The following is a 54,597-nucleotide window of genomic DNA, read 5'->3' as shown; positions in this document are numbered from 1 at the left end:
CTGTGCCGTCTCCTCGGCCGCCCCGCGTCCGCGATGCGCCGCTACTCCTTCTCCGACCTGGTCCACCCCGAGGACATAGGCACCCTGCTGCGGACCTCCGCGGAAGGCGGGCGCGCGGAGCTCCGCCTCGGGCGCCGGGACGGCACGTACCTCTGGGTGTCCCTGCGCAACTCGGTGGTCGCCGACGCCGCTGACGGGCCGCGCTTCCTGCTCACCCACGTCGAGGACATCGAGGAGCGCAAGCGCCGCGAGCTCCAGCTCGCCCACCGCGCCTCCCACGACTCCCTGACCGGCCTGCCGAACTCCGCCGAGCTGCGCTCGCGGCTGTCCTCCCGGCTCTGTCAGCAGCGCTCCACCCACACGGGCGCCGCGCTGGAGCCGGTCGACGCGGCCTTCGGGCACCCGGCCTTCGACGCGAACGGCCACGGTTTCGACTTCCGGCCGGGCGGCGCGGAGGCCTTCGAATCCTTCGACCACCATGTGCACACCGTCGCCCCCGAGGGGGAGCGCGACGACGGCACCAAGGGGCTCGCGGTGCTCTTCTGCGACCTCGACGGCTTCAAGTCGATCAACGACCGGTTCGGGCACAACGCGGGTGACGCGGTGCTCATCGAGGTCGCCCGGCGGCTGTCCCAGTGCGTGCGCGACGGCGACACCGTGGCCCGGCTCGGCGGCGACGAGTTCGTGATCCTCGCCGACGGGCTCGGCAAGGCCGACGCCGCCGACCTCGCCGTACGGCTGCGCAGCGAGATCATCCAGCCGATCCGTGCCGAGGGGCGGGCCGTGCGGGTCGGTGCCAGCTTCGGCATCGGCTGGGCGCACTGCGGCATGACGGCGGACGAAGTGTTGAAGTCCGCCGACGAACGGATGTACGTCGAGAAACGATCTCGTCCCAAACAACACAGACGCGCGGGATGATCCCCAGGTCAGCGAGCTGATGCGATCCGAGTCACCCGTTTGGGCCATCAGGAGCGGGTAGGCTCGCCATTCTGACCATCCGTATCGCATCCGATGCAGACCTGTTTGAGGAGTACCTGGGATGACGTCCGGCAACAACGGGGCGAGCGTGCCCGAGGACGACGACCCGTTCGGCTACCTCTACGCCGACGGTCAGGCCAACGGCGCCCAGCCGCCGTCCGGCGGCGGCTACGGCTACGGCTACCCGAACTCCGTCAACCGGACGCGCTCGGTCGGCCAGCGGCAGTACGGCCAGCAGCAGGCACCGGCCGCGCCGAACGGCCCGTACGGCCAGGTCCCGCAGCAGCAGGGCCAGAACGGCTACACCCAGCCCAGCGCCCACTACGCCGCCCCCGAGACCTTCCCGGGCGGCGCCCCCACCAGCCAGCAGGCAATGCCCGGCTACAGCGGCGGTGGCGGCGGCGGCCGGGGCGGTGGCCCCAACACCAAGGGCCTGCTGATCGGCGCGATCGCGGTGGTCGCCGCGGTGGTCATAGGCATTGGCATCGCGATGGCGGGCGGCGACGACAACGACAAGGCGGGCGACAGCGGGGCGTCCACGACGCCGTCCACATCGCAGAGCTCGGAGCCGAGCCCGTCGGCCTCCTCGTCCGAGGCGGCCGAGCTTCCCAAGGCCGACACGAAGACGATGCGCCTGGAGGGCGGCACCAGCGTCGCGTCCGACGTGAAGGGCGCCCAGTCCGACGGCGGCGTCTATGTCCAGGGCTTCAACCAGGTCGGTGCCTCGGTCACCTGGACCGTCAACGGCATCAAGAAGGCCGGCACCTACCGGGTCTACGTCCGCTACGGCCTCCCCGCCGAGGATGCCGACGCGACGGTGACCGTCAACGGGAAGTCCGCCTCCCGGCCGCTGAACATGAAGAACTTCGGTGGGCTTCCCGCGAACGGATGGCAGGAGACCTGGGCCCAGGTCTCCCTGACCAAGGGCACCAACACGATTCAGCTCTCGTGCCAGCAGGGCAACAAGTGCAACGCGCTGCTGGACCAGTTCCGCGTCACGGAGAACGTCGACCAGTAGGAGTTACGCCGCGCTGACCTCACCCGTGACCGTGACGCGGCCCAGCAGGTCCTCGTAAGCCGCGCGGTCGAACTCGCCCGCCACCGGGGCCAGTACCGTCGCCGCGGACAACGCGACCGCGCGAATCAGGCGGTCCGGCCAGGGGAGTTGGTCGACCAGGCCCGACAGGAGGCCTGCCACCAGTGAGTCGCCGGCGCCTGTCGGGTTGCCGTGGACGCGGGTCGGGGGCGTGGCGCTCCAGCGGCCTTCCGGGGTTGCCGCCAGCAGGCCCCGCGTGCCAAGGGAGGCGACCACCGCGAGTGCGCCCCGGCGGCGGGCGTCCTGGGCCGCGCGGAGCGGTTCGTGGGAGCCTGTCAGTTCGGAGAGTTCGTCGGCGTTCGGCTTGAGGATGTCCGGGCGGGCGGCGACCCCGCGGCGCAGTGCCTCTCCGCTGGTGTCCAGGAGGACCGGCACCCCGGCCGCCTTCGCCGTGCGGATCAGGCCCGCGTACGCCCCCACCGGCACCCCCGGCGGCAGGCTCCCGCACAGGGCCACCGCGGAGACGGACGGGACGAGATCCTCGTACGCCTCCTGGAAGGCCGACCACTCCGCCGGCGTCACCGTCGGACCCGGTTCGTTGAGTTGGGTGGTGTCGCCGGACTCCTCGTCCACCACGGCGATCGTGCGCCGGGTCGGGTCCCCGACCGGGACGAGCGCGTCCACCAGACCCGGCACGTCGGTGAGCCGGTCCTGGACCATGCGGCCCGTGGCGCCACCCGTGAAGCCGGTGACCGTCACCTCGTGGCCGAGCGCCGCCAGCACCCGGGCCACGTTCAGGCCCTTGCCGCCGGGGCGCTCGGTGACCTCGGTGACCCGGTGACTGGTGTGCGGCCGCAGTGACCGTACGCGATAGGTGATGTCGAGAGCGGTGTTCAGCGTGACCGTGAGGATCACCTGGGCCGACCTCCCCCGAAAGACAGAATGTGCCCGTCCAGTCTCCCAGGATCCCACCGACCCCAACAGCGGGACACATCAGCCCAGTTGGGGATCGACCACCCATTCCCCCCGGCGCATGACGCCCTTGAGGTCGAATTGATGGTCGAGGAGGACCAGGTCGGCGTCCTTGCCGGGCTCCAGGGAACCGATGCGGTCGGACATGCCCAGCAGCCGGGCCGGGTTGGCGGAGATCGCCGCGACCACGTCCTCGACCGGCAACCGGTCGACGGTCACCGCCCGCTTGAACGCGCGGTCCAGGGTGAGCGTCGATCCCGCGATCGAACCGCCCTCCACGAGCCGGGCGACTCCCTCGCTGACCTCGACCTCCAGAGGGCCGAGCAGGTAACGGCCGTCGCCGAAGCCGGCCGCGTCCATGGCGTCCGTGATGAACGCGACGCGGGGCGCTGCCGCATGGTGGAACGCGAGTTGCAGCGCGGCCGGGTGCAGATGCGTGCCGTCGTTGATCAGCTCGACCGTGATCCGCTCGTCCTCCAGGAGGGCGGCGATGGGGCCCGGCGCCCGGTGCCCGATCTGCGGCATCGCGTTGAAGAGGTGGGTGGCGACCGTGGCGCCCGCGTCGATGGCCTCGACGGTCTGCTCGTACGTCGCGTCCGTGTGCCCGATCGCCGCGATGACGCCCTGCTCGGTGAGGAGCCGTACGGAGTCGATGCCGCCGGGGAGTTCGGTGGCGAGCGTGACCATCCTCGCCTGTCCGCGCGCCGCGTCGACCAGCTTGCGGACCTCTGCCGGGTCGGGGTGACGCAGCAGGTTCTCCGCGTGCGCGCCCTTGCGGCAGGGGGAGATGAACGGGCCCTCGAAGTGGATGCCGGCGATGTCGCCCTGCTCGGCGAGTTCGCTCAGCAGGCCGGCCCGCTGGGCGAGGAAGTCCATGTCGCCGGTGACGGTGGAGGCGACGAGGGTGGTGGTGCCGTGGTTCAGGTGGGTGCGGATGCCCTTGAGGACGTCTTCGACCGTGCCCGAGGTGAACGAGGCTCCGCCGCCGCCGTGGTTGTGGATGTCGACGAAGCCGGGGACGAGCCAGTGGTTGGTTACGTCGATGACCTGGGCGTTCTCCGGGGCGCTGCCGACGATGCGGGTGCCGTCGACGATGACTCGGCCGTCTTTGACGGTTCCTGTGGGGAGGACGACCGTTGCGCCGGACAGGATGAGGGGGGACTGGTCCGTCGCGGGGTGCGGACTCGTCGCGGCTGGTCGCGCTTCCGCGGCGGTAGCCGCAAATTCAGCGCCGTCCCGCGCCCCTGGGTGGGCTGCCATCAGCTTGTTGCCTCCGTACCGTCGGTCTTGTCTAGGAGATCCCAGGCCAGTAGGCCTGCACCGAGGCAACCCGCCGTGTCGCCCAGGGCCGCCGGGACGATGGTCGGGAGCTTCTGGAAGGTGACGCGGCGTCGGACCGCCTCCCGCAGTGGTGTGAACAAGGTCTGCCCCGCCTCTGCCAGGCCGCCACCGATGATCAGGGTGCGGGGGTCCAGCAGGGTGAGGGCGGTGACCAGGCCGTCGGCCAGGGCGTCCACGGCGTGCTGCCAGACCTCCCGGGCCTTCGGGTCCCCGCCGTCGACCGCCTTCGCGCAGTCCGCCGCGTCCGCCTCCGGGTTCCCGGTGACCGAGGCCCAGGCCTCGCTGACGGCCGCCGCGGAGGCGTACCGCTCCAGGCAGCCCCGCTGGCCGCACGGGCAGGGTGTGCCGCCCGGCCGTACGACGATGTGGCCGATCTCGCCCGCGAAGCCGTGGGCGCCCGACTCCACCCGCCCCGCGATGCCGATGGCGCCCGCGATGCCGGTGCCCAGGGGGACGAAGAGGAAGCGGTCGGCGCCCTTGCCCGCGCCGATGCGGCCCTCCGCGAGGCCGCCGGTGCGGACGTCGTGGCCGAGGGCGACCGGAACGCCCCCGAGGCGGTCGGTGAGCAGCCCGCGCAGCGGGAGGTCCCGCCAGCCCAGGTTGGCGGAGTAGGCCGCGACGCCCCGCTCCTCGTCGACGATGCCGGGCACGGCGACGCCGGCCGCGAGCGCGGGGGTGCCGAGGTGCTCGGTGCCGTACGCGCGCAGTTCGGCGGCGAAGTCGAGGATGCCGTCGACGACCGCGTCGGGGCCGCGCTCGCGGCCGGTCGACCGGCGGGCCTGGTGCAGGAGCTCGCCGCCCGCGCCGACCAAGGCCGCCTTCATCCCGGTGCCGCCCACGTCGAGGGCGATGACATGTCTCACAGGGGACAGTGTGGCCCTTCGACCCGCAAGAGGTCTAGTCCACTCACGTGGTGTAGACCTACTTCTGAGTATGTATGACTTTTCGAAAGTTTCGAACGTGACTGTGGGGCGGTTGTCGGTGCGGCGGCGTAGGACGGGAACGATCGCGGCGGTGTCCGCGCTGGGCATGACGGCGGTCCTCGGAGGCTGCGGCCTGGGGGGCGGATCGGACGAGGTGACGCTGAGGCTGGTCGCCGCCGACTACGGCGACAGCTCGGCCAACGGCTCCCAGAAGTACTGGGACAAGCTCGTCAAGGAGTACGAGGCCGAGCACTCCGGCGTGAAGATCGACGTCAGCGTGTACTCCTGGACCGACGTGGACCGCAAGGTCAAGGAGCTGGTCGACGCCGGGAAGGCACCCGACATGGCGCAGATCGGCGCGTACGCCGACTACGCGCACAAGGGGCTGCTGTACAAGGCCGACGACCTGATCGGGATCCGGGAACAGGCGGACTTCGTCGCGCAGCTGGCCTCGGCGGGGCGGATCAACGGGATGCAGTACGGCATGCCGTTCGCCGCGTCCACCCGGCTGCTCTTCTACAACAAGACCCTCTTCGCCGACGCCGGACTCACCCCGCCGACGACCTGGAAGCAGCTGGCCGCCGATGCCGCGGTGCTCAAGGCGGACGGGGTGAAGTACCCGTACGCGCTGCCGCTCGGTCCTGAGGAGGCGCAGGCCGAGACCATGCAGTGGCTGCTCAGCGGAGGCGGCGGGTACATCGACTCCGTCGGCACGTACGGCATCGACTCCGGCGAGAACGTCACGACGCTGACCTGGCTCAAGGACGACCTCGTCGGCAAGGGACTGACCGGGCCGGTCGCGCCCGAGAACCTCAACCGGGCCGCCGCGTTCTCCGCGTTCGCCGCCGGGGACGTCGGCATGCTCAACGGACATCCCTCGCTGATGAAGATCGCCGCCGCCAAGGGCGTGAAGTTCGGGATGGTGCCCATGCCCGGGGCCCACGGGAAGTCCAAGAACTCCATGGGCGTCGCCGACTGGATGATGGCCTTCAAGCAGAACGGGCATGCCGAGCAGGTCGGCGACTTCCTCGACTTCGTGTACAGCGAGAAGAACGTGCTCGCGTTCTCCCGGGAGTACGACCTGCTGCCGGTGACCAACTCCGCGTCCGCGGTCATGAGCGGCGCCTCCCGGGACGCCGACCTCAAGCCCTTCCTCGACGCGCTGCCCGACTCCGAGCTGCCTCCGGTGGGCAAGACGTCCTGGGCCTCGGTCAGCGCGGCCGTGAAGAAGCGGATCGGGTCGGCGGTGAGTCCGGGCGGGAGCCCTGCGGAGGTGCTGCGCGAGCTGCAGCTGACCGCGCAGAAGGCGGAGTAGTCGCTGTCAGTGGCGGGCGTTACGGTTCCGGGCATGGAGCATCCGGAGCTGGACCGCAGGGAGCGGGACATCCTCGCCCTGGAGCGCCGTGGCTTCCCCGGGCCCGGCGCGAAGGAGCGGGCGATACGTGAGGAGCTGGGGCTGGCGCCGGTCCGCTACTACCAGCTGCTCAACGCCCTGCTGGACGACGAGCGTGCCCTGGTCCTCGACCCGGTGACGGTGAATCGCCTGCGCCGGGTCCGGGAGGCGCGGCGGCAGGAACGCTGAGGGGCGGGCGGGGGTCAGCTGAGCCGTTCGGCCAGGGCGCGCAGCAGGCTCACCACGCCGCCGGGACCGTCCACCACCAGGTCCGCGCGTTTACGCAGTTCCGTCACCTCGTCGCTGCCGCTGCAGACCAGGAGGCCGGGGGTGCCGCTGGCGCGGAGGTCGTCGACCGCGGAGAAGGCCGGCAGGTCGCCCAGGTCGTCACCGCCGTAGAGGACCGACGTGGCGGACAGCTCGCGGACATGGGTCAGCAGGGCCACGCCCTTGTCCATGCCTGGTGGGCGCAGCTCCAGGACCAGGCGGCCCGGCTCGACGATCAGGCCGTGCCGGGTGGCCAGGTCGGTGAGGGGAGTGCGCAGCGTGTCGAAGACGGACTGGGGGTCCGGGGCCCGGCGGGTGTGGACTGCCACCGCCCGGCCGCCCTTCTCCTCGATCCAGGCGCCGGTTCCGTCGAGGAGGGCCGGCAGTTCGGCACGGACCGCGGCCACGCCCGGGTGCGGTTCGGGCGCCGTGACCTCGCCCGTCACCGCGTCCCAGCGTTCCGCGCCGTAGTGGCCGAGGACCGTCAGGTGTTCCAGGCCGGGGACGCCGGCGAAGCCGCCGTAGCGGACCGCGATCTCGGCCGGCCGGCCGGTGATCACCGCGACGGAGGCCACCTTCGGTGCCAGGGCGGCGAGGACGGCCACCGCCTCGGGATGCGCCCGCGCCTGCTCCGGGTCCGCCACGATCGGCGCCAGCGTTCCGTCGAAGTCGAGCCCGATGACCGCCCCGGCCGGGTCCGCCAGCAGGGCTTCGAGACCATCCCGCCCGGCGGGCGTCGCCGGGCTCGGCAGGGCGCCGGGGTCGGTGTGGCTGCTCATGGGTACCTCAGCGCGTTCAACTGGTCCAGGAACCACTGGGCCGGTGGTAGTGCCGTCGCCGCCGCGGCGAGTCTCTTCGCTCGTTCGGCCCGTTCGTGCGCCGGCATCGTCAGGGCCTCGTGCAGGGCCTCCGCCGTCTGCTCCACGTCGTACGGGTTCACCACGATCGCGTCGTCGCCGAGCTCCTCGTACGCCCCGGCCTCCCGCGACAGCACCAGCGCGCAGCCCTCGTCGGACACCAGCGGCACCTCCTTCGCGACCAGGTTCATGCCGTCCCGGATGGGGTTGACCAGCGCTACGTCGGCCAGCCGGTACGCGGCGAGGGACCGCGCGAAGTCGTCCTTCAGATTCAGCAGGACCGGCGTCCAGCCCGGCGTCCCGTACTGGGAGTTGATCTCCTCCGCCAGCCGCTGCACCTCGGCCGTGTAGTCCCGGTACACCGCCAGGTCCTGCCGCGACGGATACGCGAACGCCACGTGCACGACCCGTTCCCGCCATTCGGGCCGCGACTCGAGGAGCCGCCGGTAGGCGAGCAGGCCGCGCACGATGTTCTTCGACAGTTCGGTGCGGTCGACCCGGACGATCGTCTTGCGGCCCGCGCCGATCTCCTCGCGCAGGGCGACGATGCGCTCCTCGACGTCGGCCTCGTGGGAGCGGGCGCGCAGGAAGTCCGCGTCCGCGCCCAGCCCGTGCACCCCGATCCGGGTGTCGCCGAGGCCATCGGCGAACTGCTCCGCGCACGCGGTGAACGCGTCCGCCCAGCGGCGGGTGAGGAAGCCGAGCCGGTCGGCGCCGAGCATGCCCCGAAGGACCTGGCCGGCGATGTCGTCCGGCAGCATCCGGAAGTAGTCCACCGGCGCCCACGGCGTGTGCGAGAAGTGGGCGATGCGCAGGTCGGGACGGAGCTCGCGGAGCATCCCCGGCACCAGGCACAGGTGGTAGTCCTGGACCAGGACCGCCGCCCCCTCGGCCGCCTCCTCGGCGAGCGCCTCCGCGAAGGCGCGGTTGTACGTCTCGTACGACCCCCACTGCCGCCGGAACTCCGCGTCGAAGGCCGGCTCAAGTGGGGTCTGGTAGAGGAGATGGTGGACGAACCAGAGGACCGAGTTCGCGATGCCGTTGTACGCGTCCGCGTGCACGTCGGCCGGGATGGCGAGCATGCGGACGCCGTCCTCGCCCACCCCCTGCCGTACCGCCTCGCGGTCGCCGTCGGACAGCGCCGAGCACACCCACAGCGCGCCCGCCTCAGGACCGATCGCCGAAAGACCCGAGACCAGTCCGCCGCCACCCCGTTTGGGGCGCAGCGAACCGTCCTCCTGGACCTCGTACGAGACCGGGCCGCGGTTGGACGCGACCAGCACCTGGGCAGCACCCTGCACGGAAGACGTGGAAGCCATACGCCTCAACCTAGCCCGGCCCGGAAACGCTCAAACGTACGGTTGCGCTCAGTGCGCGGGCGTATACGGAACGCCCCGTTCTGTCACCCGGCCCGTCACGCGACCTTACGCTCCGCGTACTCGGCGATCTCCACCATCGGCGGCCGCTCCTCCGTGTCCACGGAGTACGTACGCGGCTCGAAACCGTCCCGGCCCCGCTCGAACTGGGTGAGGGAGGGCCGGATCATATGGCCGCGGGCCAGCCTCAGCTGGGCGGTGCGGTAGATCGCGGCGGACATCCGGCCCAGGGCCTGCCCGTCCTGGTGACGGTGCTTGCGCACACCGACGTCGACCTGGGCGAGCGCGTCCAGGCCCACCAGGTGCAGGGCGTCGACCAGCATGCCCAGCTCGACGCCGTAGCCGACGGGGAACGGGAGCTGTTCCAGCAACGAGCGCCGGGCCGCGTACTCGCCGCCCAGCGGCTGCACGAAACCGGCCAGCTGCGGCCAGTGCATGTTCAGCAGCGGGCGGGCCATGAGCTCGGTGACCCGGCCCCCCTGCCCGGCGGCGCCGCCCAGGGGACGGTCGTACATGCCCTTGACCAGGTCGACCTCGGGGTCGGTGAGCAGCGGGCCGACGATGCCGGAGACGAAGTCCGAGGAGAACTCCTTCAGGTCGGCGTCGATGAAACAGACGATGTCCCCCGAGGTGGCGAGCAGGGAGCGCCACAGGACCTCGCCCTTGCCGGGCACGGCGGGTATGCGCGGGAGGATGTCGTCGCGGTGGACGACCCGCGCACCGGCCGCGGCGGCGACCTCGGAGGTGCGGTCGGTCGATCCCGAGTCGACGACGACTATCTCGTCGACGAGCGGGACCTGCTGCATGAGGTCATGACGGATCACGGCGACGATGTCACCGACCGTCTCCTCCTCGTTGAGCGCGGGCAGGACAACACTGACCGTGCGGCCCGTGCCCCGCTTCGCCGCCATGATCCTGTGCAGCGGGCGATCGGTCACGGACCAGGAACGCGTGGCCAGCCAGCGCTCGACTTCGTTCAGCACAGTGCGCGGCTCCTCTGCCTTTGATCCATCTCGCGGTTCGGACGTCTCTCTCAACTGTCCTGGCCGTCGGTTACAGTCTTGAACAACGCGCATGACCATCGCATGTCCTGGGTGGTCCACCGTTCACAACTTCATACCGCTCATCCAGAGGGGCAGAGGGATACGGCCCGATGAAGCCCCGGCAACCCTCCAGTCGGTTCTCGTAGCGATCGCTGATGATCGTTTCCGCGAGGCTCCCGGCTCGGGAAGGTGCCAAATCCGTCTCACGGCGAGATGCGTCGTGAGGAAGATGAGGAGAAAGGGCCTCGCCTCCATGGCTGCGCAGACTGTTGCAAGCACCACGAACTCCGTCGATCTGGGTCCCGCCGCGGCGCTGAGCTGCCGCGAATGCGGCCACCGCGTCCCGCTCGGCCCGGTCTTCGCCTGCGAGGAGTGTTTCGGCCCCCTCGAGATCGCGTACGACTTCTCGGCCTACGACACCGAGGAGCTCCGCAAGCGGATCGAGGCGGGACCCGCGAACATCTGGCGCTATGCCCCGCTGCTGCCCGTCCCCGCGGACGTGGCGGACAAGCCCAACATCAACCCCGGCTGGACCAAGCTCGTCAAGGCCGACAACCTCGCCCGCGAGCTGGGTGTCGACGCCGGCAAGCTCTTCGTGAAGGACGACTCCGGCAACCCGACGCACTCCTTCAAGGACCGGGTCGTCGCGCAGGCCATCGAGGCCGCGCGTGCCTTCGACTTCACCACCCTCTCCTGCTCCTCCACCGGCAACCTCGCCGGCGCCGTGGGTGCCGCCGCGGCCCGGGCCGGCTTCCGTTCCTGCGTGTTCATCCCGCACGACCTGGAGCAGGGCAAGGTCGTCATGGCCGCGATCTACGGCGGCGAGCTCGTTGGCATCGAGGGCAACTACGACGACGTGAACCGCTTCTGCTCCGAGCTGATCGGCGACCCGGCCGGCGAGGGCTGGGGCTTCGTCAACGTCAACCTGCGGCCGTACTACGCGGAGGGGTCCAAGACCCTGGCGTACGAGATCTGCGAGCAGCTGGGCTGGCAGCTCCCCGACCAGCTGGTCGTGCCGATCGCCTCCGGCTCGCAGCTCACGAAGATCGACAAGGGTCTGCAGGAGCTGATCAAGCTCGGGCTCGTCGAGGACAAGCCGTACAAGATCTTCGGCGCGCAGGCCGAGGGCTGCTCGCCGGTGTCCGTCGCGTACAAGGCGGGCCATGACGTGGTCCGGCCCCAGAAGCCGAACACCATCGCCAAGTCCCTCGCGATCGGGAACCCGGCGGACGGTCCGTACGTGCTGGACATCGCGCGTCGTACCGGCGGTGCGGTGGAGGACGTGAACGACGAGCAGATCGTCGACGCGATCAAGCTGCTCGCGCGGACCGAGGGGATCTTCGCGGAGACCGCCGGTGGCGTGACCGTCGGCGTGGCGAGGAAGCTGATCGAGAACGGTCTGCTGGATCCCTCGCTGACGACCGTCGTGCTGAACACCGGTGATGGTCTGAAGACGCTGGACGCGGTGGCGGGTACGGGTCTCACCGCCACGATCCGTCCCAACCTGGACTCGTTCCGCGAGGCCGGCCTCGCGTAGCCGCCGCGCCCCTGAAAGCCCTCACCCGACCGGAGGTCCCGAAACATGAGCGTTTCCGTCCGTATCCCCACCATCCTGCGCACCTACACCGGCGGGCAGGCCGAGGTGCAGGCAGAGGGTTCGACCCTCGCCGATGTCATCGCCGACCTGGAGAAGAACCACACCGGTATCGCCGCGCGCGTTCTCGACGACCAGGGCAAGCTGCGGCGGTTCGTCAATGTGTACGTCAATGACGACGATGTGCGGTTCGAGCAGGGGCTGGAGACGGCGACGCCCGACGGGGCCGGCGTCTCGATCATTCCGGCCGTCGCCGGCGGGTGACCGTATGACTGGTCATTACCTTCGGTAACGGAAATTACCGAGTGTTCATCCGATTGCCCTCTCCGCAGAGAAGCGGAGGGGGCAATTCTCTATGGTTGAGCGCGGTACAGTTGGGGAAGCAGCGGCTTTCTTCTTGCCGCGTGCATATGAGTTCTCGCTCCACATGCGATGAGAAGTAGCCAAAGTGTGCGCGCCTTAAGTGCGTTATGTGTCTTTTATGGGGCCCGACTTGCCCCGAATTCAGGCGAATTCTCACTACATTCCGGACCCCTTCCGTCCAGAATTCTCGTCCGATTGACCTGTTGCAGACGGCAGTTGGACAGATACATTCAGCCGCGGTCGACGCGTTCCGGCGCACGCCCCCAACCATGTGGGGGGTGAGGTCTGACCCGGATCCACGAAGTGTGGATCCGTGCAAGGGCCAGTAATAGGGGAGTTAGGCATGGCTCAGGGCACCGTCAAGTGGTTCAACGCGGAGAAGGGGTACGGCTTCATCGCGGTCGACGGTGGTGCGGATGTATTCGTCCACTACAGCGCGATTCAGATGGACGGCTACCGCACCCTTGAAGAGGGCCAGCGGGTCGAGTTCGAGATCTCGCAAGGTCAGAAGGGGCCGCAGGCGGACATGGTTCGCCTCGCGACTGGCTGAAGCACGCGCCGGGTAACAACAGCGTCGTTCTTCTGTTCTTCTTCGAAGGGCTCGTACCCCATAGGGAGTCATGGGGTACGAGCCCTTCGGCATGCCCGGAGCCCCGCCGACCGCTTTCGCCGGCGCCGGGCGGCCCGGTCCGCGTTCGCCGGCTTGCGCGGCGGTCCGGGGTGGCCGATCGCGCCGGTCGAACAGGGGTCATGCGGACGGGAGGCAGCCGGGCCGTCCGTACGGCACCCGTACGGCCCCGTGGTGCCGGAGTGCAATGGCGTCGGGCCGGCCGTACGGCCGGTAAGCGCCCCGAGCGGCCGGGGCGGCGGGGCTCCCGCATCGGTCGGCGGGCGCCTGGGAGAGTGCCCCGGCTGCGGCCCGGTCGTCGTGTACGGCGTCGGTATGGCCCCGTGGTGCCCGGGTGCCGGGTCGTCAGTGTGCGCGTACCGGCCGGTGCCGAGCCGCCGTAGTCGCTCGGCACCCTGTGTGGACGGGGGCGGTCGGGATTCCCGTATCGCTCGGCTGGGCCCCAGGGGGGGGACCCCGGGTGGGCCGGCCGGGCTGTCGGGTACGGCGCCGACGTGGCCCTGTGGTGCCCGGGTGCCGGGTCGTCAGTGTGCGCGTACCGGCCGGTGCCGAGCCGCCGTAGTCGCTCGGCGCCCCAGTGCGGGCGGGGGCGGTCGGGATTCCCGCATCGCTCGGTTGGGTTCCAGGAGGGGACCCCGGGTGGGCCGGCCGGGCTGTCGTGTACGGCGCCGACGTGGCCCTGTGGTGCCCGGGTGCCGGGTCGTCAGCGTGCGCCTACGGGCTGGTGCCGGGAAGTGTGGACGCGGGTGGTCGGGACTCCCGCATCGCTCGACGGGGTGCCCTCCCGGGCGGGCCCGGCCGGGCCGTCGTGTACGGCGCGGACAGGGCCCGTGGTGCGCGGACGCCGGGCCGTCGGCCGGTCCGTACGGGCCGGTAACGAGGCGTCGCTGTTGCTTCCCGCTCTGCCCGATCGCCGAGAGGCGCTTGCACTCGACCATGCCGAGTGCTAATCATTGGCGTTAGCACTCTGAAGGTGAGAGTGACAAAAGATGGACCGGGTCGGTGAGGCCCGCAGGCCCTGTGGGGCAAGGATCCACAGGCCGGCGAGCCGTCCGTCGCGGGCGCGGGCGCGGTCCGAAGGAATCACCCCCAGTCCTGGAGGGACCACTTCACATGGCCAAGATCATCGCGTTCGACGAGGAGGCGCGGCGCGGCCTCGAGCGCGGCATGAACCAGCTCGCGGACGCCGTCAAGGTGACGCTCGGCCCCAAGGGCCGCAACGTCGTCCTCGAGAAGAAGTGGGGCGCCCCCACGATCACCAACGATGGTGTCTCCATCGCCAAGGAGATCGAGCTCGAGGACCCGTACGAGAAGATCGGCGCCGAGCTGGTCAAGGAAGTCGCCAAGAAGACGGACGACGTCGCCGGTGACGGTACGACCACCGCGACCGTGCTCGCCCAGGCCCTGGTCAAGGAAGGCCTGCGCAACGTAGCCGCCGGCGCCAACCCCATGGCCCTCAAGCGCGGTATCGAGAAGGCCGTCGAGGCCGTCTCCGCCGCCCTGCTCGAGCAGGCCAAGGATGTCGAGACCAAGGAGCAGATCGCCTCCACGGCCTCCATCTCCGCCGCCGACACCCAGATCGGCGAGCTCATCGCCGAGGCGATGGACAAGGTCGGCAAGGAAGGCGTCATCACCGTCGAGGAGTCCCAGACCTTCGGTCTGGAGCTCGAGCTCACCGAGGGTATGCGCTTCGACAAGGGCTACATCTCGGCGTACTTCGCCACCGACATGGAGCGGATGGAGGCGTCGCTCGACGACCCCTACATCCTCATCGCCAACTCCAAGATCGGCTCCGTCAAGGACCTGCTCCCGCTCCTGGAGAAGGTCATGCAGTCGGGCAAGCCGCTGCTGATCATCGCCGAGGACGTCGAGGGCGAGGCCCTGTCGACCCTGGTCGTCAACAAGATCCGCGGCACCTTCAAGTCCGTCGCCGTCAAGGCCCCGGGCTTCGGTGACCGCCGCAAGGCCATGCTCGGCGACATCGCCATCCTCACGGGCGGCGAGGTCATCTCCGAGGAGGTCGGCCTCAAGCTGGAGAACGCGACCCTGGACCTCCTGGGCCGCGCCCGCAAGGTCGTCATCACCAAGGACGAGACCACCATCGTCGACGGTGCCGGTTCGTCCGACCAGGTCAACGGTCGCGTCAACCAGATCCGCGCCGAGATCGAGAACAGCGACTCGGACTACGACCGCGAGAAGCTCCAGGAGCGCCTGGCGAAGCTCGCCGGTGGCGTCGCCGTCATCAAGGCCGGTGCCGCGACCGAGGTCGAGCTCAAGGAGCGCAAGCACCGCATCGAGGACGCCGTTCGCAACGCGAAGGCGGCCGTCGAGGAGGGCATCGTCGCCGGTGGTGGCGTGGCCCTCATCCAGGCCTCCTCGGTCTTCGAGAAGCTGGACCTGCAGGGTGACGAGCTGACCGGCGCCAACGCCGTGAAGCTGGCCCTGGAGGCCCCGCTCAAGCAGATCGCCGTCAACGGTGGTCTCGAGGGTGGCGTCATCGTCGAGAAGGTGCGCAACCTGCCCGTCGGCCACGGCCTGAACGCCGCGACCGGTGAGTACGTCGACATGATCGCCGAAGGCATCATCGACCCGGCGAAGGTCACGCGCTCTGCCCTGCAGAACGCCGCCTCCATCGCCGCGCTGTTCCTCACCACCGAGGCCGTCATCGCCGACAAGCCGGAGAAGGCGGGCGCTGCGCCGGCCGGCGGCGGCATGCCGGGCGGTGACATGGACTTCTGATCGACCCCCGGCCGCCAGGCCTGACGGTTGATCAACGTCCTTCCCGGGGGCGGCACTTCCTGGAAACAGGGAGTGGCCGCCCCCGGTCTTTTCCTGCGCTATGCTTGATCACGAGCCGCTCGACGTGAACTCCCGTCGGTCGACTACGCGTTGGTGGTCCAAGGAAAGACGCCCCGCTTCCTGCGGGGAGATGCAGGTGCAAGGCCTGCCCGGCGCTCGACATGAAGCCCGTCCCACGATGGTGGGGCGGGCTTCTTCCATGCGCGGCTTCTGTGCGCGGCCTCCATGCGTGGGCGGAGTCACAGCGCAACGGGAAATCCCGAGCCGGATGAGGCAGTTGGCACCTGAGTAGTGTCCATGCGCATGCACATACCGAGGAGTACCGCCACGTGACCGCCCCCGCCCCCTCCCGCGCCGCCGAGATCCTCTCCCGCCCGGCCCACATCAACGGCCTGACCGTCCCGAACCGCATCGTGATGGCGCCCATGACCCGGAACTTCTCCCCGGGCGGCGTCCCCGGCGCGGACGTGGCGTCGTACTACTCGCGCCGCGCGGCCGCCGGAGTCGGTCTGATCGTCACCGAGGGCACGTACGTCGGCCACGAGTCGGCCGGGAGCAGCGACAGCGTCCCGCGTTTCCACGGCGAGGAGCAGCTGGCGGGCTGGGCGAAGGTCGCCGAGCAGGTGCACGCGGCGGGCGGCACCATCGTCCCGCAGCTGTGGCACATCGGCATGGTCCGCGAGCAGGGCGAGCCGCCCTACGCCGACGCCCCCGCCGTCGGCCCCTCCGGCATCCGCCTCGGCACCGACGAGCCCACCGGCAGGGCGATGACCCAGCGCGACCTGGACGACGTCATCGGTGCCTTCGCCGAGGCCGCGGCGGCCGCCGAGCGCATCGGCTTCGACGGTGTGGAGCTGCACGGCGCCCACGGCTACCTCCTCGACCAGTTCCTGTGGTCGGGCACCAACCGCCGCACCGACGCCTACGGCGGTGACCCCGTCGCCCGTACGAAGTTCGCGGCGGAGATCGTGGCGGCCGTACGGGAGACGGTGTCGGCGGAGTTCCCGATCATCTTCCGCTACTCGCAGTGGAAGCAGGAGGCCTACAGGGCGCGGCTCGCCGAGACGCCGGAGGAGCTGGAGGCGATCCTCGCGCCGCTCGCCGCGGCCGGAGTCGACGCCTTCCACGCCTCCACGCGCCGCTACTGGCTCCCCGAGTTCGACGGCTCCGACCTCAACCTCGCCGGCTGGACCAAGAAGCTCACCGGCAGGACCACCATCACCGTGGGCTCGGTCGGTCTCGACGGCGACTTCATCCGCGGTTTCATGGGCGAAGGCTCCCCGGTCAAGGCCATCGACGACCTGCTCGACGCCCTGGAGCGCGAGGAGTACGACCTGGTCGCCGTCGGGCGGGCGCTGCTTCAGGACCCGCAGTGGGCCGCGAAGGTGCTGGCGGGCCGTTTCGACGAGCTTGCGCCGTACGACGCGTCCGCGCTGAAGTCGTTGAGCTGACGCCACAGGGTCCCCGACTTGGTTGACTCAGGCAAGGGAAGTGGGCTGAAGTGAATCGGACAGCCCCTTACCCGTGAGGAGTTCGACGATGACGTCAGCCGAGGGTCTCGAAGTACGCACCGCGGCCGGTACCGTGCGCGGGCGCGCCGAGAGCGGACTGGTGGTCTTCCGGGGCATCCCGTTCGCCGAACCGCCGGTCGGGGAGGCCCGGTTCCAGGCGCCGCGGCCCGTGCAGGGCTGGGAGGGGACCCGGGAGGCGTACGACTTCGGGCCCCCGCCCCCGCAGGAGTCGGGCTTCCAGGGCCGTGCCGCCGAACTGCCGGTACCCACCGGCGACGACTGGCTGACGGTCAACGTCTGGTCGCCCGGCACGGACCCGTCGGCCCGTCGCCCGGTCATGGTGTGGATCTACGGCGGCGCCTACAAACTGGGTCACGCCGGCAGCCCCGGCTACGACGCCCAACATCTCGCGCGCGCCGGTGACGTGGTCGTCGTGACCTTCAACTACCGCGTCGGGATCGAGGGGTTCGCCCTGCTGGAGGGGGCGCCCGCGAACCGGGGGCTGCTGGACCAGGTCGCCGCGCTGGAGTGGGTGCGGGACAACATCACGGCGTTCGGCGGGGACCCCGGGCAGGTCACGGTGTTCGGGGAGTCGGCGGGGGCCGGGTCGGTGGCCTCACTGCTGGCGATGCCGAGCGCGCGCGGACTGTTCGGGCGGGCCGTCGCGCAGAGCGTGCCCGGCACATACTTCTCCGCCGAACTCGCCCGGGACATCGCGGTGGAGATCGGCAAGGAGGCGGGTCTGGCTCCCACGGCCGCCGCGCTGTCCGCCGTGGACCCGCTCGAACTCCCCTCGGCGGGAGAGCGGTTGAGCCTTCGGATGCGTGACTACGACGACCGTTGGGGGCAGGCGGCGCCGACCGTCACACCGTTCTCGCCGGTCGTCGACGGCGAGGTGCTGCCGACCACCCCCTGGGAGGCGCTGGCGGCAGGCGCGGCCCGGGACGTGGAGCTGCTGGTCGGGCACAACCGGGACGAGTACCGGCTCTTCCTCGCCCTCGCCGACCGGCTCGGCCGGATCACCGAGGAGCAGGCGGCCGCGGCCCTGCGGACGTTCGCGCCGGGCCCGGACGGCGAGCGCGCCTACCGCGAGGCCTTCCCGGACGCCACACCGACCGAACTCTACGAACGCGTGCAGACGGACTGGCTGTTCAACATGCCCTCCCTGCGGCTGGCCGAGGCTCAGGTCGCGGGCGGCGGGCGCGCCCACCTCTACGAACTGGCCTGGCCGGCACCGGGGCTCGGCGGCGTGCTCGGAGCGTGCCACGGGCTGGACATCCCGCTGCTCTTCGGCACGTACGAGGCCGACCTCGGGAATCTGCTGTTCGCCGGGAGCGGGGTGCCGGACGAGGCGAGGGCACTGACCGCGCGCTTCCAGGCGGCGTGGACGGGGTTCGCGCGGACCGGGGATCCCGGGTGGCCGGCGTATGACGTGGCGGGCGGCCGGCTGACCCAGGTCCTGGACGCGGAGCCGGAGGTGCGGCCGTATCCGGAGGAGGTCTCCCGGCGGCTGTGGGAGACGTACGACTTCCGGACGCTCCCCCTGCTGAAGTAGCGCTCTCGGGCGCTAGAGATTGCCGAGCGGCTCGATGTCCACCTTCACCGGGGTGCCCCACACCCGCAGCACCTCGTAGTCGGTGAACTCGTGCACGAGCCGGTACGCCATCGCGGCGCGCGGGCCACGGCGCTGGGCGTTGATGTAGAGCTCGGCCTCGTGCCGGTCCCGCCTCGGCGTCCCGCACAGCTGCCACTCCTGGCCGGTCCACTGCTCCGGCAGCCAGCGCTGCTGGGGCTGCGGCCGGTCCTCCCGCACCCCGTACCTGGAGGGGGTGGGCCCGGCGGACCTCGGGCGCGCGCCGGGGCCGTTGATCTCGGCACGGCGGGCCGCACGGCGCCGCGTCTCGCACAGCAGGCACAGGTCGGGGGCGTTCTCGTCGACCGGGCCGTTGGGGTGCTCGGCGCAGCGGGTGGTGGGGGCGGCGCCGGTGACGCTGTCCTCCAGGAGGTCCAGGGCCCGCTTGATGTCCGCCTTCACTTCGTGCAGCTTGGCGTCGCGGGTGTCACCGGTGAGCGACTCACCGTGCTCACCGAGGAGGCGGAGGGCGCGGCCCAGGGCGGTGAGCTGGGCGTGGTTCATGGGATGGCTCCGGGAATCTCGGGGCGGTCGCGGTCCTCGGCCGCCAGCAGCGCCATGAATTCGTCGTGGGACAAGGCCGGTCCGGCCGGAGCCGCCATACGAGCCTGCGCTTCGGCGATGTCGGCTTCGTCACGCGATCGCTGCGGCTCTTCCGGCTCGCTCACGACTGTACACACACGGGGGTCCGGTGACGACGGACCGTAGGAGCGGTCATACGAGCGTCCCTTCTTCTCGTCTCAGGGACATCGCGGCCCGGATCTCGTTTGCGCGGGCGTGGATCTCGGGGGCGGGCAGGAGTGAGGCGGGGCGCGCGGGGGCGTATCCGTCTCGGCAACCGCGGCAGAAGCCCCCCGGCAGGGCCTCGGGAGGCCCGGGCACTCTGCACTCCGCGCACTCCAGGATCCGGTGGGGTGGCTGGTCAGGCGGGGGCTCCGGTGGGAGCTTGTCGGTCAGGCGGCGGCGGAGGAGGGCGGCCGGGTGGTGGACCGGGGTCGGCAGGCCGCTGGTCAGGGCGTGGCGTACGACCTCCTCGGTGGCTCCTCGGGTGAACCACTCCGTCACCAGCGGGGCGAGGGCCGCGCAGTCGACGGCGGAGAGGGACAGCGAGGGGACTTCGCGGCCGAGGGCGGCGAGGAGGATGTGGGCGCGGGAACGGGTGGGCGGGGGCGGAGTGTCTTCCGGTACGTCGCCCCGCGTGAAGGCGGCCCACCAGTCGTCGTCGCGTGCGGTACGGGACCACCACGATCGGGTGATCCAGCGGTGTCCTCCGGAAGCGGAGTCCAGGCGTTCGCGCCCCCGGCGCAAGTGGCCTGCCCGTTGGAGGCGGTTGAGGGCCGTGCCGAGCGCACACTGCCCGTACGGCAGCGTCTTGGCCAGCGTCTTTACAGAGATGTCGGCGCCGTCGGGGACGCGGTCGAGGTACGCGGCGATGGCGGCTTCGCGAGGTGGGAGGTGGGCGAAGTCGTGCGCGGTGCGGGGGCGTTGGTCCGGGGCGGAGCGTTTGCCGTATCCCGGATTCGCCATGGGGTGCGGGGATGCGTGCGCGGGCAGGGAGGCAGGACTAAGCTTGGCGTCAGCCATGGGGATCGAACTTGTCCTTCGATCTCGTAGGTCAAGCCCCCGCAGGTGTTGCTAGCACCTGGCGGGGGCTGTTCTGTCTGTTATCCGGGCACGCTAGACGATCGTGACTCTGCGTGGCAAGCCGAACGCGTCAAGTCAACACGCGGGGTGGGAGGGCGGGTTGGGGCCCTCCACCCATTCCTTGAAAAGAGAGCTCGGAGCTGGGGACTTGAGCTTCGGGACCGGTCAGCCCATGCTCTTGGCGCCGTCCAGGGACTCGCGGATGATGTCGGCGTGGCCCGCGTGCTGGGCGGTCTCGGCGGCGATGTGCAGCAGGACCCTGCGGGCCGACCATCGACCCCCGGGCTCGTTCCATGGCGCCTCGGGCAGCGGATGGGTGGCGCTCAGGTCCGGCAGGGCCAGGACGAGTTCGTCGGTCCGGCGGGCCGCCTCCTCGTAGTCGGCCAGCACGCCGGCCAGCGTCTCGCCGGGGTGCATCCGGAACTCGTCGGCCCGCTTGGCGAAGTCCGCCTCGGTCATGGCCGTGAAGTCGGGCATGGCCGAGGGGCCGTTGACGATGAAGCCCGCCCAGCTCCGCTCCACCGACGTGACGTGTTTGATCAGTCCGCCCAGGCACAGCTCACTGGCGGTGGTCCGCTGCCCGGCCTGCTCGTCGGTGAGGTCACGAGTCGTGAAGCGCAGGAAGCGCCGGCTGTGGGCCAGCGCCTCCAGCAGGTCGGTGCGCTCGTCGGTGGTGATGGTGTGTGTGGTGTCGGTCATGGGGCCACGCTAGGAGCCGTATAGGTCAGATCCTGACCTCTACGACCGCCTCGACGAAGGCGGACCATGACTCGGGCCGGAGCATGAGCTTCGGGCCGTGGGGGGTCTTGGAGTCGCGGACGGGGACGGCGGTGGGGTGGCCGTCCGCTACTTCCAGGCAGTTGTCGCCGCCACCGCCGCTGTACGTCGACTTGCGCCAAGTCTCAGGGTTGTTCCTCATGGGCGTAATCCTGCGCCAACGACTCGATCAGGGCCAGGGAGTTCTCCCGCGAGAGCGCGGACGCCACGAGGAGATCGAACGTGAACCTCAGGTCGGCGACCGTAGCCGGGTCGTCCTCCATCCGTCCCGTGCGTACCCCCTCGTAGTAGATCAGCGGAGGGGCATCCTCGAACTCCATCAGTTTCATGGCGCCTTGCATTGCCGCGTGTGCTCCCGCACTGAGCGGCAGCACCTGCATCATGACCCGGCTCCGGCGCGCCAGATCGGCGATGTGGCGCAGAGCCTCGGCCATCACCGTCCGGCCACCGGTCTCCCGCCGTAATGCGGCCTCGTCAAGAACCGCCCACAACAAAGGCTTTGTTGGATAGTCGAGCAGTCGGGTCCGCTCCAACCGGCCGGCCACCCACCCTTCGATGGTTTCCTTCGGTGCTGTCGGGTCGTACGCACAGTTCACCGCTCGTGCGTAAGCGGGAGTCTGCAGCAGTCCGGGGATCAGGAGTGGCGTGTACTCCCTGATCGCCGTGGCTTGGGCCTCAGCCTCCGCCACCTCCGAAAAGTGCTTCGGGTACTTGGACTTGGCCGCCGCCGCGCAGTTCCGCTGGAAGAAACCGTCGGTTCCGAGCACCTCGTCCAGCTGTCGCGCGACATCCGGTTGCATCCTGCGCGTGCCCGCCTCCAGCTGCCCCACGAACGACCCGCTCACGAACAGCCGCTGCCCCAGCTCCTCCTGGCTCAGCCCGGCCTTCTCTCTCGCGTGCCGCAGCTCCGCGCCCAGCAGCGCCCTCGGTGACGACGACGGGTCCAGATCCTTCGGTCCTGCCATGCCCAGCTCCCGATCCAGCAGACGAGGTTGTTGGGACGCCCTGTCTGGCCAGGTTAGGGCCGTGACCGACACGCTGTGTTGCGAACAGTGAACTCACCGTGCCCATGGAGGAAAAGCGTGCGGTCCACCCAAGAAGTCCTGGAGTCCCTGCGACAGGCCCTCACCGGCGTCGGTGTCGTGCTGCCGTCCCTCGCCGTCGACCCCCTCACCGGTGCCGGTGACGAACCCTTCCCCCTGGTCGACCTCGGCCGGTGCAACGTACGCACGGCCGAGCGGCTGGCGTCCGTACTGCGCGGGGAGCGGCCGCCGGTGGGGTCGTACGTCGTCGACGAGCGGGACGGGCGCGTGGGGGAGGTGATGGCGCACCTGGGCGGAAGGGTGCAGCTCAGGCCGCTCGGCGGGGGCCGGGAGTGGGACTGCGAGCCCGGGTCCACCCGGCCCGCCCCGCAGGGCGACGTGCTGCGGGCCAGGGTGCGCAAGGCCAACAACGAGGGCCGCATGCCCTGTTGAATCGAACCCATGGCTCTCCTGGACGCCCTCGCTCGCTTCAACGACGCCCATCCGTGGTCCCACAACGCCCACTTCCACTCGTGGCTCATGCGTCAACTGCCCCGGCGCTACGACCGCGCCCTCGACGTCGGCTGCGGTTCCGGAGATCTCGTGCGGCTGCTGGCGACCCGTGCGACACACGTGGACGGCATCGACAGTGACGAGCGAATCATCGGCACGGCACGGGAGTTGAGCGATCCCGACCTCCCCGTCACCTTCTCCGTCGCGGACGCGCTGTCGTACGACGAGGGTGGCCGTTACGACGTCATCACCTGCGTCGCCGTACTCCACCACCTGCCCCTGGCCGAGACCCTCACCCGCTTCCGACGACAGCTGGCCCCCGGCGGAACCCTGGTGATCGTCGGGCTGACGCGCGAAGACACCCGCGTTCAGACACTCCTCGGCCTCGCGTCCGTGCCGCTCAACCTGGTCACCGGTTGGGTCAAGAACAGGGGACGTACGGCATCACAGCGTCCCGTCGCGATGACCGCGCCGACCCGTCCGGCGGACGTCCCCTACACCGAGTTCGCGCGCGAGGTCCGCCGTGTGCTGCCCGGTGCACGGTTGAGGCGGCGGCTCTTCTGGCGCTACACGCTCGTCTGGAAAAAGGTGCGCGGGGATGTCGATCCAGGCAGGCTCTGAACGACGTAGGGGTGAGAGCACGCCACCACACGAGAGGTGCAGGCCATGCCCAAGGTCCGAGTCCACAACGTGACGATCTCCCTCGACGGCTTCATGGCCGGTCCGAACCAGCGACTGGACGCCCCCTTCGGTGACGGCGTCGGCTGGGGCGACGAGCTGCACAGCTGGTTCATGTCCGCGTCGCAGGACGCGGCCGCGGGGAAGCCCGGGATCGACGTCGACTACTTCGTCCGCGGTGATCAGAACATCGGCGCCACGATCATGGGGCGGAACATGTTCGGTCCGCAGCGCGGGCCGTGGGAGGACGAGTCCTGGCAGGGCTGGTGGGGCGACAACCCGCCGTACCACCACGACGTCTTCGTCCACACCCACCATCTGCGCCCGGCACTGGAGATGGCCGGCGGAACCACCTTCCACTTCACCGACGAGCCGCCGGAGGCGGTCCTGCGACGCGCCTTCGAGGCCGCGGGCGGCAAGGACGTCCGGGTCGGCGGCGGGGCGGCGGTCATCCGGCAGTATCTGCGCGCCGGGTTGATCGACGAAGTACACCTGGCGATCGCGCCGCTCCTCATCGGACGCGGGGAGCGGCTGCTCGACGACCTGGGCGACGGGATCGCCGGCTACCGGGTGTCCGAGCTGGTCAGCTCACCGAACGTCACGCACGCGATCCTCGTCCGCAGCTGAGCCCGCTAGCGGGTGGTCGCCGCCAGTGCCGCGCGCAGGTGGCCGTCGGAGTCCTCCAGGAGCCGGGCCGCCGTGGGGCCGTCCACGTCGGCCAGGATGGTCAGGATCGCGTTCTTCACCTCGCCGTCGGTGGCGGCCAGGGCGCGCTCGACCTCCTCGTCGTCGGCGCCGGTGGCGAGGGCGACGATACGGCGGGAGCGGGCGCGCAGCTTCTCGTTGGAGGCGCGGACGTCGACCATGAGGTTTCCGTAGGTCTTGCCGAGGCGGATCATCGTGATCGTCGACAGCATGTTGAGGACGAGCTTCTGGGCCGTGCCCGCCTTGAGGCGGGTCGAGCCGGTCAGCAGCTCGGGGCCGACGACCACCTCGATGCCGTGATCGGCGGCCGCGGCGAGCGCGCTGTCCGCGTTGCAGGACAGGCCGACCGTCAACGCTCCCTGTGCGCGGGCGTGTTCCACGGCGCCCACGGCGTAAGGGGTACGACCGGACGCGGACACCCCGACCACCGTGTCCACGTCCGTCACCGCGAGCGTGTCGAGGTCGGCCCGGGCCAGCTCCGCCGAGTCCTCCGCCCCCTCGACGGAGGTGACCACGGCCTGCGGGCCGCCCGCGATCAGGCCCACGACCTGGGCGGGGTCGGTGTTGAAGGTCGGTGGACACTCGGAGGCGTCCAGCACGCCGAGGCGTCCGGCGGTGCCCGCACCGGCGTAGATGAGCCGTCCGCCCCGGGCCATCCGGTCGGCGATCGCGTCGATGGCGGCGGCGATCTCGGGCAGGCGTCGCGCGACGGCCGGGGGGACGGTGGCGTCCTCGCCGTTCATCAGCCGGGCGATGTCGAGGGTCGGCAACTGATCGATGTCGGCGAGCTCGGGCCGAAAGGCCTCGGTGGTGAGCGACTCCAACTGGGATTGCAGATCACGGGGGTTGGAGGTGGAGGTCATGGGCGGTCGGCTCTTTCGAAGTCGCGGTCGGATGTCCTACCCAGGGGCGCGAGGAACTGCGCGACCAGCCACAACGGACCCGCAGATACCCACGCACCTCCGAAGCTACGGTCTATCGTCGATGCCGATGCGCCAGCGCCTCGTACGACGCGGCCAGCGCCGGCGCCGCCGTCTCGTACGTCCGCTGCGCCACCCCCACGAACAGACAGTCCACCACCAGCAGCTGGCTCGTCCGTGAGGACATCGCCGCCGGCCGCAGCTCGCTCTCCCGGGCCGTGGACGTCGTCAGCACATGGTCGGCGTACTGCGCCACAGCGCCGCCCGGTCGCCCGGTGATGGCGACGGTCGTGGCCCCATGTTCGAAGGCGACCCGCAGCGGTTCGATGACGTCCCCGGTCGCCCCGGAGTGCGTGATCGCGATCGCCACGTCGCCCGACCGCAACTGCACGGCGTTCGTCACGGCGAGGTGGGGATCGCTGTGCGCCTGGGCTATGAGCCCTATCCGCAGCAGCTTCTGCGTGAGGTCCTGGGCGACGAGACCGGAGGCCCCCACCCCGTACACGTCGATGCGCCGGGCCGAGGCCGTCGCGGTAACCGCCGCTCCCAGCTGCACGGTGTCCAGCCCGGCCGCCGTGTCCGCGAGGGTCTGCTGCTCGTCGTAGGCGAGTTTGGCGACCACGTCGGCGAGGGAGTCGTCCACCGCGATGTCCGTGGTGATCGCGGGCGACCGCCCGGACTGCTGCTGGGCGGCCAGCCCGGCGAGGGCGAGCCGCAGGTCGCGGTACCCGGGATACCCCAGCAGCCGCGCCGTCCGCACGACGGTCGCCTCGCTGGTCCCGGTCAGTTCCGCGAGGCCCGTGACGGTGAGCGCCGCGCACCCGGCCGGGTCCTTGGCGACGGCCTCGGCGACCCGCTGCATGGAGCGCGTCATGGACGGACCCAGCGTGCGCACCTTCGAGGCGAGAGCGCTGCCGAAAATTTCCTTCACTTCCTGGGGCACGTATGAAAGATATTTTCGGCTCGGGTCGTGGTCAAGAGCGCGCACAATGGCACCATGGAGTCCATCGGTCCACTTGAACAGAGCCTGCATACGGCACGCGCCCTCGTACTCGCCGACCTGGCCGCGGACGAGGTAGCCGCCGCGGACGTGGTGTCGTTGGTGGAGGAATCGCTCGTGCAGCGGCGCTGGTGGGTGGAGCAGTGGCCCGAGGGCGCCGAGTTCGTGGCGGGCCTGGTCGCCCAGGACGTCCAGGACGCCCTTCTCGAGCGGTACGGCCGCTGGCCCCTGTGCCCGGTGTGCGGCTCGGGCGACCCGCACGCCCTGGACGTGGAGCCGGAGCTCGGCCCCGACCCGCACTGGGTGTGCCACAAGGCGGGCGTGAAGATCGCGGCGGTCGGCTCGCTCGGGACCGCGGCGGGCGGGACCTCATCCTCGTGACCGTCTACATCGACCCGCCCACCTGGCCGGGGCACGGCCGCATGTGGTCCCACCTCGTCAGCGACGTCTCCTTCGACGAACTGCACGCGTTCGCCGACGAGTTGGGCGTCCCGAGGCGCGCCTTCGAGCGCGACCACTACGACATACCGTCGCACCGGTACGCGGACGTCGTGGCGGCCGGCGCGGTGGAGGTCAGCAGCCGCGAGGTGGTGCGGCTGCTCACGGGTGCGGGACTGCGGCGGCCCAAGGGTCGTTAGGGCGCCGGGTGCCTGCCCTTCGGGGCCCTGTGTCAGACCACGGCGAGCCGGTCAACCACCAGCTCCAGCCTTTCCTCGGCGTCCTCGGGCAGTAGGCGGCCCGCGCGGGTCAGGGTCGCGAGGCCGTGCAGGGCCGCCCAGAACACCTCGGTGAACAGGCCCGGCTGGACGCCGTCGCCGGCGACCTCGCCGAGAGTCTCCAGCAGGGCGGCGAAGGCGTCCTTCAGTGGCGCGGGGGTGTCCTCCTGCGCGTACGCCAGGCCGCCGTCGAGCTGGAACAAGGCGTCGTAGACCGCCGGGTTGTCTGCGGCGAAGTCGAGGTAGGTGCGGGCCAGGGCGGCGACCCGGGCGCGCGGGCCGTCCGCGGCGGAGGTCGCGGCCCGTACCGCCGTGGCCAGTTCGGTGGCCCCCTGAAGGGCGACGGCGCCGATGATCTCGCGCTTGCCGCGGAAGTGGCTGTAGAGAACCGGCTGACTGTATTCGATCCGCTCGGCGAGCCGGCGGGTGGTGACCGCGTCCCAGCCCTGCTGCTCGGCGAGTTCGCGGGCCGTCGCCACGATGAGGCGCTCGCGGTCCGCCCGTTCGCGCTGCTTGCGTTCCTGTACCGACATACTTCGATCCTAGCACCGCTAGACAATCGAGCGTTAGCAGTACTAGCGTTGCCTCGACAGCTAGCAACGCTAGTTCAACGGAGGGATCGTCATGCTCAACGCACTCGAGGTCGTCACCACCGTCGTCGTCGGCCTGATGGTGGGGGTGGAGTTCTCCGTCGCCTTCATCATGAACCGGATCCTGGACGCGCTTCCCGAGGACAGCGGCCAGCTCGGCCACGCCCACGGCGGCCGGATGCTCGGCACCCTGATGCCGTTCTGGTACATCGGCTCGCTCGTCCTCAGCGCGATCTGGGCCATCGCGGGATGGCACCACCACGGCGCCGGACTCGTCGTCACCGCCGCCGGACTGCTGATCGTCAGCGTGGTCATGTCGGTGCTGCTGCTCGTCCCGATCAACAACCGGAACAGGACCTGGACCCCCGAGAACCGGCCCGCCGACTGGAAGGAGCAGCTGAACCGCTGGCAGCGCTACCACTACGTCCGCGTCGCCGTCCTCATCGCCGCCTTCGCCCTGCTCGCCGCCGCTCTCGTCTGACACCGCTGCTGCCCGACCTCGCGAGGAGAAGAACGATGTCGCTGAAGAAGATCAACACTGTGCTGACCGCCGCCTTCGTCCTCTTCATCCTCTGGTTCGGGATGGAGTTCATCTTGAGCCCGGAGACGACGGCGCCGACATTCGGATTGCCGACCTGGCCGTCCGGCGACGGCGGCGGCTTCCTGATCATCAAGGGAATCCGCGATGTCGTCCTGGCCCTGGTCCTGGGCGTCCTGCTGGTGACGGGCCACCGCCGGGCGCTGGGCTGGGTGCTGCTGGTGGAGGCTTTCGCCGCGTACGGCGACATGACCACCGTGCTGGCCCACCACGGCTCCGTGGCCACCGCACTCGGCGTCCACGGCCTGACCGCGACAGTGATGGTGGTCAACGGCCTGCTGATGCTGCGCGAGACCCGCGAGGTCGCGGCCGCTCCGGCGACACCCGGGGCGACACCTGTCCTGCAGCGGTGATCGCTCCCGCTGATCGCGACCCGATGCGGGCCCTAGTCGGCCCGGCCGGGCAGCACGTACAGCCGAAGGCCCGGTTCCGCCTCCCCGTACGCCTGCTCCTCCTCCACCGTCGCCCGGAGGTACCCGGCCCGGGCGATCACCCGCTGCGAGGCGGCGTTGTCGGGCTCGATGGTGGCGCAGAGGCTGCGCACGTCGTCGCGGGCCAGGGCCCAGTCGCCGAGGGCGCGCAGGGCCTCCGTGGCGTAACCCTGGCCGCGGGCGCTCTCGGCGAGGTCGTAACCGACCTCCGCGCGGCCGTCCTCGTCGGGGGCGCCGTGGAAGCCCATGCCGCCGATCGCGCGGCCGTCCTCCCGTCGTACGAGGGCGAAGAGGCCGAACTCCGGGCGGTGAACGCCCGCTTCGTAGGCCTTGATGGTCATGCCGGCGGCCTCGCGGGTGCCCTCGAAGGGGCCGTCCTCGACCCACTCGAAGTCACCGTCGCCGCCCGCGGCCAGTTCGGCGGCGGACGCGGGGGTGACGCCCTGGAGGGTGAGGCGCTCCGTGGGCAGGACGAGGTTGTTGCTCCAGCGCCACTGTGTGCGCGGGGCGCGGTCGGGCAGGTCGCCGCGGCCGGTGGCCCACAGGAGGGTGCGCCAGGGGTCGGGGCCCGGCTGGACCTCGGGGAAGATCCGCGTCAGGACGTGTTCGGGGAGGTGGGCGGGGGGCTCGTACGGCAGGCCCAGGCCCTCCGCGATGTCGTACGTGTGCAGCAGCACCTCGGCGATGCCCATCGCGGCGAAGCCCGTGCGGTTCGCGCTGCGGAAGGGGTACGGGTGGAAGGCGCGGACCTCGCGCGGGGTGGCGCGGATCGTCGCGGCCAAGAGGGTGCCGCCCGTCTCGATCACCTGGAGGGCGCCCTCGGCGTCCGTGTCGTCCTCGAGGTGGATCTCGAAGGGGACGTACCTGTCCTGCGGCCGGCCCGCCAACTGTCCCGCGTAGGCGATCAGATCGCTCGCGATGTGCTCGGCCGTCTTCAGACAGCTCCACTCCGTCCGGCCGGCCCGTACCGTCTCCCAGTTCCGGTCCACCGCCGCCCGCAGCACCGCCACCGCGTCCGCGACGGCCTCCGTCACCCGTTCCCCGCCCATGTCTGCCATGCGGGCAGGCTAAGGTGCCGGGCGACTCAGAGCGACAGCATTTCCAGCTCCGAGGTGAGGTTGTAACGGGCCGTGGCCTCCCACTCCCGTTCCCCGTACGGCGTCCTGAACAGCCGCGGCAGATCCAGCAGTTGGCGCAGGATCGCGGACCGGCCCTCGCGGAAGGCGTCGGTCGGGACGAAGCCGTACTCCTCGCGGACGGCGGCCGTGTAGGCGGCGTAGGCGGAGGGCGGGGCGGCGAGGATCGCGAGGTCGGCGTCGCAGAGGACCTGGCCGTTGCGGTCGGCGTCGGCGGGGTCGTGGGCGGTGGTGAGGCGGACGAGGCGGGCGACCTCGGCCGTGCCTTCCTGGGTGAGTCCGGCTTCGGGGAGGGCGCGTTCGGCCAGCCGGGCGGAGCGTTCCTCATTCTCCGAGCGGTCCGGGAGGTAGACGGCGTCGTGGAACCAGGCCGCGAGACGCACCAGGTGCGGGTCGTCCGCGTACTCCTCCAGCACGTCGACGTGGTCCAGGACCGCCGTCAGATGGTGGACGGTGTGGTACCGCCGCTGCGGCTCCTGCCAGCGGACGAGCAGGTTGTCGGCGTACGGCGCCGGGTCGGGGCCGGCCCCGGGACGGGCGCTCTCCAGGGCACGGGTGAAACGGTCGCGAAGGTCGTCGAGATCGGCCATGGCCTCATTGTCCCGCGCGGTGGTGCCTGGCAGGTTGGCCCCATGACTGCTGACGCCCTTCATGACCGTGACCCCGAGCTCCCCGGCCGTCTCCTGACGACCGAACGCGATGCCCTGATCCCCTTCCTGCGCTCCCGCCCGGACGGCGACTTCGCGCTGCCGACGCGGGCGTGTCCGGGGTGGAGCGTGCGCGATGTGCTGGCGCACTGTTCGTCCGCGCTGACGCGGGTGGTGGAGGGCCGGTTCGAGAAGGGGGTCTTCTCGCCCGCGTCGAACGACCGGGACATCGCCGAGCGCGCCGACTGGCCGAACCGGCAGGTCGTGGACGAGCTGGAGCGCGGGATGACGGAGGCGGGGCCGGTGATCGCGGGGGCGGGCGGGGTGCTGGACATCCTCGCGTTGGGAGAGTGGGTGCATGCGGGGGACGTACGGGACGTCCTCGGGGAGCCGGGGGCGTACGCGGGCGCCGGTCTTCTGGACGCCCTGGCCCTGCTGACCCGCACGACCCGGGAACGCGGCCACCTCCCGCTCCACGCCGACGTCGACGACCTGGACGAGCCGCTCCGCTTGGGCGATGTGGCCGGTGACCGTACTCCGGCGCGGTACATCGGGGACGCGGCGACCCTCGTACGGCTGTACTCGGGGCGTCCGGTGGAGGGGCGGGCGTACGAGCTCGCGGGGGCGGAGGCCAAGGAGTTGAACATCTTCGGCTGAGACGCGCCGGTGAGGGGGGCTCCGTCGCGGCGTATTCTGGAATTGGACTAGACCTGTAGCCGCCCGAGATCGTCGACGAATGGGGTCCCATGAGCAAGCGAGCAGTCCTGGAGGTGATCGCCCTTGACGCCGAGGACGCGATCGCCGCCCAGGCCGGAGGCGCGGACCGGCTGGAACTGGTGACCGACATGGCGGCGGACGGTCTGACGCCGACGGTCTCGACGGTCGCCGCGGTCCGGGCCGCCGTGGACATCTCGCTGCGGGTGATGCTGCGGCTGTCGGACGGGTTCGGGGCCGGGGACGTCTCGCGGGTGGTCCGGGCGGCACGGGAGGTGCGGGGCGCCGGGGCCGAAGAGTTCGTGCTGGGCTTCCTGGACGCGGACGGCGAGGTCGATCTGGCCGCCGTGGAGCAGGTCGCCGAGGCGCTGGACGGGTGCCGCTGGACGTTCCACCGGGCGATCGACCACGCCGCCGACCGGGACGCGCTGCGCAAGCAGCTGGCCGATCTGCCGGGGCTGGACACCTACCTCACGGCGGGCTCGGCGGCGGGCGTCGACGAGGGGCTGCCGGTGCTCCTCGCGGAGGCGTCGAGGGCGGGGGAGCCGGGGTACGAACAGCAGCTTCTGGTGGGTGGCGGTCTACGACTTGACCATGTGCCGAGGCTGCGGGCGGCGGGAATCGACGCGTTCCACATCGGTGGGGCGGCGAGGCCGGGGGGCTGGCAGGCACCGGTTTCGGTGGATGCGGTGCGGCAGTGGCGGCGCGTCCTGGACGTGTGCGACCAGCCCCCCTCACCTGCGCTCGGCTGGCGACAGGACGTGGCGTCCTAGTCGGCGAGGTGCGGGGGGCGGGGATCGACGGGTTCCACATCGGTGGGGCGGCGAGGCCGGGGGGTTGGCAGGGACCGGTTTCGGTGGATGCGGTGCGGCAGTGGCGGCGAGTTCTGGACGTGTGCGACCAGCCCCCCACGCCTGCACTCGGCGGTGGTGTCCTAGTCGGCGAGGTGCGGCGGCAGCGGTGCCGCGTGCGTCACGATCAGGCCCGACACCGCTCGGGTCAGTGCCACGTACAGGCGCCGCAGGCCCGTGCGTTCGTCCGGTTCGCCGTCCACCACCGCCTGCGGCTCGTCCAGGACGACGTAGTCGTACTCGAGGCCCTTGGCCAGGGACGCCGGGACCAGGGTCAGCCGGGTCTCGGCCGTCGTCTCCTCACCGGGGGCCAGGTGGCCGATACCGGCCGCGGTCAGCGCCTCCGCCAGCTCCGGGACACGAGCGTCGGCGGCGATCAGGCCGGTCGAGCCCTCGTTGCGCAGCAACTCCTCGCACGCGGCCACTACTTGATCCGCGGTCTCCACCGGGCGGACATCGAAGAAACCCGGGTTCTCCCGGACCGACGCGACCGGGGTCAGGCCCGGCGCGATGTGCGGGAGGAGGCGGGACGCGTAGGTGATGACGTCCGTCGGTACGCGGAAACCCGCCGTCAACTCCTCGATCAGACCGTCGGATTTGCCCAGGTGGGCCAGCGCCTCGTCCCAACTCCGCGTCGCCCAGGGTGTGGTGCCCTGCGCGAGGTCGCCCAGGACGGTCGCCGAACCGGTGGAGCAGCGGCGGCCGACCGCGCGGTACTGCATGGGGGACAGGTCCTGCGCCTCGTCGAGGACCACATGCCCGAGGGAGTGCGTGCGCTCCACGATGTCCGTCGCCTCGTCGATCAGCACCGCGTCCGCGGCGGACCACTTGGCCGACTTCACCGACCGGACCGGCTTCGCCCACAGAATCGTCTTCAGCTCGTCCTCGTCGAGGATCCCCTCCGCGTGTGCGGCCAGGAAGTCCGCGTCCGTCAGCAGCCGGAGCACCAGCTTCGCCGGATCAACCGGCGGCCAGATCGCCTTGACCGCCGCCTTGACCGCCGCGTTGCGGGCCACCGCGTCCTGCACCCGGTCGTCCGGCGCCTCCCCGGACCGCTCCATCTGCACCAGCACGGCGTGCGCGATGCGCTGCGGGAGCGCCTCGCGGGCGGCGCCGTAACGGATGCCCCGGTCGAGCAACTCCCGGACGATCTCCTCGATCTCGTACGCCGGTACCCGCCACCTGCGCGACCCGCGGACGACCATCACCGGCTCGGTGGGCATGGTCACATGCGCGTACACGGCCCGCTTGAGCACCTCCGCCATCCTCGCGTCGCCCTTGAGGACGGCGGCGGCCGCGTCATCGGTCCCGTGCACCTCGAGGCCCGCCGCCACCAGGTCGTCGACGGTCGCCTGCTTCACCGTCAACTCGCCCAGCGCGGGCAGCACTTGCTCGATGTAGTGCAGGAAGGACCGGTTCGGTCCGATGACGAGGGTGCCGGTGCGGGCGAGCCGCTCGCGATGGGCGTAGAGGAGGTAGGCGACCCGGTGCAGGCCGACGGCGGTCTTCCCGGTGCCGGGGCCTCCCTGGACGCAGACCGTGCCGCCGAGCCCGGACCGTACGATCTCGTCCTGCTCGGGCTGGATGGTCGCGACGATGTCGCGCATCGGGCCGACGCGCGGGCGCTCGATCTCCTGCTGGAGCAGCTTGCTGGTGGTCGCGGCCTCGGCGGGGTCGGAGAGGTGTTCGTCCTCGTAGGCGGTGATGTCGCCGCGGGTGTACCCGAAACGGCGGCGCAGCCCGACGTCCATCGGGTCCTTCTTGGACGCCCGGTAGAACGGCTGCGAGACCGGCGCACGCCAGTCGATCACCATCGGGTCGCCGTCGTGGTCGTGGACGTGCCGGCGGCCGATGTAGAAGCGCTCGCCGTCCGCGCCTTCGGCCCGGTCGGCGCCGGGGGAGTGCAGGTAGTCGAGGCGGCCGAAGAAGAGGGGGGTGTCGCTGAGGTCGGCCAGCGACTTGATGCGCTCGCCGATCTGGCGGGCCAGGACCTCGGCGTTGACCCAGTTGGCGGTGACGTCCTTGATGTCCAGCGACTCGGCGTCCTCCCGCATGGCGCGCAGTGCGGCACGGGAGCCGGCGAGGTGGGAGCGTTCGCGGGCGAGGGGGTCGTCGGCTACGGGCACGGGCGTGGGCGGCCTGGACAAGGGGGTGCCTCCGAAGGTGCTGCGGGCTGGGCGGCTGCAGTGTGCCGACCGGTTTCCGTCCGGTCGGCGGCGCTCCGGGAGGGAGGCGGGCAAGAGCGGAGAGCTTAGAGCAGGCCCCCGGCGGGACGCCAACCGTTTTTCCGTCCTCCGGCCGTCCCCAGGGCCGTCCCCCGGCCGTCCCCCGGCCGTCCTCGAGCCGTCCGTCCCCTAGGGGGTCACCCCTCCACCGGCTAGGGGAGGCTCCACCCCTGGGCTGTACTCAGGTAGCACAGCAAGTGGCTACCTGGGACCGATGCCCTGCTTATGCCTCGAAAGCCACTATGGAGACATGAGCGCAGCGACCTTCACCCCAGCCCCCGGTCGCCCGTCCGGGGCGACCCCCCTCTCCGATCACCACAACACCCACCGCCTGGGCAACGCCCTCCGGGCGATCCGCGTCCTCGCCGGCGCCGCCTTCGACGTCGTCATACTCGGCGAGTACGGCGAGGAGGCCGGCGTCCGCCGCAGGTAGCCGCCGGTCAGCTCTCCGCGAGCAACTCGTCCGCGTCCACGATCCGGTAGGCGTACCCCTGCTCCGCGAGGAACCGCTGGCGGTGGGCGGCGAAGTCCTGGTCGATCGTGTCCCGGGCGACGACGGAGTAGAAGTGCGCCTGGTGACCGTCCGCCTTCGGGCGCAGTACCCGCCCCAGCCGCTGCGCCTCCTCCTGCCGTGATCCGAACGTCCCCGAGACCTGGATGGCGACCGTCGCCTCCGGCAGGTCGATGGAGAAGTTCGCGACCTTCGACACCACCAGCACGCTGATCTCGCCCTGCCGGAACGCCTCGAAGAGCTTCTCGCGCTGGGCGTTGGAGGTCTCGCCCTTGATGACGGGAGCGTTCAGATGCTCGCCGAGTTCGTCGAGCTGGTCGATGTACTGGCCGATCACCAAAATCTGCTGACCCGCGAACCGTCGTACCAGAGCCTCCGTGACCTTCCGCTTCGTCGCGGTCGTGGCACAGAAGCGGTACTTCTCCTCCTGCTCGGCGGTGGCGTAGGCGAGCCGCTCGGAGTCGGTGAGGTTCACCCGGACCTCGACACAGTCGGCCGGCGCGATGTACCCCTGCGCCTCGATCTCCTTCCACGGCGCGTCGAACCGCTTGGGCCCGATGAGCGAGAAGACGTCCGACTCCCGCCCGTCCTCGCGCACGAGGGTCGCGGTCAGCCCGAGTCTGCGCCGGGCCTGGAGGTCGGCGGTGAACTTGAAGACGGGCGCCGGCAGCAGGTGCACCTCGTCGTAGACGATGAGCCCCCAGTCCCGGGAGTCGAAGAGCTCCAGGTGCGGGTAGACGCCCTTCCGCCGGGTCGTCAGCACCTGGTAGGTGGCGATGGTGACGGGCCGGATCTCCTTGCGCGTCCCGCTGTACTCGCCGATCTCGTCCTCGGTCAGGGAGGTCCGCTTCACCAGCTCGTGCTTCCACTGCCGGGCCGAGACGGTGTTGGTGACGAGGATCAGCGTGGTCGACTTGGCCTGCGCCATGGACCCGGCGCCGACGAGGGTCTTCCCCGCACCGCAGGGAAGCACCACGACCCCGCTCCCGCCGTGCCAGAAGTTCTCCACGGCCTGCTTCTGGTAGGGCCTGAGCGCCCATCCGTCCTCGGCCAGCTCGATCGGGTGCGCCTCGCCGTCGACGTACCCCGCGAGGTCCTCGGCGGGCCAGCCCAGCTTCAGCAGCGTCTGCTTGATCTGCCCGCGCTCGGAGGGGTGCACGGCCACGGTGTCCGGGTCGAGCCGCGCCCCCACCAGCGGGATGATCCGCTTCGAGCGCAGGATCTCCTCCAGCACCGGCCGGTCGGTGGTGGTGAGCACCAACCCGTGCGTGGGGTGCTTGCTCAGGGTGAGCCGTCCGTACCGGTCCATCGTCTCGGCGACGTCGACGAGCAGGGCGTGCGGCACCGGATACCGGCTGTACTGCACCAGCGCGTCGACCACCTGCTCGGCGTCGTGCCCGGCGGCCCGCGCGTTCCACAGCCCCAGTGGCGTGACCCGGTAGGTGTGGATGTGCTCGGGCGCCCGCTCCAGTTCCGCGAACGGCGCGATGGCCCGACGGCACGCGTCGGCCTGCTCGTGATCGACCTCGAGCAGCAGTGTCTTGTCGGACTGGACGATGAGAGGACCGTTCACGTACATGCATCCTTCCGCACGGGCCAAACGTCCAGTGTGCCTCACCCAGGGACGATCAGGGGAGCTCGGCGGCGTGCAACCCCGGCCCCCGCTCGTGTGTCTTTCCTGACGGGAGCGGGGCGGGGAGGGCGTATGGGGATGTCTGCGGGCAGATGGGTGGTCGGCGGGGGAGCCGTCGTGGTGCTGGTGGCGACGGGTGCCTACGTGATGTGGCCGGGGGCCGAGGTCGACACGCGGCTGTGGGGCGAGGTCCGGCCGGTGATCGAGGCCGGCCTCACGTCCGAGGCGCGGGGCAGCGGTTACGGCGAGACGTTGCCCGCCCTCAAGGCACGCTGGTTCTGCCGGGCGGAGGCGCTCGGTCTCCAGGAGCAAGGGGCCGCCGTGCGGGCGGACGTCACCACGCTGTGCGTGGAGTACGGCGTGCACGACGACACCCTGGTGGAGTGCAGCGCCGGGCAGGTCCCGCAGGTGGTGCGGCTGGAGCGGGACGACGCGGCCGCGGGCGGCTACCGGATCGTGTCCCGGGAGGAGGCCCCCGACGGCGCCGGGAACGCCCGATGGACGAGGGACCACTTCGGGATCGTCGGTGCCTCGCTCGCGCAGGACTCGATGTCCTCCGGCGCCCTGGAGGCCGCGGCCCGCACCCACTTCGGCCTGCCCGCGGGCGCCGCCGTCGTGGACTGCTGACCGTCAGGGCCGGTCCTCGGTGAGCTCGGCCAGCCGGCGCAGATGGGGGCCGTACTCCGGGTCGGCGAGTGCGTGGGCGAACTGGGCGGTGAGGTAGGCCAGCGGATTGCCGGTGTCGTACCAGCGACCCTGGATGACCTGGCCGTAGACGGCCTTGCTGCTCGCGTAGGCGTTGATGGCGTCCGTCAGGTAGATCTCGCCCGTCCGGTGCTCGTACCAGCGCTCCGTCTGGCGGCGCAGCTCCTCGATGATGCCGGGGGTGATGACATAGCCGCCGATGGCCGCGTAGGCGGAGGGCGCGTCCTGCGGCTTCGGCTTCTCGACCAGGCCGGTGATGCGCAGCAGCCCGTCGCCGAGGTCCTCCTTGACCCGGGGCACGCCGTAGCGCTGCGAGTCGGCCGGGTCCATCGGCAGCAGGGCGAGGACCGGGCAGCTGGTCGCCTCGTAGGCGCGGATCAGCTGCTGGGCGCGCGGGACGTCGGCCACGAAGACGTCGTCCGGCCACAGGACCAGGACCGGCTCGTCGCCGATGTTGCGCGCGGCGTTGAGGACGGGAGTGCCGTTGCCGTACGGGCCGTGCTGGTCGAGGTAGGTGATGTGCCCGAGCCGGGAGAGCTCGCCGACCTCCTCCACGGCGTCCGCGTAGGCCGTCTTGCCGTCCGTCCGCAGCTGCGCGACGAGGGTCGGATTGGGGCGGAAGTGGTCCTGGATCAGGCCCTTGCCGCCGGAGACGACGATGGTGATGTCGGTGATGCCGGACGCCACCAGTTCCCGCACGGTGTGCTCGATGACCGGCTTGTCGCCGACCGGCAGCATCTCCTTGGGGATCGCCTTCGTCAGGGGCAGGAGGCGGGATCCCAGCCCCGCCGCGGGGATGACCGCCCTGCGGATCGTCGTTGCCATGAAAGCCCCTTCGCCGAAGACACCGGATGCGCGAACACGCGGTCCTGTCCAAGAGAGCGTTTCCCCTCCGCCCGGTCTCGGAAGCGCCGGTTTCGAGCCCTACGCCTCGTCCGCCAGCTCCGCCACCCCGGTCACCCGGTGCAGCGGATACGTGCGGACCTCGTCCGCGGTGTGGTCGTAGGCCGTCACGAAGCCGCCCTCGACGCGGACGGGGGCGATGAGGCGTTGGCTGGCGGCGCCCTCGGCGTTGACGTAACCGATCCACAGGGCCTCGCCGGTCAGGACGGCGGCCTGCATGGTGGCGAGGGTCTCGGCGGAGTTGGTGCGGGGGAGCTCGCCGGTGCCGGGCAGGGGCTGGTCGGTCTGTCTGCGCGGGGTCGTCGAGGCCAGGTCACCGGCCCGGATCGCCCGGATCGCGGCCGACAGGAGCGTCGCGTCGGGGACCGGGGGGCCGTCCGGGACGGGTTCGGGGGCCGTGCGGGGCGGGGTGCGGTGGGCGTGGGCGCGGGTGATCAGGACGTCGCCCTCCGCGGACTCGGCGGCCGGGGCGAAGCCCATCGCGCGCAGGCCGTCCAGCAGTGCCGCCGGGTCGGCCTGCGCGGCCAGCACGGTCGGGGCCAGACGGCGCAGGCGCAGGCCCGCGGCGCGCTTGTCGGCGAGGATCTCGTTGAGGACGGCGTCGTCGTCGCAGCGCACGTAGGCGGAGGCCGCGCCGATCCTGAGGTGGCCGTGCCTGCGCGCCACGTCGTCGATGAGGTACGTCAGCGGCTGCGGCACCGGCGTCCGCGCGTGCGCGGCGAGGAAGGCGTGCAGGTCGGAGGCGGACTGGCCGGCGTCCAGAGCACGGCGTACCGAGCCGGGGGTGAAGCGGTAGACCGTCGCCCCGCCCTTCGACTCCACGTCGGCCAGCACGTCGAGCACCTCGGCCAACGACCGCTGCAACGGACCGGGGGCCACCGCGGTCAGGTCGGCCTGCAGCAGGACGTGGTCCAGCGGCTCGGGCAGCAGCGGCGCGAGCAGCCGGGCGGCCGTGGCGGACGCGGTGGCCTGCTCGGCGGGGGAGAGGGGTTCCGCGACGGTGGGGCGATGGTGCACGGGCAGCTTGTCGCCGGGGCCCTGCGGCACCTGGTCCGGCGTCTTCCTGGTCGCGCCGAGCAACGCCCGCCCGTGCCCCGACAGCGCCCCGCGTCCCGTCACTCCCAGCAGCTCCGCCTCCGCCAGCGTCCACTCGGCGAGCCGTGACCGCAGGTCGTCCTCGCGCTGCGGTCCCCGCAGCGGACGTTCCCAGCGCAGCCGGGCCAGCACCGACTCCTTCGACGGCGACGCGCCTTCCGGGAGCCCCGCCAGCAGCGTCAGCACCCGGTGCCGTACCTCTGGCGCCGCGCTGCGGTCGAGTCCCGGGCCCAGCGTCGACAGCGCGCGTTCCTTCGCGTCCCGGCCGCCCACCAGGCCGGACACCCGTGTCGCCGCCAGCCACGCCTCGGCCAGGCGGGCCCAGCGCTGTGCCGCGGGCTGCTCCAGCCATTCGTCGTGGGCCGGGGTCGCCGCGTACCGTTCGTCCGCCTCGCCGTCGGAGGCGAGCAGGCCCGCCGCGTACGCCAGCTCGACCCAGAACGCGGCGACCGGTTCCGCCACGTCCAGGGCGACGGCCGTGCGCTTGAGGTCGCGGACGCTGAGGCCGCCCGCCCGCAGCACCGCGGGCCCGCCCTCGTCCCAGTCCTTCAGCAGCTCCTCGACGGTCGCGAGCGCGGTGTACGCCTGCCCGGCCGCCGTCGCGTCCACAACCTGTGGACTGTGTGTCGCCGCGGGCTCCACGGCCGGCGGCAGCGGCTCCACCGCGCGGTGCGCACGGCCGCCACGCAGATGCAGGGCCACCTCCCGCGGCAGGACGACCGTCCCGGGCGCCGTCGGCACCAGCAGCCCCAGGTCCAGCAGGCGCCGCAGATGGGCCGCCGGATCGGCGGTGACCTGGCCGTACGGCGGGCCCCACACCAGCCTGGTGAGCACCTCCCGCGACTCCTCCGGGAGCCCGGCGAGCAGCGCGGACATCCGCTTGCGGTCCTTGAACAGGGCCGTCAGCGACGCCACCGCCGACACCGCGTCATGGGTCGAGCCGAGCCCCGTCGCCGTCACGATGTCCTGGATGCGGCCCGGCGACATCCCCGCCGTGGCCTCCTGCACGGTCGGCCCGAGCCCGGTGGGCGACGGATGCTGCGGCGAGGGCGCGAGCAACTCACGGGCGGTGCGCACCAGCCGCAGCCGGTCGTCGTCCCCCCACACCAGCGCCTGTTCCCGCAGGGTCGCAAGGGCGCGGGGCAGCGCCGCCGAGACGGCCGGGTCGCCGCCGTCACCGGTCAGCAGCGCCCGCAGTTCCTCGTACGGCGCCGGGTCCGCGGCCACGGCCAGCGCCTCCGCCGTCTGCAGCGCGAAACGGTCCAGCCGCTCCAGCGCCCGCACCACCGACGCCCGCGTCCCGGCCCGGGTCGCGAGCTGGGTCAGGTCCGTGGGAACGGGCGTGATGAGGTCGGGGCGGGCACGCAGAAGCGCGGCCAGGGAGGCGTCGTCCCTGGCCCGGAGCGCTTCCGCGAGGGAGCGCGGCGGTACGGCCGGGTTGCTCATCCGACCAACGGTAGCGGGTTGCCTCCGGCGGCAGGACCGAGCAGGTGCGGTCGGCGGGGGTGCGCGTCCCCGGGGGCGGTGCGCTAGTTTCGTCCCACAGGGGAGCCAACGCACCAACCCCGGAGGGGACTTCGTGGGTATCGAGAGCGACCAGGTCGTCTACGAGTATCTGAGCCGCGTCGGAGACGTCGCGCAGCAGCGCCAGTTGCCGTCGTCCACCCGGATGAGACTCGTCTCGGAGCTGCGCAACGAGATCGACCGGCGGCGCGCCAAGGTCACCGTGGACTCGCCCGCCGCCGTCCGCCGGATCATCGCCAGGCTGGGCAGCCCCGACGAGGTGGTCACCGCCGCCGGAGGCACGGCGGGCAGTGCCCCGCAGACGCCGGTCGTCTCCATGCCCGTACAGCGGGACCGGGAGACCGAGGAGACCGAGCGGCCCAAGGGCCTGCGCAAGGTCGTCCCCCGGCCGCGCCCCGGGACCCCGCCGCAGCCCGCCCCGGCCGCCGACCGCGACACGTCCCAGGGGCCCCATCTGGCCGGCCTGGACGAGCTCGGCGACAGCGCGGCGCAGCCCGACTGGTGGCGGGTGGACAGCAGTCCCTTCGGTGTCGGCGACAGCGTGCCGGGTTTCGTGGGCGGAGTGGAGATCCCGGAGCTGCTGAGGCCCCCGCCGCCCAAGGAGGAGAAGAAACCCGAGCCCCCGCCGGCCGTGGAGCAGGTGACGCAGGCGCCGGTGGTGCGGACCCGTACGGCCTGGTGGAGGCCGAAGAAGGTCACCGCGGAACCGGTCGTCGAGGCCGCCCCCGTCCGCCGGCGCCCCTTCTCCCGGGCCGTGGGCTCCGGAGGCGGAGGCTGGAGCAACCCCCTCCTCCTGCTCGCCGCCGCCCTGCTCGCCGCCGGTGCCGTGCTCGGCAACCTGCTCGTCCTGGTCGTCGGCTGGCTCATCGCCTGGGCCTCGCGCCGGCTGACCGACACCGAGACCAAATGGGCCGTCGTGTTCCTGCCCGGCCTCTCGCTCACCGCGGGGCTCGTCTGGCTGTGGGGCAGGAACGAGGGCCGCTGGGGCGAGCCCATCGCCCAGGGCCACATGAACGACGCGATCGCCGAGACCTGGCCCTGGGTGGTGCGGGGCGCGGCCGTGGCGTCGGCGCTGTTCCTGGTGTGGCGCTCGCAGCGGCAGCGGTAGGCCCCGGAAATCCGGTGTCTGCGCGCCCCGCCGCCCGGGCACAATGGCCCATATGGCCTCTACAAGCATCACCGCCCCGACCGTCGGCTTCGACCTCGACATGACGCTCATCGACTCCCGCCCCGGCATCCACGCCTGCTGGGTGGAGCTGTCGGAGCGGACGGGGACGTACGTCGACGCCGACCTGGTGGTCACGCGGCTCGGGCCTCCGCTGGAGGAGGAGATGGCGTACTGGTTCCCGGCGGACCGCATCCCGGCGATGTCGGGCCTGTACCGCGAGCTCTACCCGTCGTACGCCATCACCGGCACCTTGGCGATGCCCGGCGCCCGCGAGGCCATAGGCGCCGTACAGGCGGCCGGCGGGCGGGCGATCGTCGTGACGGCCAAGTGGGAGCCCAACGCCAAGCTGCACATGGAGCACCTGGGCCTGGAGCCGGACGCGGTGATCGGCAACCTGTGGGCCGAGCAGAAGGGCGTGGCGCTGCGCGAGCACGGCGCGCAGGTGTACGTCGGCGACCACACCGGCGACGTGCGCGGGGCGCGGATCGCCGAGGCGCTCTCCGTCGCGGTGCCCACCGGCCCGTGCACCGCCGAGGAACTGAGCGAGGCCGGAGCCGATGTCGTCCTCGCGGACCTCACCGAGTTCCCGGGGTGGTTTTCGGACTACCGTCCGGGCTATCTGCCGGCCCGCGCCTGACGCCTTCCCGCCGCGACCGATTGCAGTACGCCCGCACCGGCGACCACGAACCCGACGGCCATGAGCATGCTCAATCCGAACATGTACGTCGGAAAAGGCGTCGTTCCGAGCAGGAACGGGGCCACGGTGACCAGAGTGGCCACCGCACCGATGAAGAAGACGATGGCTCCGGCACGGATCAGTCGGTCACCGGGAGCGGCGGAATTCGGTTGGGTTTTGTCACGCACCGGACCAGGGTAGTTCCCTGCGCGAAGGAACAACCGGGCGACGTCTTGTCACCGGCCTGAAGACCATTAGCCTTGGTACCGGCGGGTCCCGACGACCCGCCCAAGTGCTATCAAGAGCCGTTTCCGCAAGCAGTTTTCCGACGAGTACGAGGACGAGGACAGACATGCCCACCGGCAAGGTCAAATGGTTCAACGGTGAGAAGGGTTTCGGCTTTCTCTCCCGCGACGACGGCGGTGACGTCTTCGTCCATTCCTCGGTCCTCCCTGCCGGAGTCGAGACGCTGAAGCCCGGACAGCGGGTGGAGTTCGGAGTGGTCGCCGGGCAGCGCGGTGACCAGGCCCTTTCGGTGGCCATCCTCGACCCGACCCCCTCCGTCGCGGCGGCGACCCGCAAGAAGCCGGACGAACTGGCCTCCATCGTCCAGGACCTGACGACCCTTCTGGAGAACATCACACCGATGCTGGAGCGCGGCCGCTACCCCGACAAGGCGGCGGGCAGCAAGATCGCCGGTCTCCTGCGAGCGGTCGCCGACCAACTCGACGTGTAATGAGCGAGACACGGGCCGAGGCGCCGTCCCCACAGCTGCTGGAGCGCATCCGGCGGCAGCGGCGCCACACCCTGGAACTGCTCACGGTCTGCGCCGTGGGCCTCGTCCCGTGGACGATCCTGCTGGCGTTCACGCTGCCCAGCGGCTACACGGTCCGCCAGTGGCGCACCACGTGGGTGGGCTTCGACGTGCTGCTCCTGCTGGCGATGGCCGCCACGGCCCTGCTCGGCTGGCGCCGCCACCGCGGGGTCGTGGTGGCGGCCGTGTCGACGGGTGCCCTGCTGGTCTGCGACGCGTGGTTCGACGTGTCGCTGGCCCTGGGCAGCCCGGATGTCTGGTGGTCGGCGGCATTGGCGGTGTGCGTGGAACTGCCGCTCGCCGGCTTCCTGATCCACCGGGTGCTGGGAATGCTGAAACTGGCTCAATGGCCGAGCGCCCCGCAGGGACGCATCAGATGAACGACAACGCGTCCGGCCCCAAAGCGGGCACAAGACCTTCCGCGGCCGCCCGGGTCAGCAGCCCTCGAATCGCCGCATATCCGTCTTCCCCGAGGTCCGCGGTGAACTCGTTGACGTACAAACCAATGTGCTGATCGGCGACGGCGGGATCCATCTCCTGCGCGTGTTCCATGACATAAGGCCGGGAAATCTCGGGCTCGTCCCAAGCGGCCCGCACGGACGTACGGATGGACTCCGCGAGCGACTTCAGCCTTCCGGCACCGAGGGCGCGCTTGGCGATGATCGCGCCCAACGGAATCGGCAGCCCCGTCGTCGACTCCCAGTGCTCGCCCATGTCCGCGAGCTTGTGCAGTCCGTAGTTCTGATACGTGAAGCGCGCCTCGTGAATGACGAGCCCCGCGTCCACCCGACCGTCCCGCACGGCCGGCATGATCTCGTGGAACGGCATCACGACGATCTCCCCGACCCCGCCCTCGACGACGTCCGCCGCCCACAGCCGGAACAGCAGATACGCCGTCGACCTCTCGGACGGCACGGCGACGGTACGGCCGGCCAGGTCCACGTCCGCCTCCCGCGTCAGCACCAGCGGCCCGCACCCCCGCCCCAGCGCACCCCCGCAGGGCAGCAGCACGTACTCGTCCAGGACGTACGGCAGCACGGCGTACGACACCTTCAGCACATCGAACTCACCGCGCTCCGCCATCCCGTTGGTGATGTCGATGTCGGCGAAGGTCACGTCCAGCGAAGGCGCCCCCGGCACCCGGCCGTGGGCCAGCGCGTCGAAGACGAACGTGTCGTTGGGGCAGGGGGAGTACGCGATCTGCAGCGGCTCAGTCGTCATGGTGTTTCCAACCCTCCAGTACGGGCGTCAGCTTCCCGAACCCCTCGGTCAGGGCCGCGAGCGCGTCGCCGATCCGCCAGGCGGCCCGGTCGCGCGGACCGACCGGGTTGGAGACGGCGCGGATCTCCAGCACGGGCACCCCGTGCGCCCCGGCCGCCTCGGCGACCCCGAAGCCCTCCATGGCCTCGGCGAGGGCGGTGGGATGGCGTTCTCTCAGCGCGGTCGCGCGGGCGGCCGTACCGGTCACCGTGGAGACGGTGAGCACGGCTCCGGCCCGGCCGCCGGTCGCGGCCACGGCGGCCCGTACGAGTGTTTCGGGCGGACGGTGGGTGACGACCCCGAACCCCAGCTCGGTCACCGGCACGAACCCCTCGGCGGTCTCCGCCCCGAGGTCGGCCGCGGTGATCTCGTCGGCGACGACGAGCGACCCGAGTGGCGCGTGCGGCAGGAACCCGCCGGCGATCCCGGCGGAGACGACGAGGCCGTAGGGAGCACCCTCCACGCCGGCCATGGTGAGCGCGGTGGCGGTGCGGGCGGCGGCGAGAGCGGGCCCGACCCCCACGGCGACGACGTCGACGGACGATGCCGTGCCCTCGAACGCGCGCGCCACCGCGTCCCGTTCGACCGGGACGGCGGTGGCCACGAGGATGCGCATCAGCTACGGCTCCGACGGATCAGTAGTCGGAGTTCTCCAGCTTGAAGTTCCACACGCCCTTGTAGTCCTTGCTCTGGCCCGAGGTCGTCTTGTCCTGCTCGACGATGCTGATGTACAGGGTCTTCTGCGGGGCCTGGCCCTGCTGCTGGGCGAAGAGGTCGACGCCGTCGAAGGCGTAGTACGACTTCTTGTAGACGTAGGTCATCTGCTGGCCGTTGATCCACAGGGCCCAGCCGGTGTCCGCGATCTTCTGGTCGACGCCGACGCGCAGGGTCTCGCTCTGCTTGACCTTGATCGTCTTGGCGTCGCCCTTCTTGAGGGCGCACTTGGCGGCCTTGGCCTGGCCGAGGTCGTTGCCGTCGTCGTAGCAGACGGCCTCGGAGCTCACCGAGGTCGAACCGACCGTGACGGTGACGCGCGGCGTCGGCTTGTCGCAGGCCGACAGGACGAGCAGTCCGGCGGAAACGAGGCCGGCGGCGGCGACTGCACGGCGGCGTCGCACATCGGATTGCAGCGTGGTCATGACGGAAGGCTATCTGGCACGTCCTACGGTCCCCTTATGCGGGGTACGGCGTGCCGTGCGCCGGCGGCGGGTTACGCCACTCGCGCCTTGGGCGCGCTGCCGTGCCGGGCCGAGCTGAGCAGCCCCTTCGCGGTGGCCAGCCAGCCCGCGGCGACGACCGCGGCGGCCACCGACAGGCCCAGATAGCCGTTGAGCGGCATCACGATGCCGACCGCGCCGCCGAACACCCAGGACACCTGGAGCAGCGTCTCGGAGCGGGCGAACGCCGAGGTGCGGACGAGTTCGGGCACGTCCCGCTGGATCAGCGCGTCCAGGGACAGCTTCGACAGGGCCTGTGAGAATCCGGCGACCGCCGTCAGACACGCCACCAGGAACGCCCCGAAGAAGATCGCCGCCGTGATCGCCGCGCCCAGCACGAACGCCACGACCGTCACGATGATGATCTCCGGCGCCCTGGAGTGCAGCCAGGCGCCGACCGCCGTACCGAGCGCGTTGCCCGCGCCCGCCGACACGGCCACCAGGCCCAGGGAGACCGCCGCGCTCTCGCCGGTCAGCGGATGCTCGCGCAGCAGGAAGGCGAGGAAGAAGGTGAGGAAGCCGGAGAGCCAGCGCAGGGCGGCGTTCGCGCCGAGGGCGTGGGTGACGGCGGTGCCGACCGTGCGCAGCCCCGGCCGTTTGGCGGCCTTGCGATGTGGTCCGTGCAGATGTTCCTCGTCGGCGGCGAGCAGCGCCACGTCCTCGCCCTTGGCCGAGTCGACCTTCGGCGGCAGGGAGAAGGACAGGAACGTACCCGCGACGAAGATCACGAAGGCGCCGTACAGCGGCCAGCGCGGTCCGACGGCCTGGAGCCCGGCGCCGATGGGGGCCGCGATACCGGTGGCGAGGAGGCCGCCGAGGGTGACGCGGGAGTTGGCCTTGACGAGGGAGAAGCGGGGCGGGAGCAGACGGGGCACGACCGCGCTTCTGACGACGCCGTACGCCTTGGAGGCCACCAGTACGCCCAGAGCCGCCGGATACAGCTCCAGGCTGCCCGTGGCGACCGCCCCGGCGATGATGAGCGCGAGCATCGCCCGGGCGAACATCGCGCCCGCCATGGCGGCGCGGCGGCCGTGCGGGAGACGGTCCAGGAGCGGGCCGATCACGGGCGCGAGGACCGTGAAGGGCGCCATGGTGATGGCGAGGTACAGGGCGACGCGCCCACGGGCCTCGTCGGTCGGCACGGAGAAGAACACCGTCGAGGCGAGCGCGACGGTGATCATCACGTCCCCCGCGCCGTTGACGGCGTGCAGTTCGATCAGCTTGCCGAGGCCGGACTCGCCCGCCCCGTGCGCATGGGTCGCCTTGCGGATCCCCCGGGCCGTACCGGTGAACGGGAAGTGCAGGGCACGACCGACGGCACGGACGGGCCCTGTCATCTGGGTAATCCGTCCCGAACCGCCACCGACTCCGGTGGCTCCCTGGGGTGTCCTCGCGGCTGCCACCCCGTCATAGTGCCCCGAGAAAGCTGTGAGTAGTGCGGTTACCGCGCGTATGAACGCATATGAAGCGCCACCCGAGGCAACGGATCATCACGTCGGTGTAGGCCGAGCGGCGGTGAGCAGGTAGCGTGCGTAGCGCGCCGTGGCGAACGTTCTCGGCCGCGCGCCTCTCTGACATCCCGCAGAATGGATAGGAGCAGGTGCGCCCGAGCGCGATCGGGCGCGGACGTCGACGCGGTCCTCCGGTCCGCTCCGTCCGCATCCGCCGCCTTCAGGCCGGCGCACCCGAGTGACGGCGTAGGAGAGAAGCGATACCTGTGAGCGCAGCGACAACGCGAAGCCGCACCCCCGACCGCCTGTGTGCCGAGGCCGTCGACCTCGCCCGCTCCGCCGCCGAGGAGGCCGCCGCGCCCGGTGTGGTGGGCGAGCACTCGGGTCTGGTCTCCGAGGGCGATCGTGTCGTCACGCACTTCTTCGAGTGCAAGGAGCTCGGCTACCGGGGCTGGCGCTGGGCCGTCACCGTGGCGCGCGCCTCCCGCGCGAAGCTGGTGACGCTGGACGAGGTCGTGCTGCTCCCCGGCCCCGACGCGCTGCTGGCGCCGGAGTGGGTGCCGTGGAGCGAACGCCTGCGCCCCGGCGACATGGGCCCCGGCGATCTGCTCCCCACCGACGCCGAGGACCTCCGCCTGGAGCCCGGCTACACCGGCGAGGACGAGCCGCTGCCGAGCGCGCCCGTCTCCGAGGAGATGGCCGAGCTGGTCGAGGCGGAGGACGCGGAGCTCACGGCGGGCACCCCCTCGAACCTCCCGGTGGCCCCGACCCGCGGCTCGATCGCCGCGGTCGCCGAGGAACTGGGCATGCGCCGGGCCCGGGTCCTGTCCCGCTACGGCCTCCATGTCGCCGCCGACCGCTGGGAGGAGTCCTTCGGCGCGAAGACGCCGATGGCCCAGGCGGCCCCGGCGCCCTGCGTCAGCTGCGGCTTCCTGGTCCCGCTGGGTGGTTCGCTGGGCCAGGCCTTCGGACTGTGCGCCAACGAGTTCGCCCCGGCGGACGGCCGCGTGGTCTCCCTGTCCTACGGCTGCGGAGGCCACTCGGAGGCGGCGGTCATGCCGAAGCCCCCGCAGCCGTCGCCGCCGGTGATCGACGAGACCCGGGTGGACCCGTTCCCGCTGCGCCCGGCACCGGACTCGGGATCGGTGCCGGTGCTGGCGGACGAGGATGCGGCGGAGCTGGGTCACTCGTAGGACGGGCGCCCGCTCAGGGGCGCCGCAGCACCCGGTCCACCACCCCCTGGGCGGTCACGTGCTGCCACTGGTCGTACGACTTCCCCCCGGCCGTGACCCGCTCACGCGTCCCGAGGTACTGGTACGACTTCGCGTCGAAGAGCAGCACCCGTCGCCCGGACGCCCACGGAGTACCGGCCGGGCCCACGTACCGGACAGCGACGGCCGTGCGCCCGTCGACGTCCGTGCGGCCCGCCCGGGGCGGCCGGCCGAGTGTCCTCAGCCGCCGGGCTCGGCGCGTCGGTGGCGGCCGATGAGGTTGGTCGCGATGCCGAACAGCCAGGGGTGGGCGTCGGCCACCTCCGTGCGGTACCGGAAGCGCTGCTAGAAGGCGGTGGTGAAGGTCTCCGCCATCACGTTCTTCGCCGCTTCCGCACCCAGTCGGCGCGCGGCGTAACGGTGCACGGAGTCGGCATGGCGGTCGAAGAGCGCGGCGAACGCCTCGGGCTCCTCCCAGGACCGTTCGATCACCGAGGCGTCGCCGTCCTGCCCCACCCTGACGCCTGGTTCGACGGTCATCGGGGGCTCCTTCCGTCGCTGTGGCGCTGTGAGGCTCGGGCTTGCACCCGTACTTCGCCGCCCGCGGCAATCCGGTTCCCATGAGGACGAGGTGTGAGGGCCACAGGGGCGGAGTTGCCGTACCCCCTCCGCGCGGTACCTTCATCGTCACGCCGACGAGGAGAGTGTGAACGTGAGCAAGTTCGTGCGGCCCGCCGCCGAGGGTGCCGACCCGTTCGGGACCGCCCGGCTCAGGCGAGGGGTGCTGGACGCCTGGGCCACCAGTCCCGCCCGGTTCCGCGAGGACGCCAACGCCGAGGAGGACCTCGTCCTCGGCGGGTACCGGGACCGACTCGTCGTCGAGCTCGCGCAGAACGCCGCCGACGCTGCGGCCAGGGCGGGCGTGCCGGGACGGCTCCGGCTCACCCTCCGCGAGGGCGTCCTGTTCGCCGCCAACACCGGCGCCCCGCTGGACGCGGCCGGTGTCGAGTCCCTCTCCACCCTGCGTGCCTCCGCCAAGCGCGACAGCCAGGACGGCTCGATCGGCCGCTTCGGCGTCGGCTTCGCCGCCGTGCTCGCCGTCACCGACGAGCCCGCCGTCGTCGGCCGGCACGGCGGGGTCCGCTGGTCCCTCGCCGAGGCCCGCGAACACGCCGCCGACACGGCACGGCACAGTCCCGGGCTCGGCGACGAGATCCGCCGCCGCGACGGCCATGTCCCGCTGCTGCGGCTCCCGTTCGCCGCCGAGGGCACCGCGCCCGACCCCTACGACACCGTCGTCATCCTCCCGCTGCGCGACACCGCCGCCGCCGACCTCGCCGAGCGCCTCCTGAACACCGTCGACGACGCTCTCCTCCTCGCCCTCCCCGGGCTCGAGGAGGTCGTGATCGAGACGGACACGACCCGCACGATCAGCCGCCGCACCGAGGGCACCCTCGTCGTCGTGGAGGACTCGCGGGACGGTACGACCCGGTGGCGTACGGCGTCCGCGCACGGGCCGCTCACTCCCGAACTCCTCGTCGGCCGGCCCGTCGAGGAGCGGCTGCGGCCGCACTGGTCGCTCACCTGGGCGGTGCCCGCCGACACCGACGGCACCCCGGCCCGCCCCCGCACCAGCCCCGTCGTGCACGCCCCGACCCCCAGCGACGAGCCGCTCGGTGTCCCCGCGCTGCTCATCGCGTCCTTCCCGCTGGATCCCACCCGCCGGCACGCGGCACCCGGACCGCTCACCGACTTCCTCGTGCAGCGCGCGGCGGACGTGTACGCCGAACTCCTCGCCGGCTGGCGGCCGGTGAGCGAAGGGATCATCGCTCTGGTGCCCGGCCCGCTGGGGAAGGGCGAGCTGGACGGGGCGCTGCGGCAGGCGATTCTCGATCGCCTCCCGCGCACGGCGTTTCTCCCACCCGCACTCGAGCCCGGCGACGACTCGGAGCTGCCGGAGGTCCTGCGCCCGCGTGAGGCCGAGGTCGTCGAGGGCGCCGGCGCCGACACCGTGCGGGTGCTCGCCGAAGTCCTGCCGACCCTGCTGCCCGCAGGACTCGAACGGCGGGTGGAGCTGCGGACGCTGGGCGTTGCCCGCGTCCCGCTGACCGACGCCGTCGACCGGCTCGCTGGGCTCGAGAAGGAGCCGGAGTGGTGGCAGCGGCTCTACGACAGCCTCGCGGGCGTCGACCCCGACCGGCTCTCCGGCCTTCCCGTGCCGCTCGCCGACGGCCGGACCACCATCGGGCCCCGGCAGGTGCTGCTGCCCACCTCGGACGGGCCCCGGATCGACCCCGAGATCCTCGCCCGGCTCGGCCTCAAGGTCGCCCACCCGGCCGCCGCCCACCCGCTCCTCGAGAAGCTGGGCGCGCTGCCCGCGACCTCGCGCGCGGTGCTCACCACGCCCCAGGTACGGGCCGCCGTGGCCGCCTCCCTGGACGACGACGGGGGGATGAGCTGGGAGGAGGACACCCCGGACGCCGAGGAGCTGGCCGACACCGTCCTCGCGCTCGTCCGGGACGCGGGACTCGAGCCCGGCGACGAGCCGTGGCTGGGCGCGCTGGCCCTGCCGGACGAGGAGGGTGAACTGGTCCCCGCCGGTGAACTCGTCCTGCCCGGCAGCCCGTTCGCCCAGGTCATGCGCGAGGACGTACTCGCCTACGTGGACGGTGATCTGGCCGGCAAGTGGGGCGAGCAGCCCTTGGCCGCCTGTGGAGTGCTCGCCAACTTCGCCCTGGTCCGGGCCACGGACGTGGTGTTGGACCCGGACGAACTGGAGCCCCGCGAGGGTGACTTCGCGGAGCCGGACGACGCCGGTCTCCTCGACGCCGTGGACGTGTGGTGCGAGGACATCCTCGACCGCTTCCCGGACACGCCGGTGCCGCCGGTCGCCACCGAACTGGTCGCCGTACGCGATCTCGACCTGGTCGACGAGGACAAGTGGCCCGAAGCGCTGGCCCTGCTGGCCCGGCCGCCCCTGCGGGACGCGATCACCCAGCAGGTCCGCGTCCTCCTGCCGGACGGCACCCATGAGGTCGTACGGCCCTACACCGCCTGGTGGTTGCGCGGGAACCCGGTGCTCGACGGCCGCCGCCCCGCCGGTCTGCTGGCGGCCGGGGGAGACCCCCTTCTGCGCGGCCTGTACGACGAGGCGGACGCGACCGGGTTCGACGACGAGCAGGTGCTGCGGGCGCTGGGCGTGCGGACGTCGGTGGCCGCGCTGCTGGAGGAGCCGGGCGGGGCGGCGGAGCTCCTTGACCGCCTCGCCGACCCCGACCGACCGGTGACCGGGTCCCAACTGCACGCTCTCTACACTGCGTTGGCCGACCTGGACCCCGAACAGGTCACCCTGCCCGACGAGCTGCGGGCGGTGACCGACGGCCGGGTCGAGGTCGTGGACGCCGCCGACGCGGTGGTCGTCGACTCACCGGACCTGCTCCCCTACACCGAGGGCGTCCCCCTGCTGCCGGTCCGCCCGTCCCGGGCCGCCGAGCTGGCCGAACTCTTCCAGGTCCGCCGCCTCAGCGAGTCCGTCACCGGTTCCATCGACTCCGAGGGCACCGAGCACGACGTACCGGAGCCGGTACGGGTGCTGCTGGGCGCCCGTACCCCGTCCACCTACGTCGAGCACGACGAACTCGTCGTCGACGGCGTGGAGATCGACTGGCGCCTCACCAGCGACGGCACCCTGCACGCCTCCACCCTGGAGGGCGTGGCCGCGGGCCTGGCCTGGGCGGCGGGCCAGTGGCCACGGCGCTTCGAGGTGGCGGCCCTCCTGGAGGACCCGACCCGCACGGAGGAACTGGCGAGGGACCGCTGGTTCGACTGAGCCACGGGGGCCGTCCTGGCGGACGGCCCCTGCTCGTTCTGTCAGTCCGCCTCGGTCTCCAGGAAGTACTCGTACTTCTCGAGGTCGAGCGCGATGCCGGTCAGGTCCTGAACACGCTCGGCGTGTTCCGGCGTCAGCGGATACACGTCGGCCAGCAGCTCCGGCGCCATCCCGAGGAGTTCTCCCCAGGCTTCAGCGCCGACCGCGGTGACGTCGGTGGACGAGAGCGGCTGGTCGCCGTCCTTGGGATAGCAGGTGACAAGGAAGTACACGGTCACGGCGTCACCTTCCGGGTCGGATCGGCGGGCTTGGTCTGGGCTCCAGTATTGGGGTCGAACTCCCCGAGGTGCTTGCCGCGCTTGTTGTACTTCTCGACCGCGCCGTGCTGGGAGTCCCACTCGTAGATCTCCCCCGACTTGTTGTCCTTCCAGCGCTTGCGGATACCGCCGCCGCCCTGCACAGGCGTCTTACCTTTGGCGAGCGTTGCTTTGGGAAACCCCGGAAGCCCGCCCCTCGGTGCCTGAATCGGACCCGTCTGCGCCTTCTGTACGGCGTTGCTCTTGCTCTGTGCCTCGCGCAGTGCCTGGCCCAGGCCGTCGTTGAAGCGGCCGATGCCGTCCGCGGCGGTGAACCCACCCCCGACGGCCAGGGTCGTGCTCGCCGCGATCGCCGGAGCACCGGCGAGGCAACCGATGCCCGTGATGCACAGCGCACCGCCGGCGATGTCGCCGGACGCGCCGACGCCCATCATCAGAACGCCGGTGCCCGTCTCGGCGAGTCCGGCCCAGACGTCCGGGTCGGTCAGGATGGCCTCGCCGTAGATGAGGACGGTGTCCGCCTTGTCCTCCAGCCAGTCCGGGATCCAGCCGTCGTCCTCCTCCTGAGGGCCCTCCGGGTCCGGAGCGTTGCGCCAGGCCTCCTCCGTCTTACGGAACTCGGCCTCCTCCTCGAGCTGCTTCGAGACCGCGGTCTGGAAGGCCTCCAGCATGGCCTTGCCGGCCGCCGCGGAGTCCTTGCCCGCGGCCGTCGCCGACGCCCGTGCCTCCTGGGCCGCGCCCCACGCCTCGTCGGCGGAGCCCTGCGCCCAGTTCGCGGAGAGCTGCGCCTCGGCGGCCGAGGAGACGGCCCGTGCCGCCGCCGCGTGGGCGTCGGCCTCCGCGGCACGCGCGGTGCGGGCCGAGGCCGCAGCCTTCGCCGCTGAGGTCTCCGCCTCCTGGGCGGACTTGAGGGCGTCGTCGGCGTACCCCTTGGCGGCCTTCGCCGAGTCGTCCGCCTGCTTGGCGTACTCCTTGGCCTTGTCCGCCGCCTTGCGGGCCGTGGCGGCGACCTTGCCCGCCTCCGCCGCGTTCTTCTGCGCGGTGGCGGCCACCGAGTCGGCCTCGGAGATCATCTGCTGCAGCAGGGCGACATGGCTCGCGGCGAGCTGGTCCTTGCGCTGCGCCTGGTACTGGCCACGCTGGATGAAGGCGTGGAGCTGCGGTGCGGGGCCCTCCAGCGCGATCCGTGCGGCCGCCTTGACCTCGGCGCCTCCGGTGTCGATGAGCTGCGCCGCGCGCACCCGCTCGTCCTCGGTGCGGGCCGTGTACTGACCGTCGATGACGAAGGTGCGGTACTTGTCCACGGAGCCGGAGCTCAGCGCCGAGCGTCCCGCGCTCTGGACACTGGGGCCACCCTTGGAGATCTCCTTCGATACGTAGACGCGCAGGTCGTCGGCCATCGCCTCGTACTGACCGCTCTCCAGGAAGGAGCCGACCTTGGTCGTGCCGCCGTCCAGGGCCTGCTCGGCCCCGCTGCGGACAGCGGGCGCCGGCGACTCCAGGGCCAGCGTCTCCACCCGCGACCGTGCGTCGTCCTGCGCGGCCTCGACCCGGCCGGAACGCAGGTACGACAGCACGTCGGCGGTGTCACCGGAGAGCGCCTCACCGGCTGCCGTACGGCTCCAGGGACCACGGGTCTTCAAGGTGCGCAACGCCAGGTCACGGCCCTCGTCGGCCAGCATCCGCTGATCCGCGTCCGGTGCGGAGGCCGCCATGCTGAGTTGCCGGGCGTCCGCCTCCAGGTCGGCGGAGGCCTGGACCCCCCGGTCCTCGGCCGCCTGGCGCTGCTCTTCCTGCACCTTGAGCTGCCGGGCTCGCGCCACGGCCTCGTTGGTACGGGCGGTCAGTTCCTCCGCCTCGATCTGACGGGCCAGCGTGAACACCGACTTGGCCTTGGCCACGGCCGAGCTGGCGAGGTCCGCAGCCTCCTTGGCGGCCGCCGCGTGGGCGGTCGCCTCGGTCGCCGCCTTTCCGGCCTCCACCGCGTGGTCGGCCGCATCGTTGGCCGCCTTGGCAGCGTTCTCCGCGTGGGTGGCGGCCGAGTTGGCCGCGTCGCGGGCCTCGTTCGCGGCGACGGCGGCCTTGCGAGCCAGGCTCTCGGCGGCGTTCGCAGCACGCGTGGCTTCCGCTGCCTGGGCACGTGCCGCAGCGGCGGCGGCACTGGCCTCGGCGGAACTCGCCCCGGCCTGGTCGGCGTAGTGGCTGGCGTCGGTCGCGGCGCTCGCGGCGGCGTCGGCGTTGGCTCCGGCGCTGGTCGCGGCCCTCGCCGCATCCCCGGCCGCGGTCGCGGCGATACCGGCCTGGTTGGCCGCGTCCGCCGCAAGCCGGGCGCCCTTGGCCGCGGCATTGGCCTCGTCGGCGGCCTTGCGGGCCGCGCTCGCCTTGCTGTGGTCCGCGGCCGC

General features: G+C 71.5%; 56 protein-coding genes, 1 pseudogene and 1 riboswitch (1 of these 58 only partly in view). Of the genes and pseudogenes, 27 read left to right on the top strand and 30 right to left on the bottom strand.

Translation table 11 applies throughout. The features are described 5' to 3' along the window. Window positions 1-918 carry the 3' portion of a diguanylate cyclase CdgB gene (cdgB, locus tag BFN33_RS39005; protein ID WP_069764944.1) on the top strand. The gene continues 744 nt to the left of window position 1, outside the view, so 918 of the gene's 1,662 nt are visible here — the last part of the coding sequence; the start codon falls outside the window, past its left edge; it ends in the stop codon at window positions 916-918. 121 nt (window positions 919-1,039) lie between these two features. After that, entirely contained in the window at window positions 1,040-1,996 is a 957-nt protein-coding gene (locus tag BFN33_RS39000; RefSeq protein WP_069764943.1) for a CBM35 domain-containing protein, read from the top strand. Window positions 1,997-1,999: 3 nt separating this feature from the next. Here the strand turns inward: BFN33_RS39000 and BFN33_RS38995 are convergent, their stop codons facing one another. The 3 genes from BFN33_RS38995 to BFN33_RS38985 form a co-directional block, all read right to left on the bottom strand. Further along, window positions 2,000-2,929: a 1-phosphofructokinase family hexose kinase gene (locus BFN33_RS38995; protein ID WP_069764942.1), complete on the bottom strand. Its 930-nt coding sequence runs from the start codon at window positions 2,927-2,929 to the stop codon at window positions 2,000-2,002. Between the two features lie 78 nt (window positions 2,930-3,007). Continuing rightward, window positions 3,008-4,246, bottom strand: coding sequence for an N-acetylglucosamine-6-phosphate deacetylase (gene nagA, locus BFN33_RS38990; protein WP_370743351.1), 1,239 nt, complete (start codon window positions 4,244-4,246; stop codon window positions 3,008-3,010). Next, entirely contained in the window at window positions 4,246-5,190 is a 945-nt protein-coding gene (locus tag BFN33_RS38985) for an ROK family protein (RefSeq protein ID WP_069764941.1), read from the bottom strand. The genes nagA and BFN33_RS38985 overlap by 1 nt, the downstream gene beginning before the upstream one ends. Window positions 5,191-5,356: 166 nt before the next feature. On the opposite strand from BFN33_RS38985, the gene BFN33_RS38980 reads away from it, so the two are divergent. Both BFN33_RS38980 and BFN33_RS38975 read left to right on the top strand, forming a co-directional pair. Continuing rightward, window positions 5,357-6,565 (top strand): extracellular solute-binding protein, encoded by a 1,209-nt coding sequence (locus tag BFN33_RS38980; protein WP_069765071.1) that lies wholly within the window; start codon window positions 5,357-5,359, stop codon window positions 6,563-6,565. A gap of 33 nt (window positions 6,566-6,598) precedes the next feature. After that, window positions 6,599-6,832 carry a DUF3263 domain-containing protein gene (locus tag BFN33_RS38975; RefSeq protein WP_069764940.1) on the top strand — a complete coding sequence of 78 codons (234 nt, stop codon included), beginning with the start codon at window positions 6,599-6,601 and terminating at the stop codon, window positions 6,830-6,832. A gap of 14 nt (window positions 6,833-6,846) precedes the next feature. Here the strand turns inward: BFN33_RS38975 and otsB are convergent, their stop codons facing one another. From otsB to BFN33_RS38960, 3 genes are all read right to left on the bottom strand, one after another. After that, a complete protein-coding gene (gene otsB / locus BFN33_RS38970) occupies window positions 6,847-7,689 on the bottom strand; it encodes a trehalose-phosphatase (protein ID WP_069764939.1) in 843 nt (280 codons plus the stop codon). Next, window positions 7,686-9,086 (bottom strand): trehalose-6-phosphate synthase, encoded by a 1,401-nt coding sequence (locus tag BFN33_RS38965; RefSeq protein ID WP_069764938.1) that lies wholly within the window; start codon window positions 9,084-9,086, stop codon window positions 7,686-7,688. Before BFN33_RS38965 ends, otsB begins: the two co-directional genes overlap by 4 nt. 95 nt (window positions 9,087-9,181) lie before the next feature. Continuing rightward, window positions 9,182-10,126, bottom strand: coding sequence for a glucosyl-3-phosphoglycerate synthase (locus tag BFN33_RS38960; RefSeq protein WP_069764937.1), 945 nt, complete (start codon window positions 10,124-10,126; stop codon window positions 9,182-9,184). A 137-nt stretch (window positions 10,127-10,263) separates the two neighbouring features. After that, window positions 10,264-10,422: riboswitch (SAM riboswitch) on the top strand. 17 nt (window positions 10,423-10,439) lie between these two features. On the opposite strand from BFN33_RS38960, the gene thrC reads away from it, so the two are divergent. The 6 genes from thrC to BFN33_RS38930 all read left to right on the top strand — a co-directional run bounded on the left by thrC (window position 10,440) and on the right by BFN33_RS38930 (window position 18,636). After that, window positions 10,440-11,723: a threonine synthase gene (gene thrC / locus BFN33_RS38955; RefSeq protein ID WP_069764936.1), complete on the top strand. Its 1,284-nt coding sequence runs from the start codon at window positions 10,440-10,442 to the stop codon at window positions 11,721-11,723. Window positions 11,724-11,768: 45 nt separating this feature from the next. Beyond that, window positions 11,769-12,044: a MoaD/ThiS family protein gene (locus tag BFN33_RS38950; protein ID WP_069764935.1), complete on the top strand. Its 276-nt coding sequence runs from the start codon at window positions 11,769-11,771 to the stop codon at window positions 12,042-12,044. Window positions 12,045-12,486: 442 nt separating this feature from the next. Next, on the top strand, window positions 12,487-12,693 hold the full coding sequence (locus tag BFN33_RS38945) for a cold-shock protein (RefSeq protein WP_007382895.1): 207 nt from the start codon (window positions 12,487-12,489) through the stop codon (window positions 12,691-12,693). A 1,191-nt stretch (window positions 12,694-13,884) separates the two neighbouring features. After that, on the top strand, window positions 13,885-15,510 hold the full coding sequence (gene groL / locus BFN33_RS38940; protein WP_069764934.1) for a chaperonin GroEL: 1,626 nt from the start codon (window positions 13,885-13,887) through the stop codon (window positions 15,508-15,510). A gap of 389 nt (window positions 15,511-15,899) precedes the next feature. Continuing rightward, window positions 15,900-17,021 (top strand): NADH:flavin oxidoreductase, encoded by a 1,122-nt coding sequence (locus BFN33_RS38935; protein WP_069764933.1) that lies wholly within the window; start codon window positions 15,900-15,902, stop codon window positions 17,019-17,021. An 88-nt stretch (window positions 17,022-17,109) separates the two neighbouring features. Further along, window positions 17,110-18,636 (top strand): carboxylesterase/lipase family protein, encoded by a 1,527-nt coding sequence (locus BFN33_RS38930; RefSeq protein ID WP_069764932.1) that lies wholly within the window; start codon window positions 17,110-17,112, stop codon window positions 18,634-18,636. Between the two features lie 12 nt (window positions 18,637-18,648). On the opposite strand, the gene BFN33_RS38925 is transcribed toward BFN33_RS38930, so the two are convergent. The 6 genes from BFN33_RS38925 to BFN33_RS38905 form a co-directional block, all read right to left on the bottom strand. After that, window positions 18,649-19,218, bottom strand: a complete 570-nt coding sequence (locus BFN33_RS38925; RefSeq protein WP_069764931.1) for a hypothetical protein — start codon at window positions 19,216-19,218, stop codon at window positions 18,649-18,651. Beyond that, window positions 19,215-19,382, bottom strand: coding sequence for a hypothetical protein (locus tag BFN33_RS53440; protein ID WP_176742579.1), 168 nt, complete (start codon window positions 19,380-19,382; stop codon window positions 19,215-19,217). Before BFN33_RS53440 ends, BFN33_RS38925 begins: the two co-directional genes overlap by 4 nt. 46 nt (window positions 19,383-19,428) lie before the next feature. Then, on the bottom strand, window positions 19,429-20,298 hold the full coding sequence (locus BFN33_RS38920) for a hypothetical protein (RefSeq protein WP_370743350.1): 870 nt from the start codon (window positions 20,296-20,298) through the stop codon (window positions 19,429-19,431). A 225-nt stretch (window positions 20,299-20,523) separates the two neighbouring features. Beyond that, entirely contained in the window at window positions 20,524-21,057 is a 534-nt protein-coding gene (locus tag BFN33_RS38915) for a DinB family protein (protein WP_069764929.1), read from the bottom strand. Between the two features lie 25 nt (window positions 21,058-21,082). Next, window positions 21,083-21,277, bottom strand: a complete 195-nt coding sequence (locus tag BFN33_RS38910; RefSeq protein ID WP_069764928.1) for a DUF397 domain-containing protein — start codon at window positions 21,275-21,277, stop codon at window positions 21,083-21,085. Then, the gene (locus tag BFN33_RS38905; RefSeq protein WP_069764927.1) at window positions 21,261-22,100 is read right to left on the bottom strand and encodes a helix-turn-helix transcriptional regulator; all 840 of its coding nucleotides are present in this window, start codon (window positions 22,098-22,100) and stop codon (window positions 21,261-21,263) included. Before BFN33_RS38905 ends, BFN33_RS38910 begins: the two co-directional genes overlap by 17 nt. A gap of 117 nt (window positions 22,101-22,217) precedes the next feature. Here BFN33_RS38905 and BFN33_RS38900 point away from each other — a divergent pair, with 117 nt between their 5' ends. The 3 genes from BFN33_RS38900 to BFN33_RS38890 are packed head-to-tail and all read left to right on the top strand — an operon-like array spanning window position 22,218 to window position 23,975. Continuing rightward, window positions 22,218-22,610: a hypothetical protein gene (locus BFN33_RS38900; protein ID WP_069764926.1), complete on the top strand. Its 393-nt coding sequence runs from the start codon at window positions 22,218-22,220 to the stop codon at window positions 22,608-22,610. 9 nt (window positions 22,611-22,619) lie between these two features. Next, window positions 22,620-23,291 (top strand): bifunctional 2-polyprenyl-6-hydroxyphenol methylase/3-demethylubiquinol 3-O-methyltransferase UbiG, encoded by a 672-nt coding sequence (locus BFN33_RS38895; RefSeq protein ID WP_069764925.1) that lies wholly within the window; start codon window positions 22,620-22,622, stop codon window positions 23,289-23,291. A 45-nt stretch (window positions 23,292-23,336) separates the two neighbouring features. Beyond that, window positions 23,337-23,975, top strand: a complete 639-nt coding sequence (locus BFN33_RS38890; protein ID WP_069764924.1) for a dihydrofolate reductase family protein — start codon at window positions 23,337-23,339, stop codon at window positions 23,973-23,975. A gap of 5 nt (window positions 23,976-23,980) precedes the next feature. On the opposite strand, the gene murQ is transcribed toward BFN33_RS38890, so the two are convergent. Together murQ and BFN33_RS38880 are read right to left on the bottom strand one after the other, a co-directional pair. After that, window positions 23,981-24,916 (bottom strand): N-acetylmuramic acid 6-phosphate etherase, encoded by a 936-nt coding sequence (gene murQ / locus BFN33_RS38885; protein WP_069764923.1) that lies wholly within the window; start codon window positions 24,914-24,916, stop codon window positions 23,981-23,983. Between the two features lie 112 nt (window positions 24,917-25,028). Continuing rightward, the gene (locus tag BFN33_RS38880) at window positions 25,029-25,916 is read right to left on the bottom strand and encodes a MurR/RpiR family transcriptional regulator (protein WP_057608597.1); all 888 of its coding nucleotides are present in this window, start codon (window positions 25,914-25,916) and stop codon (window positions 25,029-25,031) included. A gap of 54 nt (window positions 25,917-25,970) precedes the next feature. On the opposite strand from BFN33_RS38880, the gene BFN33_RS38875 reads away from it, so the two are divergent. Next, window positions 25,971-26,354, top strand: a complete 384-nt coding sequence (locus BFN33_RS38875; protein ID WP_069765070.1) for a hypothetical protein — start codon at window positions 25,971-25,973, stop codon at window positions 26,352-26,354. After that, window positions 26,351-26,611, top strand: coding sequence for a DUF4031 domain-containing protein (locus tag BFN33_RS38870; RefSeq protein ID WP_069764921.1), 261 nt, complete (start codon window positions 26,351-26,353; stop codon window positions 26,609-26,611). The genes BFN33_RS38875 and BFN33_RS38870 overlap by 4 nt, the downstream gene beginning before the upstream one ends. A 32-nt stretch (window positions 26,612-26,643) precedes the next feature. Here the strand turns inward: BFN33_RS38870 and BFN33_RS38865 are convergent, their stop codons facing one another. Then, entirely contained in the window at window positions 26,644-27,222 is a 579-nt protein-coding gene (locus BFN33_RS38865) for a TetR/AcrR family transcriptional regulator (protein WP_069764920.1), read from the bottom strand. Between the two features lie 91 nt (window positions 27,223-27,313). Between BFN33_RS38865 and BFN33_RS38860 the strand changes: the two genes are divergently transcribed. Together BFN33_RS38860 and BFN33_RS38855 are read left to right on the top strand one after the other, a co-directional pair. Then, a complete protein-coding gene (locus BFN33_RS38860; protein ID WP_069764919.1) occupies window positions 27,314-27,760 on the top strand; it encodes a DUF1772 domain-containing protein in 447 nt (148 codons plus the stop codon). A gap of 35 nt (window positions 27,761-27,795) precedes the next feature. Beyond that, a complete protein-coding gene (locus BFN33_RS38855; protein WP_069764918.1) occupies window positions 27,796-28,230 on the top strand; it encodes a DUF4267 domain-containing protein in 435 nt (144 codons plus the stop codon). A 32-nt stretch (window positions 28,231-28,262) separates the two neighbouring features. Here BFN33_RS38855 and BFN33_RS38850 read toward each other — a convergent pair whose 3' ends face one another. Beyond that, on the bottom strand, window positions 28,263-29,366 hold the full coding sequence (locus BFN33_RS38850; RefSeq protein WP_069764917.1) for a GNAT family N-acetyltransferase: 1,104 nt from the start codon (window positions 29,364-29,366) through the stop codon (window positions 28,263-28,265). Window positions 29,367-29,392: 26 nt separating this feature from the next. After that, window positions 29,393-30,034: a hypothetical protein gene (locus BFN33_RS38845; RefSeq protein WP_069764916.1), complete on the bottom strand. Its 642-nt coding sequence runs from the start codon at window positions 30,032-30,034 to the stop codon at window positions 29,393-29,395. A gap of 42 nt (window positions 30,035-30,076) precedes the next feature. Here BFN33_RS38845 and BFN33_RS38840 point away from each other — a divergent pair, with 42 nt between their 5' ends. Then, complete coding sequence (locus BFN33_RS38840; RefSeq protein ID WP_069764915.1) at window positions 30,077-30,748, top strand: maleylpyruvate isomerase family mycothiol-dependent enzyme; 672 nt, start codon at window positions 30,077-30,079, stop codon at window positions 30,746-30,748. Window positions 30,749-30,837: 89 nt separating this feature from the next. Next, window positions 30,838-31,578, top strand: coding sequence for a copper homeostasis protein CutC (locus BFN33_RS38835; RefSeq protein WP_069764914.1), 741 nt, complete (start codon window positions 30,838-30,840; stop codon window positions 31,576-31,578). 161 nt (window positions 31,579-31,739) lie between these two features. Here BFN33_RS38835 and BFN33_RS38830 read toward each other — a convergent pair whose 3' ends face one another. Next, window positions 31,740-33,710: a UvrD-helicase domain-containing protein gene (locus tag BFN33_RS38830; protein WP_370743355.1), complete on the bottom strand. Its 1,971-nt coding sequence runs from the start codon at window positions 33,708-33,710 to the stop codon at window positions 31,740-31,742. A gap of 421 nt (window positions 33,711-34,131) precedes the next feature. Between BFN33_RS38830 and BFN33_RS38825 the strand changes: the two genes are divergently transcribed. Next, a complete protein-coding gene (locus BFN33_RS38825) occupies window positions 34,132-34,314 on the top strand; it encodes a hypothetical protein (protein WP_176742578.1) in 183 nt (60 codons plus the stop codon). Window positions 34,315-34,321: 7 nt separating this feature from the next. Here BFN33_RS38825 and BFN33_RS38820 read toward each other — a convergent pair whose 3' ends face one another. Beyond that, window positions 34,322-35,965 (bottom strand): DNA repair helicase XPB, encoded by a 1,644-nt coding sequence (locus BFN33_RS38820; protein WP_069765069.1) that lies wholly within the window; start codon window positions 35,963-35,965, stop codon window positions 34,322-34,324. Between the two features lie 138 nt (window positions 35,966-36,103). On the opposite strand from BFN33_RS38820, the gene BFN33_RS38815 reads away from it, so the two are divergent. After that, entirely contained in the window at window positions 36,104-36,652 is a 549-nt protein-coding gene (locus BFN33_RS38815) for a hypothetical protein (RefSeq protein ID WP_069765068.1), read from the top strand. Window positions 36,653-36,655: 3 nt separating this feature from the next. On the opposite strand, the gene BFN33_RS38810 is transcribed toward BFN33_RS38815, so the two are convergent. Both BFN33_RS38810 and BFN33_RS38805 read right to left on the bottom strand, forming a co-directional pair. Continuing rightward, window positions 36,656-37,555, bottom strand: a complete 900-nt coding sequence (locus tag BFN33_RS38810) for a UTP--glucose-1-phosphate uridylyltransferase (protein ID WP_069764911.1) — start codon at window positions 37,553-37,555, stop codon at window positions 36,656-36,658. A gap of 99 nt (window positions 37,556-37,654) precedes the next feature. Continuing rightward, window positions 37,655-40,174 (bottom strand): helicase-associated domain-containing protein, encoded by a 2,520-nt coding sequence (locus BFN33_RS38805; protein WP_069764910.1) that lies wholly within the window; start codon window positions 40,172-40,174, stop codon window positions 37,655-37,657. Between the two features lie 133 nt (window positions 40,175-40,307). Between BFN33_RS38805 and BFN33_RS38800 the strand changes: the two genes are divergently transcribed. Both BFN33_RS38800 and BFN33_RS38795 read left to right on the top strand, forming a co-directional pair. Further along, window positions 40,308-41,360 carry a hypothetical protein gene (locus BFN33_RS38800; protein WP_069764909.1) on the top strand — a complete coding sequence of 351 codons (1,053 nt, stop codon included), beginning with the start codon at window positions 40,308-40,310 and terminating at the stop codon, window positions 41,358-41,360. A 52-nt stretch (window positions 41,361-41,412) separates the two neighbouring features. Then, a complete protein-coding gene (locus BFN33_RS38795; RefSeq protein ID WP_069764908.1) occupies window positions 41,413-42,057 on the top strand; it encodes an HAD family hydrolase in 645 nt (214 codons plus the stop codon). Here the strand turns inward: BFN33_RS38795 and BFN33_RS38790 are convergent. Beyond that, complete coding sequence (locus BFN33_RS38790; RefSeq protein ID WP_069764907.1) at window positions 42,036-42,284, bottom strand: hypothetical protein; 249 nt, start codon at window positions 42,282-42,284, stop codon at window positions 42,036-42,038. The two genes, BFN33_RS38795 and BFN33_RS38790, sit on opposite strands and share 22 nt — an antisense overlap. Before the next feature lie 164 nt (window positions 42,285-42,448). Between BFN33_RS38790 and BFN33_RS55285 the strand changes: the two genes are divergently transcribed. Next, window positions 42,449-42,832: a cold-shock protein gene (locus BFN33_RS55285; protein WP_069764906.1), complete on the top strand. Its 384-nt coding sequence runs from the start codon at window positions 42,449-42,451 to the stop codon at window positions 42,830-42,832. Beyond that, entirely contained in the window at window positions 42,832-43,290 is a 459-nt protein-coding gene (locus BFN33_RS38780; RefSeq protein WP_069764905.1) for a hypothetical protein, read from the top strand. Before BFN33_RS55285 ends, BFN33_RS38780 begins: the two co-directional genes overlap by 1 nt. Here BFN33_RS38780 and BFN33_RS38775 read toward each other — a convergent pair. From BFN33_RS38775 to BFN33_RS38760, 4 genes are all read right to left on the bottom strand, one after another. Continuing rightward, window positions 43,283-44,131 carry a 1,4-dihydroxy-6-naphthoate synthase gene (locus BFN33_RS38775; protein ID WP_069764904.1) on the bottom strand — a complete coding sequence of 283 codons (849 nt, stop codon included), beginning with the start codon at window positions 44,129-44,131 and terminating at the stop codon, window positions 43,283-43,285. The genes BFN33_RS38780 and BFN33_RS38775 overlap by 8 nt on opposite strands. Then, window positions 44,121-44,786: a futalosine hydrolase gene (locus tag BFN33_RS38770; RefSeq protein ID WP_069764903.1), complete on the bottom strand. Its 666-nt coding sequence runs from the start codon at window positions 44,784-44,786 to the stop codon at window positions 44,121-44,123. Before BFN33_RS38770 ends, BFN33_RS38775 begins: the two co-directional genes overlap by 11 nt. Before the next feature lie 19 nt (window positions 44,787-44,805). Then, window positions 44,806-45,309 carry a hypothetical protein gene (locus BFN33_RS38765; protein WP_069764902.1) on the bottom strand — a complete coding sequence of 168 codons (504 nt, stop codon included), beginning with the start codon at window positions 45,307-45,309 and terminating at the stop codon, window positions 44,806-44,808. A gap of 71 nt (window positions 45,310-45,380) precedes the next feature. Next, a complete protein-coding gene (locus BFN33_RS38760) occupies window positions 45,381-46,790 on the bottom strand; it encodes an MFS transporter (protein WP_176742577.1) in 1,410 nt (469 codons plus the stop codon). 314 nt (window positions 46,791-47,104) lie between these two features. Here BFN33_RS38760 and BFN33_RS38755 point away from each other — a divergent pair, with 314 nt between their 5' ends. Continuing rightward, window positions 47,105-48,031 carry a DUF3027 domain-containing protein gene (locus BFN33_RS38755; protein WP_069764900.1) on the top strand — a complete coding sequence of 309 codons (927 nt, stop codon included), beginning with the start codon at window positions 47,105-47,107 and terminating at the stop codon, window positions 48,029-48,031. A 13-nt stretch (window positions 48,032-48,044) separates the two neighbouring features. Here the strand turns inward: BFN33_RS38755 and BFN33_RS51520 are convergent, their stop codons facing one another. Together BFN33_RS51520 and BFN33_RS51515 are read right to left on the bottom strand one after the other, a co-directional pair. Next, on the bottom strand, window positions 48,045-48,218 hold the full coding sequence (locus tag BFN33_RS51520; protein WP_176742576.1) for a hypothetical protein: 174 nt from the start codon (window positions 48,216-48,218) through the stop codon (window positions 48,045-48,047). A 45-nt stretch (window positions 48,219-48,263) separates the two neighbouring features. After that, window positions 48,264-48,589: pseudogene (locus BFN33_RS51515) on the bottom strand (RNA polymerase sigma factor); the annotation flags it as partial. Window positions 48,590-48,761: 172 nt separating this feature from the next. On the opposite strand from BFN33_RS51515, the gene BFN33_RS38745 reads away from it, so the two are divergent. Then, window positions 48,762-51,878: a sacsin N-terminal ATP-binding-like domain-containing protein gene (locus tag BFN33_RS38745; RefSeq protein WP_069765067.1), complete on the top strand. Its 3,117-nt coding sequence runs from the start codon at window positions 48,762-48,764 to the stop codon at window positions 51,876-51,878. Between the two features lie 41 nt (window positions 51,879-51,919). Here BFN33_RS38745 and BFN33_RS38740 read toward each other — a convergent pair whose 3' ends face one another. Continuing rightward, a complete protein-coding gene (locus BFN33_RS38740; protein WP_069764899.1) occupies window positions 51,920-52,156 on the bottom strand; it encodes a hypothetical protein in 237 nt (78 codons plus the stop codon). Then, window positions 52,153-54,597, bottom strand: a 2,445-nt coding sequence (locus tag BFN33_RS38735) for a colicin E3/pyocin S6 family cytotoxin (protein WP_069764898.1), incomplete at its 5' end; no start/stop codon positions are given. The genes BFN33_RS38740 and BFN33_RS38735, both read right to left, overlap by 4 nt.

It is taken from the genome of Streptomyces sp. LUP47B, assembly GCF_001746295.1.
Lineage (GTDB): Bacteria > Actinomycetota > Actinomycetes > Streptomycetales > Streptomycetaceae > Streptomyces.
This window is presented reverse-complemented; position numbering and strand designations above follow the sequence as displayed.

Excerpts from the sequence above, each read along its gene's own strand:
- BFN33_RS39000 (WP_069764943.1), top strand. The coding sequence starts at position 1,040 with ATGACGTCCGGCAACAACGGGGCGAGCGTGCCCGAGGACGACGACCCG.
- nagA (WP_370743351.1), bottom strand. The coding sequence starts at position 4,246 with ATGGCAGCCCACCCAGGGGCGCGGGACGGCGCTGAATTTGCGGCTACC.
- BFN33_RS38980 (WP_069765071.1), top strand. The coding sequence starts at position 5,357 with ATGACGGCGGTCCTCGGAGGCTGCGGCCTGGGGGGCGGATCGGACGAG.
- BFN33_RS38975 (WP_069764940.1), top strand. The coding sequence starts at position 6,599 with ATGGAGCATCCGGAGCTGGACCGCAGGGAGCGGGACATCCTCGCCCTG.
- otsB (WP_069764939.1), bottom strand. The coding sequence starts at position 7,689 with ATGAGCAGCCACACCGACCCCGGCGCCCTGCCGAGCCCGGCGACGCCC.
- BFN33_RS38965 (WP_069764938.1), bottom strand. The coding sequence starts at position 9,086 with ATGGCTTCCACGTCTTCCGTGCAGGGTGCTGCCCAGGTGCTGGTCGCG.
- thrC (WP_069764936.1), top strand. The coding sequence starts at position 10,440 with ATGGCTGCGCAGACTGTTGCAAGCACCACGAACTCCGTCGATCTGGGT.
- BFN33_RS38950 (WP_069764935.1), top strand. The coding sequence starts at position 11,769 with ATGAGCGTTTCCGTCCGTATCCCCACCATCCTGCGCACCTACACCGGC.
- BFN33_RS38945 (WP_007382895.1), top strand. The coding sequence starts at position 12,487 with ATGGCTCAGGGCACCGTCAAGTGGTTCAACGCGGAGAAGGGGTACGGC.
- groL (WP_069764934.1), top strand. The coding sequence starts at position 13,885 with ATGGCCAAGATCATCGCGTTCGACGAGGAGGCGCGGCGCGGCCTCGAG.
- BFN33_RS38930 (WP_069764932.1), top strand. The coding sequence starts at position 17,110 with ATGACGTCAGCCGAGGGTCTCGAAGTACGCACCGCGGCCGGTACCGTG.
- BFN33_RS38925 (WP_069764931.1), bottom strand. The coding sequence starts at position 19,218 with ATGAACCACGCCCAGCTCACCGCCCTGGGCCGCGCCCTCCGCCTCCTC.
- BFN33_RS38920 (WP_370743350.1), bottom strand. The coding sequence starts at position 20,298 with ATGGCTGACGCCAAGCTTAGTCCTGCCTCCCTGCCCGCGCACGCATCC.
- BFN33_RS38915 (WP_069764929.1), bottom strand. The coding sequence starts at position 21,057 with ATGACCGACACCACACACACCATCACCACCGACGAGCGCACCGACCTG.
- BFN33_RS38910 (WP_069764928.1), bottom strand. The coding sequence starts at position 21,277 with ATGAGGAACAACCCTGAGACTTGGCGCAAGTCGACGTACAGCGGCGGT.
- BFN33_RS38905 (WP_069764927.1), bottom strand. The coding sequence starts at position 22,100 with ATGGCAGGACCGAAGGATCTGGACCCGTCGTCGTCACCGAGGGCGCTG.
- BFN33_RS38895 (WP_069764925.1), top strand. The coding sequence starts at position 22,620 with ATGGCTCTCCTGGACGCCCTCGCTCGCTTCAACGACGCCCATCCGTGG.
- BFN33_RS38890 (WP_069764924.1), top strand. The coding sequence starts at position 23,337 with ATGCCCAAGGTCCGAGTCCACAACGTGACGATCTCCCTCGACGGCTTC.
- murQ (WP_069764923.1), bottom strand. The coding sequence starts at position 24,916 with ATGACCTCCACCTCCAACCCCCGTGATCTGCAATCCCAGTTGGAGTCG.
- BFN33_RS38875 (WP_069765070.1), top strand. The coding sequence starts at position 25,971 with ATGGAGTCCATCGGTCCACTTGAACAGAGCCTGCATACGGCACGCGCC.
- BFN33_RS38865 (WP_069764920.1), bottom strand. The coding sequence starts at position 27,222 with ATGTCGGTACAGGAACGCAAGCAGCGCGAACGGGCGGACCGCGAGCGC.
- BFN33_RS38860 (WP_069764919.1), top strand. The coding sequence starts at position 27,314 with ATGCTCAACGCACTCGAGGTCGTCACCACCGTCGTCGTCGGCCTGATG.
- BFN33_RS38855 (WP_069764918.1), top strand. The coding sequence starts at position 27,796 with ATGTCGCTGAAGAAGATCAACACTGTGCTGACCGCCGCCTTCGTCCTC.
- BFN33_RS38850 (WP_069764917.1), bottom strand. The coding sequence starts at position 29,366 with ATGGCAGACATGGGCGGGGAACGGGTGACGGAGGCCGTCGCGGACGCG.
- BFN33_RS38845 (WP_069764916.1), bottom strand. The coding sequence starts at position 30,034 with ATGGCCGATCTCGACGACCTTCGCGACCGTTTCACCCGTGCCCTGGAG.
- BFN33_RS38840 (WP_069764915.1), top strand. The coding sequence starts at position 30,077 with ATGACTGCTGACGCCCTTCATGACCGTGACCCCGAGCTCCCCGGCCGT.
- BFN33_RS38835 (WP_069764914.1), top strand. The coding sequence starts at position 30,838 with ATGAGCAAGCGAGCAGTCCTGGAGGTGATCGCCCTTGACGCCGAGGAC.
- BFN33_RS38830 (WP_370743355.1), bottom strand. The coding sequence starts at position 33,710 with ATGCGGGAGGACGCCGAGTCGCTGGACATCAAGGACGTCACCGCCAAC.
- BFN33_RS38825 (WP_176742578.1), top strand. The coding sequence starts at position 34,132 with ATGAGCGCAGCGACCTTCACCCCAGCCCCCGGTCGCCCGTCCGGGGCG.
- BFN33_RS38815 (WP_069765068.1), top strand. The coding sequence starts at position 36,104 with ATGTCTGCGGGCAGATGGGTGGTCGGCGGGGGAGCCGTCGTGGTGCTG.
- BFN33_RS38810 (WP_069764911.1), bottom strand. The coding sequence starts at position 37,555 with ATGGCAACGACGATCCGCAGGGCGGTCATCCCCGCGGCGGGGCTGGGA.
- BFN33_RS38805 (WP_069764910.1), bottom strand. The coding sequence starts at position 40,174 with ATGAGCAACCCGGCCGTACCGCCGCGCTCCCTCGCGGAAGCGCTCCGG.
- BFN33_RS38795 (WP_069764908.1), top strand. The coding sequence starts at position 41,413 with ATGGCCTCTACAAGCATCACCGCCCCGACCGTCGGCTTCGACCTCGAC.
- BFN33_RS55285 (WP_069764906.1), top strand. The coding sequence starts at position 42,449 with ATGCCCACCGGCAAGGTCAAATGGTTCAACGGTGAGAAGGGTTTCGGC.
- BFN33_RS38780 (WP_069764905.1), top strand. The coding sequence starts at position 42,832 with ATGAGCGAGACACGGGCCGAGGCGCCGTCCCCACAGCTGCTGGAGCGC.
- BFN33_RS38775 (WP_069764904.1), bottom strand. The coding sequence starts at position 44,131 with ATGACGACTGAGCCGCTGCAGATCGCGTACTCCCCCTGCCCCAACGAC.
- BFN33_RS38770 (WP_069764903.1), bottom strand. The coding sequence starts at position 44,786 with ATGCGCATCCTCGTGGCCACCGCCGTCCCGGTCGAACGGGACGCGGTG.
- BFN33_RS38765 (WP_069764902.1), bottom strand. The coding sequence starts at position 45,309 with ATGACCACGCTGCAATCCGATGTGCGACGCCGCCGTGCAGTCGCCGCC.